Raw genomic sequence first — 57671 nt, 5'->3', positions numbered from 1 at the left:
AGACCCTCAAACCAGTACAGAAGTTCTCGAAGTGTTAAGAAAAATTAATGACAACGGAAAAACAATTATCATGGCTACTCATGATTATGCTTTATTAATGAAGTATCCTGCAAAAACCTTAAAATGTGAGGATGCCAAAATTTTTGAAGTTGTTCAGAGGACTGTTTAGCTCTATTGTTCCTTATTTTTTATAAACATGAGGGTTTTCTTTGACCCCATTTTTAAAGATTTTTCTCAACAACATTCTTAAAGCTGTATCTACTTTTAAAACAACATCAGTTAGATTTTGCTCAGGTCTTCCACGAAATGAAGTCACATGAAAGGTATCTGTGTTTTTTAAAGGATTTTTGGAGAAATAATAATTGGACACACAACACCTAAAACCATCATAAGTCACAGGAGAAACAGAATGCAAGGAGTTGTTATGTGTAGCCATCACAACTAATCTGTTGTATTTGCTATGAATTGTAATTGGTTCCTTTTTCAAACCATCAGGCCACAATTCTAAATTCCCACCATATTCAATATTCCAATCAGGTGTTATGTAATACAACAAATTCAGGACTCTCCATCTATTTCTGTCTTTGTCATGAGAATTATCCAAATGAGGATTCAAAAACTGTTTATATCCCATCATAGAAATACCTCCATTATACAAATACTCATCAGGAATAGTTTCCTCAATACCACAGATTTCTCCTATTAGTCTCACAATTTTATCTTGTTGAAAAGCATAGATAATATCCTCTAAAATGGGATCATATAAATTCATCTGAGCGGCGATATATTTATCTTCACGTAAACTTTTTTTCAAGACCATTTGTTCTGGTTTTGGGAAAACAGCATACATTTTCAACACAATATCCTCTGGCAATAATTCATCAATAAAGAAGTATCCTATTCCATTTTTAGTTTCCTCAAACTGTTTAGACAGAACCGTTTTATGTTCTTGAATTTTATCATAAATCCTTGAGGCGAGACTATTTCTATCCATAAATTCCATACTTTTGGATTTTGTTATCCAAAGCAAATATAAGATTTAATTTTTTTTGAATGCTCTCAATTCTAATACCCCGATTTAATTATCAAGTACTCCCGTTGATTTCCGAATTAAATTCGCAATGCATGTCTTTGGGAATAGAATATGAAATCTTATGCCAAGATGATTGCTCGGACCTTTTTGATGATGAAATCCATAAGGTAAACAATCTCAAAAATTGTTCAATTGAACGCAACGAGAGAAAAAAAGGTAGAACACAGAATCGTTTAATTCTAGCAAACAAGGCACGTTACAACCTATTACTTTTTTTGGATGCTGATGTTTTTCCAGAAAAACAAACATTCATCAAAGAGTATTTAAAAGAGTACCGCCCAAACATCACTTTATTTGGCGGTTATAAATACACCGAAGAGTACCTCACAGAAACTAATTTTTTCAGATACAATTATGGAAAAAAAAGAGAAGAAAAAGTAGCTTCCATCAGGAATTTAACCCCTCATAGTTACGTTTTTTCGGGAAATATGTTAATTGAAAAAAGTATTTTTTTAAGTTGTAATTTTAGCGAACAACAAAATCTATATGGTTTAGATAATTTCTTTAGTTATAACTTATACATCAAGCGATATAAAATCCAACATATTGACAATAGTATTTACCATAATGGCCTTGAAGACAATGCTATTTTCTTTACTAAATCACTTGAAAGCGTAGCTTCTAGAAAATATTTTTTAGCAGACAAAAAAGATGTTGAAAAAGTAAACTCCTTATTAAAAAATTATAATTTAATAAGAAAAAACAAACTCACAAAAATCGTATCGATACTCTTTAAGTGCTCCGAACCGCTACTTAAAGTACTCATTTTTAAGAAAAAAACCAATCTCTTCGCCTTTGATTTGTATCGATTAGGATATATTTGTAATTTAAAATAACAAAATAGCCTTCGATTAATAACAAGCTGAAAACCTATTATTTTATTTATGACTTTTTTTTCAGTAATAATAACTTTATACAATAAAGAAAACTTTATAACCAACACATTATCTAGTGTACTTAATCAAAGCTTTACAAACTTTGAAGTTATTATTATCAATGACGGCTCCACTGATTCAAGTGAAGAAAAAGTAATTGAGTTTAAGGACTCTCGAATTAGTTATTTTTACACTGAAAATAGAGGCGTTTCCCATGCCAGAAATTTGGGTATCAAAAAAGCAAAATCCAATTATATTGCTTTTATTGATGGGGATGATTACTGGTATCCTAATTTTTTGCTAGAAATGCATCGCACTATTGAATTATTCCCTGAACAAAACATTTTTTCAGCCGCTATTGAAATTGAAGTGTTTAACAAAACATTTCCAGCCAAATACTCATTAAAAAAAACTAGAGACCATGAAGTTGTTAACTACTTTAATGCTAGTCTCAACAAATCGATAATTTGGACTTCATGTGCAGTTTTTCATAAAAATGTTTTTGAAAATGTAGGTGTATTTGACCCTAATATAAAAATTTCTGAGGACACTGATTTATGGATTCGATTAGGACTTGTGTACCCCATTGTATTCAATTGGAAAATTCTTGCAAAATATATTTGTAATCCTAGTAGTACGTCCAGAAACTGGAATTATATTATGGAAGAAAGTACTTTTTGCAAATATAAAGAAGAAGAAAAAACCAATAAGCCATTAAAAAAATTTTTGGATTTAAATCGCTTTACAATGTCAATCAAATGTAAGTTAAATAGTGATTTAACAAATTACAAAGCATATTACAAGAAAATTGATTTCAAAAATTTATCTCCTAAAAGAATAATTTTACTTCATCTGCCAAAGACGATACTTAAATTATTAATTTCAATAAACAAGTATCAAGTCAAATTAGGACTTAGTAATTCTATTTTCAAATAAAAATTAAATTATTTTAATATTTCTTTCCATTTTTCAGTTATTGATTCTAAAGTCAAATGATTAACACTCAACGAAGCATTCTTTTTACATTTTTGATACAAGTCTTTATCTTCAATAAAAAGATTCATCGCTTTTGCTAATTCGTCTTCACTGTTATTCTCTACTAATAAACCGTTGATTTTATTTGAAATAATTTCTTTAGGTCCAGATTTACAATCCACCGAAATCACAGGCGTTCCAATGGCTAACGATTCTACTATTACTCTTGGAAATCCTTCATATTTACTTGTTAAGACCGTAAAAATTGCTTTTTTTACATAGGGAAACGGATTAGATAATTTATTAACAAATTTTATTCTATCGGATAGATTTAACGTTTTAACCTTTTGAATCAATTTTTCTAAATCTTTACCATCACCTAAAATTAATAAATCAATTTTATATGAAGACAATATTGATTTTGAATAAGCATCGATCAATAAAGAATAGTTTTTTACTTCATCATCAATTCTTCCATAAGCTAGAATGAAGTTCCCTTTTACTTTATATTCATTTGAATGACTTAGAATTAATTCTTTATCAAATGGATTATATATTGATCTTACATTTTGATACCCATATTTTTCAATAATAGCCTCTTTTATTTCATTTGAAACTCCAATTATACTCGGAGCTTCTCTGTATATTATTTTGGCAATAAAACTAATTTGAGGAAAATAATTACTAATATTAAAGCTACGAACAACATAAATTACCTTTTTAGGATTGTAAATGTATCTAGAAATAATAAACTCTGTAAATGATGAATTTCTTGGTCTATTATCAATTATCCAATCAAAATTATTTTCTTTTAAATAAGACCTCAATACTAGCAACCTTTGTAATCTTCCAAATAAAGTATCGTTCTTTTTTTTCAGAATTCCTAAATTCAACAACTCTCCTTTATATTCAAATTCTACTCCATCTAAAACCGTTACAATATGTACGTCAAACCCCAAATTTGAAAGTAAAACAGATAACAAGCCTCCACTCCTCTCTGCTCCACCATTTGCCAGTGACTGAAGAACAATTAGAATTTTCATTTTATTTTTTTTTATTTCAATTAGAATATAAATATATTTATCAAATATAACAATTAACCATGAGGATACTACTTTTAAGTGAATATAGTCGTTTGCATAACTCCTTGAAAGAAGGATTAGAAAAACTAGGACATTATGTTGTTATATTAGGTTTTAAAGATGGTTTCAAAGACTATTCTACTGATTATCCAATACATAGGAAATGGGACAAGGGTATCAAAAAAAAAATAAAACTAGCAATTTATAAATTGACAGGGTTTGATTTGACATCATACGCAACCTATCAACAATTTAAAAAAAACAAAAATCAATTTATAGATTTTGACGTCGTACAATTAATCAATGAAAACAGCTTTTATTGTAATTATTATTACGAAAAAAAAATATTAGATTATCTTTTTAAATATAATCAAAAAAAATTTCTACTATGCTGTGGAACCGACTATTGGACTGTAAAACATTCCTTTGAACATCCCACAATGAAATCAGTAGTTCAACCTTACCTTGAGGGCAAAATTGCTGACAAAGATTTTCTAAATGTTCTAAAATTTAGGACCACTGAATTTAAAAAACTTCATGAATTAATTTTCTTCAACTGTAATGGCGTAATCGCCTCAGATTTTGATTATCACATCCCAATGGAACACCATCCAAAATATTTGGGGTTAATTCCTAATCCAATAAACACTGACAAAATTCAAGTTATAAATCAATTTGAATTGCATCCCATTGTAATTTTTCACGGCATCAATCAAGGAAACTATTACAAAAAAGGAAATGATTATTTTGAAAAAGCATTAACGATAATCCAACAAAAATATGCTGATAAAGTAGAAATAATTACCACCAGAGACATTCCGTATAGGGAGTATATTTCAAAATATAATAAAGCCCATATTTTATTAGATCAAGTGTATGCCCACGATCAAGGGTATAATGCACTTGAAGCGATGGCCAAAGGAAAAGTCGTTTTTACAGGTGCTGAAACCGAGTTTTTATCTCATTATAACTTAAAAGAAGATGAAGTGTGTATCAATGCTATACCAGATGTAAAAGTTCTAGTTGATAAAATCTCCTTTTTAATAGAAAATCCTAATGAAATTTTTAGGATAAGTAAGAACGCTCGAAAATTCATAGAAAAAGAACACCATTACATAAAAATAGCCAAGCAATATTTATCTACCTGGAAAGCTAGCAAATAATTTTCATTCTCCTAAATTACCCAACTTTATATAGGAAAGAAAATCATCAAAATCCCTAATATAATCTTCTTCTTCGAATGTTTCTGAAGCTACAACCAAGCAAACGGAACCAGCAGAAAAGTTTTTCAATTCTCTCCATATACCTTGGTTTATTAACAACCCCACATTGGGCTTGTTTAAAGTAATCGTCTCTTCACTAGTAGCATCATTTACAATTACATCAAAACTACCACTTAATGCAATCAAAAATTCTTTTAAATTTTTATGCGCATGCCCTCCTCTTTCAGCTCCTGAAGGCACATCATATAGGTAATAAACACGTTGAATCGAGAATGGAATATTATCCTTTTCAATCACTGATAAGTTCCCTCGAGGGTCTTCAATCTTTGGAATACTAATTAGTTCTATATCCATAAACTCAAAATCAATTTTATTTTTTAAGTTTTATTTTTTTCAAAAGATGTACAAATAAAGCTTAAAATAATAATAGCTATTACAATTATACTACTAAAATTTCTTTAACACAAATCTTAACCCTTTGCAAATACTCTAAGTACCTATTAAATCCCACTATTTTTTTTCCGGTACATGACCGTACTGTTAATCTTCTGTTAAACAAAAATTAAACAACTGTTTAATTTAAACAGTTGTTTAATTTTGTTTTTTATTAAAAACGAACAGTATGCGTTTTGACACCGAATTCAACGACAAACAAATTGAAATTTTATTAGTTGCAGAATCCCTTTTTGCCGAAAATGGTTTTGAAGGCACTTCTATTCGGACTATTGCTAAGGAAGCTAAAATCAATATCGCAATGGTTTCGTACTATTTTGGTTCAAAAGAAAAACTCTTAGAAGCTTTGGTATTTTACCGAACCAAAGAATTACAATTTGAAATAGCCAACCTTTTCCTAGAGAATGTAAATCCAATTGAAAAAATTGAAAAATTAGTTGCCTTATATATCAATAAAATAAACTACAACAAAGGAATTTATCGAATTATCCATTTTGAAATTGCAAAAGAAAAGAGCAACCTCAAAATGCAGGTTCTGGATGAACTTAGAAATAAAAACTTAAAAGTACTCACGGCCATAATCAAAGAGGGACAAGAAAAAGGTGTTTTCCGTAAAGACATCATTATTCCGTTAATTTCTCCCACGATTTTAGGAACCTTTTTTCATTTTCACATGAACAAACCTTATTTCCAAAATTTATTGGATTTACCTTCTGAAGAAGCTTTTGACACTTTCATTAAAACCCAACTTACGCAACACATTCAACAAATAATAAAAGCATTACTTATCCATGAAAATTAATTCATTCACCTTATTAGGAATTATTATGATTTGGGTTTCATCACTCGAAGCTCAAACAAAAACGAGTTTAAAACTCGAAGAAGCTATTCATATTGCATGGAATAAAAGTAACGAGGCGTCACTAGCCGACACCAAAGTGACCACGAAGGCCTTGGAATTGCAATCTATGAAAAACCACGCCTATCCAGATCTAAAGGCATCAGGGCAATACCAACGACTAACGAATGCCAAAATTGATTTGAAAACTACGAACAGCACTGCATCAAACTCAGAGCCTACACCAGCAGTTAATCAATTGTTGTTAGGCCAAATTAACACTTCAATGCCTATTTTTAATGGCTTTAAGTTAAAAAATAACATTAAAGCTTCTGAACATCTTTTTAAAGCAGAACAAGCAAGTGCTTTGCAATCAAAAGAGGTAATAGCCATGAAAGTCATCACATTTTATGCTCGTTTGTACAAAGCACAAAAAACAGTGGACCTCATCACAGAAAACATTAAAAGTGCTCAACAACGCGTAGCAGACTTTATTCAACTTGAAAAAAACGGACTAATCCCTCGTAATGATTTACTTAAATCACAATTACAAGTTTCCAAACTACAATTATCACTCGATAGTGCCACTAGTGATTTAAACACCGTTAATTATGAATTAACACAATTTCTAAAATTAGACCCCCAAACCATTTTGGAGGTAAAAGAACAAGATTTTGCAAATTTTGAAATGAAAGGTATTCCCTTAGGTGATCAAATAGCCTTAAAGAACAGAAAAGATTTAGAAGCCCTACAATTAGCTGAAAAAGCTAGTTTAGACCAAATAAAAGTTGCACAAAGTAATTATTATCCTTCCTTATCCCTTGTAGGTGGTTATACTATTTTGGATTTAAAAAATGTGGTCACCGTGCAAAATGCTATGAATATAGGGGTAGGTCTTTCCTATGATTTAAGTGGTATTTTAAAAAATGGTACTGCGGTAAAACTAGCGAAAAGCAAAGCAAACGAATTAAAAGAAAATGAAAACCTCTTAACGGATTATATCAAAATCCAAGTAAAACGTGCTTCAGAAGAATATGAACTTTCTCAAAAACAAGAACACGTTTACAAAGAAGCCGTTAACCAAGCTACAGAAAATTATAGAATCATTAAAGACAAATACGATAATGGCCTAGCGGACACCAATGATTTGCTAGAAGCAGATGTCGAACAATTGGCTTCCAAAATTAACCAAGCGCTTTCTAGAGCCAATAGTATTCAAAAATACTATGCATTATTATCTGTTTCCGGGCAACTAAACCAAACTTTCAATCTTTCAAAAATATAATCAAAATGGAAAAGAAATCAACTAATAAAAAATTCACTATAATCATCGGAGCACTTGTAGTTCTAGGTATTACCTATGGTACAATTAAATACCTGCACGCTCTTTCACACGAAGAAACAGATGATGCACAAATTGAAAAAAACATGACTCCCATCATTCCTAGAGTTTCAGGCTACATTAGCAAAGTGTACATCAAGGATAATGATTTTGTGAAAAAAGGAGATACCCTATTTACCATTGACCCTAAGGAGTACCAGCTAAAAATAGAAGAGGCAATTGCTAACTTAGCCAGTGCCGAAGGAAATTTTGAAGTTTCAAAAGCAGATATAGGGAGTGTATTGGCTAGTATATCCGTTTCAGACGCTAACGTTAAATCGGCTTTTGGAAACATCCAAAATGCTAAAATAAAGTTAGGCTTAGCAACAAATGATTTTAATCGTTATAATAATTTGTACCAAAATCATTCCATTACAAAACAACAATATGAGCAAGCTTTAGCAGCAAAACAAGAAGCCGAAAACCAAGTTAGCATTTTAGAACAACAACAAAAAGCGAGTGCTTATCAAAAAACCGCTACACAAGCCAAATCTAAAGTGTCAGATAAACAAACAGATGTGGCTGCTGCCAATATCAAACGTGCTAAAGCTCAATTAGAATCGGCTCGATTGAATAAGTCTTATACTGTCATTACAGCTGCTATTGATGGGCAAGTTTCAAAAATTGATCTTCAACCCGGACAATTAGTACAACCTGGACAATCGCTCTTTTATATTATCAATAATAATGAAGCTTGGGTTATTGCAAATTTTAAAGAAACTCAATTAAACAAAATGCTTACAGGACAAAAAGTAACCCTTAAAGTGGATGCCTATCCTGATTATGATTTTAATGGAACCGTAACTTCATTTTCACCTGCTACAGGTTCTCGTTTCTCCATTTTGCCTCCGGATAATGCAACAGGTAATTTTGTAAAAACAATTCAAAGATTACCAGTAAAAATTAGTATCGACAAAAGCAATGATGCCGAAAAAGTAAAACTATTACGTCCTGGAATGAATGTAGAAGTTGACGTACATATAAAATAAAACCTTATCCTCAAAAAAATGAAACAAGGTCAAGACGATTTAGTAGAATATGGATTTAGACGAGTAATCATCACGATAACTGCCGTTCTTTGTGCCTTATTAGAAATTGTAGATACAACCATTGTAAACGTAGCACTTACCAATATGCGTGGAAGTTTAGGCGCTACATTAAACGATGTGGCTTGGGTCATTACCGCATACGCTATTGCGAATGTTATCATCATCCCGATGACCAGTTGGTTATCCCAACAATTTGGCCGTCTCAATTATTTTGCCGTCTCAATTGTAATTTTCACTATCGCCTCTTTTTTATGCGGAAATGCTACTAATATTTGGGAACTCGTTGTATTTAGATTTATCCAAGGACTTGGTGGTGGAGCACTTTTAGTTACAGCTCAAACCATTATTACCGAAAGTTATCCTGTAGCTAAAAGAGGTATGGCACAAGCAATTTATGGTATGGGCGTTATCGTAGGACCTACTTTAGGCCCTCCTTTAGGTGGTTATTTAGTAGATCATTTTTCATGGCCTTATATCTTTTATATCAATATACCATTAGGAATTATAGCGACCATATTGACCTTAAGTTTTGTTCGAAGTCCAAAATACGGTGAAAAATTAAAATCAAATCAAGTAGATTGGATTGGGATTATTCTCTTAGCATCGTTCATTGGCTCTTTACAATTTGTATTAGAACATGGACAACAAGACGATTGGTTTAATAATGGATGGATTATAACATTAAGTGTCGTCTCTGTATTTGGATTGCTATTGTTTATTTGGCGCCAATTAACCTACCCGTACCCTATTGTAAATCTTAGTGTTTTGAAAGATGGAAACTTACGCATAGGAACCATTATGTGTTTCATATTAGGTTTTGGATTGTATGGCTCTACTTTAATTATTCCTATTTACACTCAATCTGTTTTAGGGTGGACAGCGACTGAGGCTGGAATGTTACTCATACCCGGCTCTATAACTACCGCTTTTATGATGCCTATTATTGGTAAACTCATCCAAAAAGGTATCCCTCAAGGCTATATGGTAGCAGTAGGTTTTTTAATTTTCTTTTTCTTTACCTTGCTAATGTACAACAAGATGACACCTGATACTGGTGCCGAACATTTGTTTTGGCCATTGATATTAAGAGGTGTAGGCTTGGGGTTACTATTTGTTCCTATCACCACACTTTCCCTTTCTACCTTATCCGGAAAAGGAATTGGCGAAGGAGCTGCTTTTACAGGAATGATGAGACAATTAGGTGGTTCTTTTGGAATTGCCATCATTACCACTTTTATTACGCGTTTTAGCCAAGAACACCGCGTCAATTTGGTTTCACATTTAGACGGTAGTAAACTGGAAATCCAACAACGTTTACATCAATTGCAAAATGGGTTTATGGCAAAAGGATACAGTGCTAATGAAGCACTAAAAAAAGCCTATCAAGCATTAGATTTTTCCGTAATGAAACAAAGCACTGTTCTATCCTATATGGATGTATTTCTCTATCTAGGAATTTTATTTTTATGTTGTATTCCTATCATTTTATTAATAAAGCCTGGGAAAAGCAAAATCAATCCTGCGGATGCCATGCATTAAAAAAAACGGTCTAAGAGATTATTTACTACTTAGACCGTTTTTTATTTTTATCGTGTAAAAACCAACTGATTTCCCTTAGAAAGATTCCCATCAAACTGGTAGCCTTCGTAATCAAAACCTTTTAAATCTTCAATGGTTTCTGCATTCGTTTCGATAATATACCGAACCATCATTCCTCGTGCTTTTTTAGCAAAAAAACTAATCATTTTGAGCTTGCCATCTTTATAATCCTTAAACTCAGGTGTGATAACAGGCACTTTGAGTAATTTGGTATCAACAGCTGAAAAATATTCATTACTTGCTAAATTCACAAAAAGTTCTCCTTTGACGAGTTCTTTATTCAATGCTTTGGTAATAATTGGTTTCCAAAATTCATAAAGATTTTTACTTTCACCGATAGCTATCTTAGTTCCCATTTCTAAACGGTAAGCCTGAATTAAATCCAATGGTTTCAACAAACCGTACAAGCCCGATAAAATTCGCAATTTGTCTTGCAAATCATCCAATTTAGCAACTGGTATTGTATGAGCATCCAGTCCTGTATAGACATCTCCATCGAAAGTAAATACTGCTGGTCGAGCATTTTCAGGTGTAAAAGGTGTTTTCCAGTCCTGATTACGTTGCCAGTTTAAGTCGGCTAATTTTTGAGAAATACTCATCAAATCAGCTAAATCGCTTGGCTTTTTTGTTTTTAAAACTTTATGCACTTGACGAGATTCTTTTAAAAAAGAAGATTCAGAAAATGCTGTAGTGGGTAATTCTTTGTCAAAATTTAATGACTTGGCTGGAGAAATAACAATTTTCATATTTTGATTTTGTTGGTTCTAAATTATTAAAACCAAATTTTTATTATTAACTGCCCAAAAATACAAATTGATACTAAGAAAAAACGTTCCCTTGTATTGAAATCTACAATAACTTAATAAAAAATAGCAATACCATAGATTTATCTTATTTTTGAAAAAAAAAATAATCCTTTTGTATGAATAACAATGCTTTGACAGAGACTAAACCTGTTTCTATTTTTAATGCCGCAGTTATTGTAGCTGCTTTAGGCTATTTTGTTGACATTTATGATTTGCTGCTTTTTGGAATTGTACGCACAGACAGCCTTAAAGATTTAGGAATTGTAGGCGATGCCATCCGTAACCAAGGAGAGTTTCTCATTAGCATGCAAATGGCAGGAATGTTATTTGGTGGTATTTTATGGGGAATATTAGGAGATAAAAAAGGCCGAATTTCAGTCCTTTTTGGTTCGATATTAATTTATTCCGTTGCCAATATTGCTAATGGAATGGTAAATAGTGTACCCGCCTATGCTTTTTGGCGGTTAGTTGCTGGAATAGGTCTTGCGGGAGAATTGGGAGCTGGAATTACACTAGTAACCGAAAGTTTACCTAAAGAAAAAAGAGGATACGGAACCATGATTGTAGCCTCTATTGGGGTTTCAGGTGCAGTAGCTGCTTATTTAGTGTACCAAATTTTTCAAGACTGGCGTTTGTGTTATTATGCAGGGGGAATTTTAGGAATATTGCTTCTTTTTATGAGAATTAAAATCAATGAATCGGGGATTTTCAAAAAAGTTGCCGAAAGCGATGAAAAAAAAGGGGATTTTCTCTCCTTATTCTCCAATAAAAACCGTTTTTTAAAATACATTCAATGCATTCTGATAGGCATTCCCATCTGGTTTTTAGTAGGGGTTTTGATTACCTTTTCGCCTGAGTTTGCCAAAGCTCTTCACGTACAAGGTGCTGAAACCATTTCGGCAGGACAGGCCATCGCTTGGTGTTATACTGGTTTAGTTTTTGGCGATATCGGAAGTGGGATATTAAGCCAATGGTTCAAAAGCAGAAAAAAAATAACTTTCTTCTTTATTTTATTAAACCTAGCTATGGTATTCTTATACCTAAATTCCTTTGAAATATCAACGACACTTTTTTACTTTATCTGTTTGGCCATGGGTTTTTCTGTAGGGTATTGGGTGCTTTTTATTACCATCGCTGCAGAGCAATTTGGCACCAACATACGAGCGACTGTAACTACTACCGTACCTAATTTTGTTAGAGGTCTTTTGCCATTAATCATTCTAATATATACTTTTTTTAGGGATTATTTATTAGATGGAGATATTCTCTATGCAGGAATGCTAGTAGGAAGTTTGCTCTCTGGAATTGCATTGCTTGCCTTATGGAAATTAAAGGAAACTTTTCATACCGATTTGGATTTTATTGAGAAAAACAACTAAAAAACAACAACTGATTCTGCATCAAATTTTAAAATAAAACCATCATAAAACCAGAAACACCAATTTAAATTCAGAGAAAAAACGTTTTCGTTAGAAAATTTTATAGATTTCTAATCAAAACGTGTCAATAACCTTGAATTTAGTTATGGTATTAATGGCAAATTAGGTATTTTTGAAAAAATTAAAAAAAAAGATACTAACGCTATTAGAATACTTTCTAGAAATTAAACTCCTATGAGAAAAAGAATTAAAAAAATCTATCAATCAGACTTGTTTAAAGAATTTTTTGAAAATGAAAAATCGAGTGGTCTAGTTTTAATTGGCTGTACCCTAATTTCATTAATACTTGCCAATTCTTTATTTGGGGAACAATACCACCATACTTGGCTTACACCTATGGGTGGTCAAACTTTAGAATACTGGATTAATGATGGATTAATGACTATTTTCTTTTTACTCATTGGACTGGAGCTTGAAAGAGAAATTTATTTAGGTGAATTATCCAATATTAAAGATGCGCTACTGCCTATTTTTGCAGCATTAGGAGGAATGCTCGTTCCGGCAGGAATTTATTTGCTTCTCAATTCACATGACCTTACCCGCTCAGGTGCTGGTATTCCTATGGCTACGGATATTGCATTTGCCTTAGGTGTGCTTTCATTACTAGGTAACAGGGTTCCATTGTCACTCAAAGTTTTCTTGACAGCACTTGCCGTAATTGATGACTTAGGCGCTATTTTAGTGATTGCTGCTTTTTATACTAAAACCTTATATTGGACTAATTTACTTTCAGCCTTAGGGGTAATGTTGGTATTATTCATTATGAATAGAATGAAATATTACAAAATGCTTCCTTATTTAATAGGTGGAGTTATTATGTGGTACTTTATGCTAAACTCAGGTGTTCATGCTACGATAACTGGTGTTTTATTGGCTTTTGTAATTCCTTTTCAAAATGGAGAAAAAGAGTCTATTTCATACAAACTACAACATTATCTTCACAAACCTGTTGGTTTCTTTATTCTTCCTCTATTTGCTTTAGCCAACACTGCAATTGTACTGGGTTCAAATATTGGAGAAACTCTTGAACAACATTATAGTATTGGTATTGCTCTAGGTCTTGTTTTAGGAAAGCCTATTGGGATAACCCTATTTAGTTTTATAGCCGTTTCGTTTGGTCTTTGTAAACTGCCTGACGATTTGAATTGGAAAACAATCCTTTCAGTTGGTTTCTTAGGAGGAATTGGTTTTACCATGTCGATATTTATAACATTACTTGCTTTTGATGATCACGAAATCATCAATAATGCAAAATTCATCATTCTTCTTTCTTCATTAACTGCGGGTATCATTGGTTTCTTGACCCTTAAAAAAACACTAAAAAAAGGAAATCATAATGGAGAAGTTAATTAGTGATTTCCTAAGATTCATTAACCTAAATCAGGGAGAAGAAAACCGCACTAAAGTATTAGAAAACGTAAAATCTAATATTTCTTTTAGTGGTTCCAATTTATGGATTTTGGCTTGTGCAATTGTTGTAGCGTCAGTAGGTTTAAATGTCAATTCAACAGCGGTAATTATTGGAGCCATGCTTATTTCCCCATTGATGGGACCTATTGTAGGAGCTGGTTTTGGTTTAGGGATATATGATTTTAATTTATTAAAAAAATCATTAAAAAACTTATTGGTAGCAACGCTCGTAGGTTTAATTGTTTCTACTATTTATTTTTACATCAGTCCATTTAAGGACACACAACCTGAATTGCTATCTCGTACATCACCCAACATCTACGATATTATTATCGCATTTGCAGGAGGACTAGTAGGGGCAATCGCAATTACCCGTGTCGAGAAGGGCAATCCTATTCCTGGAGTAGCTATTGCAACAGCGCTGATGCCACCACTTTGTACAGCAGGCTATGGTTTAGCCGTAGGAAGTTATGTGTTCTTTTTTGGAGCCATATACCTATACACCATCAATTGTGTATTCATCTGTATAGCTACATTTTTTATTGTTAAATTTTTAAAATACCCCATTAAAAAGCAACTTACAGAGACTGATCAAACCAAAGTCAAATACATTATTACCACTTTGATAACGGTGCTTTTATTGCCAAGTATCTACTTTGCGTACCAACTTTTTGAAGAAAAAAAATACCAGCACGCTGTAGATATTTTCTTAGAAAATGAATTTTCAAGCAAAGGCATTGCTATTTTATATAAGAAGACAAAATTCAATCAAAACCCTAAAAAACTAGAATTAGGTTTTTTGACCAAAAAATTTAATGACAAAGAAATTAAAGTCTTAAATCAAAAATTAAAGTCTTACGAAATTGAAAACACCCAATTGCTTATCATGCAAGATACGACGGATTTAAAAAGTGATATCTTAAATGAAATAAAATACAACAAATCCGTTTTGAGTGAAAAAGATGTTACAATCCTAAATTTAAAAAAACAAATAGCCGACAATCGCTACAACAACAAAGCATTATTAGCTGAAATCAAAATACTATTTCCTAGCATTGACAATATCGCTATTGCCAATCATAGTTTTAATGAAGAAACAGATAGCTTAAAAGTGATTCCAGTACTCATTTACAGTAGTAAAAGCAAACTCGAAACTACGAGTGAGAAAAAACTAAAAATGTGGCTTCAAGAGCGTTTAGCAAAAAAAGAAATTCAAATTTATAGCCAAAATAACGAAGCAGTTACTAAAAAATAATTCTTCCAATCATAAAAAAATCCCCTCAAAAAACAATTGGTTGTTTTGAGGGGATTTCTTCTTCGAAAAACTATATTTTACATGGTTTGTATGCCATTGCTTTCCAAAATAGCTAAAAGATACAGACTTTCATCAACATCATAATTTTCGATACCACTTTGGTACCATTCCTGAATAATATTCAATTGATAAGGGGTATATCCCTCTGAGTCTATATTCATTCCTAACATTCCCGCTAATTGAAATTCATCCAAAACTTTTTTAGTCACAATTCGAGAAGGAATTCCGTTAGCGATTTTACCGTTCAATCTTTCATAATCAGATCTTCCAGAATTAAAACCAGAATTAAAAGCCTGACAATTTTGAACCGTAAAATTAAGTTGACAAAAAGGATTCAATCCAAGTGAATAGCCTTCCATAAAACCTTGTCTGTAAACTGGGTCGAATATATCTTCCATATCAAATGGTATTTAGTTTCTAATTAATTCTAATCAAACGTACTATTATATGTTTAACAGAAAAATTAAAATCGTTTAACGGAAAAAAAAAACTTCAATCTTCACCTTATCTGCTATTTTTATTAGTAAAAAAACAGAAAACAGCTTGATTCGAAAGTCAATTAAATATTAATTATTACTTTTATTCTATCGTTATTTTTCTGTTATTTTAAAATTATTATTGCATGAGACAACAGAATAAATACTTAAAATGACCATAAAAAGGAATTTCTTTATTTAATATTTATTTAATTTACTCCATTCTAATTTCACTGGAATATTTGATTTTTTAACAACAGTAAAATATAAAATGTATCATAATGGAATCCTATTTCAAAAAAACATTGTACGCTATTTTATTTTTACTATTTTCTTTGCAATTCAACGCACAAAATGTAAAAGTACAACCCACTTTTACCTACCTCAACTCAGCTGCAAAAACATACACCGTAGCTGACTTACCCATTATTGACCTCCCCACGGGTAGTACTATAACTTGGTACGATGCTATCACAGGTGGTACAATTGTTCCTGCAATAACACCTTTAGTTAGTGGAAAAAAATATTTTTTGGAAACTACTCCAGCAGCATCCATCGGAACGAGACTTCAAACGATTGTGTATGAAATAAATCCCACCCTAACTGCTGACAAAACATCCAATATTTGTAGTGGCGAAATAGTAACAATCACAGCCCGAGATTTCTTGTCAAACGAACAATTTTCGGAGGAAAACACTAATGGTCTTGGACTCAATTTGGTCAAAATAACACAATTTAACAATTCGACTTATTATGTTAGGCAACAAAAAATGTCTTGGGAAGATGCCAATGATCTTATCAATACCATTCCTGGTGCATCCATGTATGTTATTAATTCTGCTAACGAAGAAACCGCAGTATATGGCGCTCTAACTACTTTAGGCTTAGCTAGTGGTAGTACCGATGATGGCATAGCTTATTGGCTTGGTCTGAAACAATACGCGACCGCTGCTAATTTTAGCGACAGCGCTACTCAAGGAGGATGGTACTGGATTGACGGAACTCCTATGAGTTATACCAATTGGAGTCCCGGAGAGCCCAATGACTATCAAGATGCTCCAAGTAATATCCCACCTTATCGATTATACGATGATGGAGGTTCAAACGACGAAGACTATGCTCAATTTGATTATCAAAATCGTGGAATAAAATGGAATGACGCACCAAATGATAGCACCAATCGTAATTCATTCCCCATTTTTGAATTTACTTCTACTACAGGACTACAATGGTACCAACTCAATACAACCACGGCTAATTATGACAAACTTAATGGGGAAACAAATGACAAACTCACGGTCACCACGGTACCTGGAGTTCAAAAATACCGATTAGACATACTGCTAAATGGAGCCACTCATTCTGTATATTATGAAATTATCAAAAACGAACCTCAAGTTTACCCAATTGATACACAGCTTACCACCGCATGTTCTACTATGATTGATCCGGTCACTTTTGAAGAAAAAGCTTCATTTGATACGGCAACTTTTGAAAATACGTTATTAGGAGGACAATCAGGTGTGTTTGTTACCTATACAGATGGTAACGGAAATAGTCTCCCTAGTCCGTTACCCAATCCTTTTACAACCGCTACCCAAAACGTGACAGTGAGAGTGGCACACAATGCATCTCCTACTTGTTTTGCAACCACTACAATTCCATTTGTAGTTACTCCCAAAATTGCAATTGAAAGCATCGAAATCAATGATTTAAAACCTACAAATACGGTTATGATACAATTGCAAAATAATTTAGGACAAAATCGCTATAGCTTAAACGGAAGTAATGGCCCCTTTCAAGAATCCAACTTTTTTAATAATGTGGCTCCTGGTCGTTATGAAGTTTTTGTAAAAGACATACACAATTGTGGTTTTGACTCAAAAATTGTTTATGTCATTGGAGCTCCCCAATTTTTCACCCCAAATGGAGATGGTTATAATGATTATTGGAACATTGAAGGAATAGACAGCCGTTTTGATTCAAGCACCCGTATCCATATTTATGACCGTTATGGAAAATTTATCCAACAATTAAGCCCGTTAGATCAGGGGTGGGACGGAACATACATCAGTACTCACCTCCCCGCTTCTGATTATTGGTACACCGTAATTCTCGAAGACGGTCGGACAGCCAAAGGCCACTTTAGTCTGAAACGGTAACTTAGTTTAATTCTTTAACCGCCTAAACAAACAGTTAAACAATTAAAAAATTCAACAAACAAGCCCTTTTATTCCTCCTCTTCAAGCGTATGGGATTTTGAATAACCGCGCCATTTATCAATACAATCCTGAAAATCTTGAGGCATTTCAGTATCAAAACGCATGTATTCTCCCGTATTGGGATGAACAAATCCTAATGTTTTAGCATGAAGTGCTTGCCTTGGCAAGGCTTTAAAACAATTTTCAATAAATTGTTTGTATTTAGTAAAAGTAGTTCCTTTCAAAATCAAATGGCCCCCATAACGCTCATCATTAAATAAAGGATGTCCTATGTGTTTCATGTGTGCCCTAATTTGGTGTGTACGTCCAGTCTCTAATTGACATGAAATTAAGGTAACGTAACCAAAACGCTCCAGTACTTTGTAATGGGTTATAGCCGGTTTCCCTACTTCAGGATCATCAAAAACGGCCATTTGCATACGATCTTTTAAATGACGTGCCAAGTTTCCTTCAATAGTTCCCTTATCTTGAGCTACATTCCCCCACACCAGTGCAATATATTCTCGCTCGGTTGTTTTGGCTTCAAATTGTTTTGCCAAATGAGTCATGGCTGCTTCTGTTTTAGCAATAACCAGTAATCCAGAAGTATCTTTATCAATTCGATGAACCAATCCTGGACGTTCGCTACTGTTCATTGGCAAATTTTCAAAATGAAAAGCCAAAGCATTGACAAGGGTTCCTGTATAATTTCCGTGTCCTGGATGCACAACCAAGCCTGGCTCTTTGTTTACTAACAACAAAGCCTCATCTTCGTACACAATATTCAACGGAATTTCCTCCGGTAAAATATGGTTTTCAAATGGCGGATGAGACAACATTACTGTCACTACATCAAAAGGTTTTACCTTATAATTGGATTTGACAGGAATATCATTTACAAAAATATTTCCTTCACTCGCCGCATTTTGAATTTTATTACGAGTCGCATTGGGTATCAACCCCATTAAATATTTATCTATTCGCAACAAAGCTTGCCCTTTTGGGACTTCAAACCTGTAGTGTTCAAATAATTCTTCCTCTAAGTCGGCTGACTCTATATTATTGTTCATTTGGCATTTCATCTATTGGACTGGCAATACTGTCCGTTGGCAAACTCTCTTCATAACTCGCTTTTCCATCCCCTAAAACCAAATCAATTTTAGAACCTTTCAAGACCTTATCACCCGCATTAATATTTCTACCTTTATAACGCATTTCGAGTACCATATCCTTTCCTAAATTTGGAATATAAGTGATTGTACCTTCTTCCAATCCTAACGCTCTCAAAGTAGGCACCGCTTCTCGATAGGTTTTCTCAATCAAATCTGGAATTTTAACAGATGAAAAACCCGAAGAATTTATTTTAATATATACTTTTCTCCCTACTTTCACCTTAGCACCCGGCAAAGGATCTTGCTGTACCACGCTGTATTTAGGATAATCACTTCTATAATCCACACTGTCCAAAAGCACATACGCTAAGTCCAATTCATCTAATTTTTCCTCAACCTGCTCTTCGGTCAATTTACTCAAATCTGGTACTGTAATTTCATTGCCGTGGTCTGTAGTAAATGTTAACCAATGCATCAACAAATATCCTAAAACAACAATAAATAAAAGCGCCAATAGGGCTTGTACAAAAAATACTCGGCTAGTAAGGTATTTACGTAAACTCATAAATTAATTTTTATAATACGACAAAGATATAGCTATTTCGTTCCAAAAAAAATGATAATTTTGTTTAGCAAAAGGAGGCTTCCTTTTTTAAGGAGCTATTTCCCGCTATTCGCTCTAATCTTGTGGGGGCATAAAGCCGCCCCCACAAGGATTTCCGCTACTATCGGGGCTAGGAATTTCCGTTCCCAAACAAATCATTTTTTAAACCTGAACATCAATAGAACAATTAACAAAAGTAAAACTTCATTATATGAAAAATATTGCCATCATCATGGGCGGTTATTCTAGTGAATACAAAATTTCATTAATTAGCGGAAACGTTGTTTACCAAAACTTAGACAAAAACCTATACCATCCTTTTCGAATTCACATTTTTAAAGAAAAATGGGTATATGTAGATGAGAACGATTCTGAATTCCCGATTGACAAAAATGATTTTTCAGTAACACTTGATGGCAACAAAATCACATTTGACTGTGTATTCAATGCCATTCACGGGACACCAGGCGAAGATGGATTGATGCAAGCTTATTTTGAATTACTCAACATTCCGCAAACAGCTTGTGATTATTACCAAGCGGCCTTGACTTTTAACAAAAGAGATTTATTATCCGTTTTAAAACCCTACGGAATCAAAACGGCTATTTCCTATTATTTAAATCAAGGAGACGAAATAAAAATAGACGAAATCATTGCCAAAGTAGGTTTGCCTTGCTTTGTAAAACCAAACAAAGCGGGTTCCAGTTTCGGAATTTCAAAAGTACATACCAAAGAAGATTTGCCTACTGCTATCGAAACAGCATACAAAGAAGACAACGAAATCATTATCGAGAGTTTCCTTGATGGTACCGAAGTCTCTGTAGGGGTAATCAACTACAAAGGAAAAGTTACCGTGTTACCAATGACAGAAATCGTATCCGAAAATGATTTCTTTGACTACGAAGCCAAATATCTTGGGAAATCCCAAGAAATTACTCCTGCGAGAATTTCAGACGAATTGACCCAAAAAGTAGGAGCGATAGCCAAACGCGCCTACGAAGTATTAAAAATGAAAGGATTCTCGCGCTCTGAATTTATCATCGTAAACGACGAACCACACATGCTCGAAATGAACACCATCCCTGGAATGACTAACGAAAGTTTGCTGCCACAACAAGCCGCAGCAGCGGGTATTTCATTGCAAGATTTGTTTAGCAATGCGATTGAATTGGCTTTAAACAATAATTAAAAAACAAAACCTAATTAGTAGAAAATGCCTCAAATAGGAACCGCTATTTGAGGCATTTTTTTTTATTTCTAACACTTTATTTTCTAAATTACATTCATAAATTATACTATCATTTGAACTAATAAATTCAAACTTCTCCGAGAAAATCATTTTAATAACCGAAAAAAAACGCAAATAAAATATACCCTTCCGGGTATAATTTACTTGATATTCATTGTTTTTATACCCGATAAGGTATAATTTATAAAAAATCACTATTTTTGTACCCTAAAGGGTATAATCATGAACACATTACTTTCAGATTTCATCAAAGAAAAAAGAAAACAGCTGAACCTGACACAGCCGGAATTGGCAGAACGTGCAGGCGTTGGCCTTCGTTTCATTCGTGAATTGGAACAAGGGAAACAATCCGTTCGTTTGGATAAGGTAAATCAAGTATTAGCTTTATTTGGAAGTCAAATTGGTGTTATTAAAAAAGTTGATGAATGAGACAGGCACATGTTTTTTATAAAAGCAGTTTAGCGGGAATGATAAACGAAAATGACGACGGTTATACTTTTCAGTATGATGAAAGCTATTTGAAAAGTGAAAATTCAAAACCGATCAGTCTTACTTTGCCATTGCAAAAACAACCTTATGAAAGCAAAATACTATTTCCTTTCTTTGACGGATTAATTCCCGAAGGCTGGCTGTTAAATGTTGCCGTAAATAATTGGAAAATAAATCAGAGAGACCGGTTTGGATTGTTGTTAACGCTGTGCAAAGATTGTATCGGTTGCGTATCTGTTTTACCTAAAGAAAATTAAGGATGAAAAAGTGCTTAAATTGTTATCAGCCGCTGAATAAAGATGAAATAGATTTTCATCCGACCTGCTCTAAAAAAATGTTTGGCACAACCACCCCTCCTATCATTGATTTTGACTTAAAACAGTTAGAAGAATTAGCTAAGCAGATTATCATAAAAAGTATCGCTGTTACAGGTGTACAACCCAAATTATCATTGGATTTAGAAAAGCACAAAAACCAACTTTCAAGATTAACTATTGTAGGTCTGAATGGTGACTATATTTTAAAACCACCATCAAGAGAATATACAGAATTACCAGAAAATGAAGATGTAACCATGCACTTGGCTGAATTGGCAAAAATAAAAACTGCAAAACACACATTGATTCGATTACATTCGGGAGAGTTAGCTTACTTGACTAAACGCTTTGACAGAAAGAACGGAGAAAAGATTGCAGTAGAAGATTTTTGTCAATTAAGTAAAAATTTAACGGAGCATAAATACCGATATTCGATAGAAAAAATCGGAAAACTGGCCCATCAACACACAACAAACAAAGGTTTTGAAGCGCAACGTTTGTTTGAATTGGTTGTATTCTGTTATTTAACGGGCAATGCCGATATGCACCTGAAAAATTTTTCATTGATAGAAAATAATTTGGGTGAATACGAGTTTTCGCTTGCTTATGATTTGTTAAGCACGGCCTTAGCAATTCAAGATGACAAAGAAGAATCCGCATTAACAATCAACGGAAAAAAGAACAATTTAAAGCTAACCGACTTCAATGCATTGGCTGAATCATTAAAAATAAATGAAAAAGCACTGCAAGCAATTTACAGCAGATTTAATAACGTTTTACCTAAATGGACAACATGTATTCAGCAAAGTTTTTTATCAAAAAACACACGAGAAAACTACATCAAATTACTCCATGACCGCCATAGAAAATTGTTCCTGTAACTCGTTTTTCTGTTTCAGAAAAAGTAAAAAATTTATAAGTTTTAAACCAGTCCCCCCTTTTTGAAGAATTTTGAACATTGTTGTTTAAACCTAATAATTCCTTTCAATGTTTTATTAAGAATATTTTTTTTTAAAACTAGGGGTTACCTTTTTACCTATTTGGTATTAATAATAAAAACCTAAAATATATGAGCAAAACAACAATTACTTTAGACAAAGAGTACTTTACGATAGAAACAACGAAAGGTTTTATAAAAGATCTTGAAATAGCCTGTAAAACAATGGAAACAGATTTGTTTTTAAAACTTTTTACTAAGTATGACTTAATGGTTGAAGAATACCAAGAGGTCTTACAATTAATTATCCAAATTATGAATAGTTGGATCAAGCCTCAACAAGATACAAGTATAGTGAGAATCGAGAACTTTGATTCTAAATGTTTGTTTTGCAACATTGGGAAAAAAGTTAAAGTTTACAAATGGAACTATCGCCACTTAGGAGCTGAAAAACCTATGGACAAAGTAGTTTACCTCAAGCAAATTGCCTTCTTTTTTGAGTATAAAAACCATCAATTAGTTGAGTTTGGTGTCTGCAATGGTTATTTAGATGAAAATGATATGAATCTATTAAATGCTTAAAAAGTTATGGCTTCAGTATTATAAACGAAGCCTTAACTTTTCAACTTACACACTTTTTGGGATAGTGTCTAAACCAGCATACATGAAGTGCTTTTCAGGTTGGTAACCAGTTTCCACTTTATTCTCAGCTAAGTCAATTTTAGTTTGTTGAATTTCATCATTCAAATCCTTAATTTTTTTCTCGATAGAAGGTTTTGAAACTTCAATAGCTGTTCTTTTATCACCTTCTATTTTTTCCTTTTCTTCGTCTTTTGCAATGATTTTGTTTTGAACTTGTTGCTTTAAAAGATGCTCTTCTTTTTCATTATAAGTTTCGTCAACTAAATGTCCATCTTTAATCCATTGTAGATTAGCTTTCAAGTAAAGATGATCACCACGGTTCAATCCTGCTTTTTCAAAAGCATACTCTCTAAAGCTTCTGACCCGTTCCACTTTTTGATTGGATAAATTATCCATTTGTGCTTGAAGATTGTCATTCGCAGTTTCTACTTCTTGTTCTGATTGGTTGTTTAAAAGTTCCATCTTGTGTAAAATTTTATTTGGTTTAATTATTTATATACATAAAACAAAAAGGTAACCATCAGACTCCAAAAAGATATGCATTTACACTAAGTACCTTTTACAATCCTTATAGTAAAAAACTAAAAATCAACACCATAACATTGTTTAGGTCATAATTCAAATCTCAAATAAAAAACTTTGTACCTTAGCCCCTCAGAATCTTACTAACTCAAAACAATGAGAAAAGCCATATTTCCCGGATCCTTTGACCCCATCACTCTTGGTCACGAAGATATCATCAAAAGAGCGATTCCTCTTTTTGACGAAATAGTGATTGCCATTGGTGTCAATGCAGAAAAAAAATACATGTTCAGCCTCGAAGAAAGAAAACGCTTTATCGAAGAAACCTTCCAAAACGAACCCAAAGTAACTGTAATTACTTATGAAGGCTTGACCATTGAATTGTGTAAAAAAATCAAAGCTAATTTTATCCTAAGAGGATTGCGCAACCCCGCTGACTTCGAATTTGAGAAAGCTATTGCTCATACCAATCGCGAATTATCAAAAATAGAAACCGTCTTTTTACTAACTGCAGCCAGCACCTCCTATATCAGTTCTAGCATTGTACGTGATGTGATCAGAAATAAAGGGGAATATCAAAAATTAGTCCCAAAAGCTGTCAAAGTAACCAGCCTATAACCAAGAAAGACTTCTTAATTGCTTATTTCACTTCTATTCTTAGTACCTTAGCCTCCCTAAAAAATCATTAATGAGTATCGAAAGAGAATTATTCAAAAGAAGTGGCGGACAATGCGAACTTTGTTCCGCCACCGAAAATTTACAACCATTTGTTGTATTACCTTCTCAAAAAGGAGGCATTAACGAAAGTCTATTAGCATGCGCTACTTGTACCGACCAAATCAACAACCCAGGAAACGAAGATATGAACCACTGGCGTTGTCTTAACGATAGTATGTGGAGTGAACACGCACCAGTGCAAGTTATTGCTTGGCGAATGCTGAGTCGATTGCGCGCTGCTGGTTGGCCACAAGAATTATTGGAACAACTGTATTTGGACGAAGAAACACTAGCCTGGGCGAAGGCAACTGGCGAAGGTGAAGACGATGAAAACAAAATCATTCACCGTGATAGTAACGGGGTTGTTCTGACGCATGGTGACTCTGTAGTCCTTATCAAAGACTTAAAAGTAAAAGGCTCCAGCATGGTAGCTAAACAAGGAACCGCAGTAAGAAACATTCGCCTTGATCATGAAAATTCTGAATACATTGAAGGAAAAGTAGATGGCCAAATGATTGTCATTATCACGCAATATGTGAAGAAAATATAACTTTTTAAGTACACTGTCGGGGAATGCTTACCATCTTTGTCTAGAATTTTTTTAACTTAAATGACTATTAATTGAGCATTCCTCAATACATCGAGTGGTTAAATTTTATTTTGACAACAAATAAGACCTGTTTAAAAACACCAACTATTGATTTACATACTTTGTAAAAAACAAAACAGACCTCACCTAGAACATAACCAACTCATACACAATAACTTTTCAACACAAAAAAGGTTTTAGTTCCCTTTTTAAGACATCTTTTTTAAAGAAAAACATAAAAACAATTTAGGATAGGTAAGAAACTAACTCAAAAAAATTGTTTTGAAGTGCCTAAAATAGTATCTTTCATAACTCTTTATAGAAGAGAATTAACCTATAGCTGATTTTATGACTGTTATTATATCACTTTGTATATTATTATTAATCGCTTATCTATTTGACTTAACAGCCGGATTTACTAAAATACCTTCTGTAATTTTATTATTACTTTTAGGTTGGATTGTAAAAGAAGTCACTTTTTTCTTTGACATAAAAATTCCTAACCTCAGTTCGACCCTACCCATTTTAGGAACCATTGGTCTTATCTTAATTGTACTCGAAGGCGCTTTGGAACTTGAACTCAACCATTCCAAAAAAAACCTAATTAATAAATCGGTTTTAGGAGCTTTACTTCCTTTGTTGATTTTAGCCTTTTCATTAGCCTATGCTTTCCACTATTACACGGCTCATCCCTTTAAAGATTGTTTGGCGAACGCTATCCCATTTTGTGTCATAAGTAGTGCTATTGCAATACCTAGTGTACGAAACTTAAGTTCTAACCTCAAAGAGTTTGTAATCTACGAGAGCAGTTTGTCTGATATCTTTGGCGTAATCTTTTTTAATTTCATTGTTTTCAACACTGATTTTGGTGCAAAAACCTTTGGTTATTTTTTCCTTGAAATTTTACTCATCGTTATCATATCCTTTATCGCAACATTTTTACTTTCTTTTTTGCTCAATAAAATTGATCACCACATCAAGTTTGTTCCCATAATTCTATTAGTGATTTTAATATATGAAATTTCTAAAATTTTCCATTTACCAGCTTTGATTTTCATCTTGGTATTTGGATTGTCAATTGGGAATTTGGATGAAATTAAACACCTAAAATGGACACAGAGCTTCCGATTGGATTTGCTAAATAAAGAGGTAGCCAAATTCAAAGAACTAACTATCGAAGCTACCTTCATTATTCGGGCTTTGTTTTTTATGCTCTTTGGATTTTTAATAAAAACTTCAGAAATCATCAATCCAGATACAATAATTTGGGCAATGAGTATTGTAGGTGCTATTTACTTTTTACGCTTCTTACAATTGTATCTTTCAAAAATGCCTATTTTCCCGCTGTTGTTTGTGGCTCCAAGAGGCTTGATAACCATCTTACTTTTCTTGTCAATTGCTCCTGAGCAAGTACTGCCTTTGGTCAACAAATCCCTTATTATTCAAGTGATTTTATTGACTGCGCTAACGATGATGCTTGGTTTGATGGTATCAGCAAAACATAGGGAAATCATTATCAAAGAAAAAATTAAGGCCAAACACAGCGAACTCGATAGTAACGATACAGATACTGTAGATGAAATTGTCAATTCATAATCAACCACAAAAAACGATTCGTTCAAGTTTTTTTTGGTTATTTATAAAAAGTCGTACAATCTTAAAACGAAATGCCTTTTAATCCTTCGAGCAGTAAATCGATATCTTCTTTGGTATTGTAATGACTTAATGAAATACGCAAATTTGGTTTTTTCAAATCTTTCTCAGTTAACATTTCTGCCAAAACATGGGAGGGTTTAATGCTTCCGCTTTGACAAGCACTACCACGCGAAACCGCAATACCTTTCATATCTAAATGAAACAATAACATAGCTGTTTTATCTGTCGAAAAAGGAAATGTTGCATTCAAAATGGTCTCTATTCCGTTTTCTCCACCATTAAATGAAATTTGAGGAAAATCAGTACGTAAACTACCTATCAAATAGGATTTTAACTCTGAAATATAATTCATTTCTTCCTCCAAATTAGCATACGACAAAGCCAATGCTTTGGCCATTCCCGCTATTTGATGTACTGCTTCTGTACCGGCCCTCAATCCTTTCTCCTGTTCTCCTCCAAACAACAAGGGCTGAATGCCACTATTTTTTTTTATATAAGCAAAACCAGCACCTTTTGGGCCATGGAACTTATGAGCACTCGCTACTAAAAAATCTACCGAAACCAATTCTAAATCAATGGAGCGCTTACCGATGGACTGCACCGCATCCGAATGAAAAAGCACCTTATATTCTTTACAAAGCATACCTACTCGTTGCAAATCCAAAACTACTCCCGTTTCATTATTTACGTGCATCAAACTCACTAAAGTAGCACCTCCTTTTGAAAGAAGAGTAACTAAATGAGTCAAATCAATAGTACCATCTGGACGAACATCTACATAATCGACCGCAATACCAAATTCTTTTTCCAATTGTTGCACCACATATAATACCGCATGATGTTCCACTTTGCTAGTAATAATTCTGGTAAGGTTTAAATCTTTGACAGCTGAACGTAAAATCCAATTATTGGCCTCAGTAGCCGATGAAGTAAAAATAATTTCTTGAGCAGAAGCATTGATACACTTAGCGATTGTCTTTCTTGAAAGTTCAATAATGCTTTTACTATTGCGACCTATACTATGCGTTGAAGAGGGATTTCCATAATCCTCCATCAATACTTTGGTCATTTCTTGTACTACCTCAGGTCTAATAAAAGTAGTGGATGCGTTATCGAGATATACTTTTTTCATTGTTGCAAAGTTATGAAATATCAATTGTGATTACTTCAATATCAATTGCCATTTTTTTCGCTATTTTTGTGACAAATTTTAAACCCAATGAAAAAAATTGCAGGCTTCCTTATATTACTATTTACTTTTAATAGTTGTGATGACGGAAATTTAACTCAAGAAAATATCGATTTTGAAGCATTTACAACTCAAAGTTGTACCAATAATGATATTATTTATAAAATCAATGACAAAGAAGCTTTACTCATTGAAATTCCATCTACTAATTTTGTAAACGACCCCACCTCAGATAACTCTCCTCGAACGTTAACAATAAGTCCTACATCAAACAGGGTTGTGTACCGTTTTTACAATGGAACAATTGGAAGTGATAACATCTGCGAAACTATTCAACCTGCCACTCCTATAGTTGTGGACCAATGGTCAGCTACTTCGGGGACAATTGAAATTACTACTACCGCCATAAAATCGACTAACACTACCGACAACAGTACAAAAATTACAGGATACAATCATTTTATCAACCTGAAAGATGTAACGTTCTCCATAAAAAATGGACAACAAACTTTTAGAACACTTCCCTTTGGTGACTACACCACCACAACTACATCACTACCTTTTAATTTTGAAAAAATATTAACAAAATGCAGCAACTCCAATGTGATTTATGATTTTAAGAGTTTTGAAGCCATACTCTTAGACATTGACCCTACTCTAATTGTAAACGAAGCTACTCCTGCTAATACTCCAAGAACTGGTCTTATAGGAACCACCACAAATAAACTTACATACCGATACTTTTCAGGATTATTGAGTAGTGCTTACTTTTGTAATGCTACTACTCCTACCACACCTGCTCTAAGCGAAGAATGGAATGGTGTTGCAGGCGTAACTAATACAAGCGGAATTATAGAAGTAACCACAACTACTAACGGACCTAATTCATTCAAACACACCATTACCCTTAGAAAAGTAAGTTTAAAAAAAGGAAACAGTAGTTTTACTTTGGGAGATAATTATATTCTGGGGGAATTGTTCACCACAAATTAATTTTTTCTGATTTTGTATCAAAAACCATAAAAAAGCTCGTTTTTTTAATGAAAAAACGAGCTTTTATTTTTAGGCAAATTCATTACTTATTTTTGCTTTGACGAATGTAAACTTCCGTTGCTCCTTGACCGTATTTTTGATAATTAGCTTCTTGAAAATCAATAGCATCATAACGCCCGAGTAAAAAATCCAATTCGGCTTTCAGCACGCCTTCACCAACACCATGAATAAAAACAATCTTTGGAATTCGATTTTTAATCGCAAATTCGATGTGTCTTTTAGCAGTTTCGGATTGTAATGTCAAAATATCATAATTAGACATTCCGTGTTTATTTTTAACCAATTTTTCAATATGTAAATCAAATTCGGGAACTGGTTGTTCGTTTCTACTTTTTCTTTCTTTAACAAAATTTCGAGGCTTAGCAACTGTTTTCTCCTTTTTAACTTCACTCAAATTCACTCTTTTGACTGCCTCTTCAATACTGTTGGAATCACTTAATTTAACCAACTCATTTATAAAAAAAGTCATTACAAATCCATCTGTTGTTTCAATTTCTACCTGATTTTCTATTACTGAAAGCACAACACCATCAATTGCGTCATCAAGTACCGAAACTTTATCTCCTTTAATCAATTCCATTATTCTCTTTGTTTTTATTTTTACTTGGCGTTTTAGCACTCAGTCGCATCATTCCGTACATAAAAACAACAAATGCTCCTACCTTGACATAAATCATTTTTTCAGCACTCATTTGCCCTAATAACAATAGCAACACAGCTAAAACAAGCAATACAATCTTTAGTATTTTCATTCTTCTTTATATCTTTTTCAAAATTAATAAATAAAAAAACAACCACCCTTTCTTTCTAAAACCTTTATCATTTTTTTGTAATTTTCCTAAAAAAAAATCATTTTGGAAAACACGCTCCCTCTTCTACCCTGTCTTAGCAAAACATTTTTTCAAATAGACTGTTTAGGATGTGGTTTTCAACGTGCTTTTATACTCTTCATTCAGGGAGAATTCAATGCCGCTTTTACAATGTACCCTGCCATTTATTCCACTTGCCTGTATCTTCTCTTTATGGTTTGGTATCTGCTTTTCATGAAAGTTAAGAACCAAAATCTTATTTTTTCAGTGACAGTCGCAAATCTTATTTTTATGGTAGTGGGATATTTCTTTAAACACTATTTCTTATAAGAAATCTAAAACTTATCCCAATACTAACTCTGATTCAAAATACTTCAATATATTTGTGAAACAGAATCTATTTTATTTAAAAAATGCTACAACGTACCACTACTCATCTGTCACCATCTCATATCGAATTGATCTTGTGTTGCTGTTGTTGCTAAATCCATTTTTCAACCACTTTTCTTGATCCATTAACCTTTCAATCTAATAATCATGACAAAAAATCTGATTATCCAAAATATAGGGGCTCTCAAAAGCCACTTAAACATCAATTATAGTATTAAAACTAAAACAGAAGCTTTTACTAAACAATTGTTTTACACTTTATTTGATTCTAGTGCTGATTTGAACAGCAGTATTGATGAACTTGAAAAAATATTCAAAGAAATCTCCAAAATTGCTTGTCAAAAACCCCAAAACGTATGTGACTCGATTTGGGAAAAATTCCTTTCTAGCTTGCCATTGGTACTCGAAAAATTAAATCAGGATGCACAATTCATCCTCGAGAACGACCCTGCTTCAAACAGTATTGAAGAAGTTTACTTAGCCTATCCTGGTTTTTACGCCATCGCTATCTACCGATTGAGCCATGAATTATACAATTTAGACCTTTTGTTATTTTCCAGATTAATGAGCGAATATGCCCATCAAATCACGGGAACCGATATTCATGCAGGTGCTCAAATTGCCTCTCCATTTTTTATCGACCATGCCACAGGAATCGTTATCGGGGAGACAACTGTAATTGAAAAAAATGTCAAAATTTATCAAGGAGTTACGCTAGGCGCGCTAAGTGTTAGCAAGGACATGAAAAACGCCAAACGTCATCCTACTGTAGAAAAAAATGTGTGTATTTATGCCAATGCTACCATTTTAGGTGGGGAAACAACCATAGGCAAAGACAGTATCGTAGGAGGAAATGCATGGGTAACCAAATCCATCCCTGCTAAATCAATTGTGTTAAATACTACAACTACCGAAGTAAAAGTTAAAGAAATCAAATAATCCAGAATCATCAAAACCCGATTCTGACAACTCAAATAACAATTGCATGATGAAACCTCAAAAATTAGTTGACTTAATAGGGAACACTCCTTTGGTTGAAACAGTCAACTTGGTTCCCAATAAAAACGTAAAACTACTTTTAAAGCTTGAAGGAAATAACCCTGGGGGAAGCGTCAAAGACAGGGCTGCTTACTATATGATAAAAGGTGCCCTTGACCGTGGCGAAATCAAAAAAGGAGATAAACTTATTGAAGCCACGAGTGGAAATACTGGAATTGCTCTTGCCATGATTGCCCAATTATTAGGCATCGAAATCGAGCTAATATTACCCGAAGATTCTACAAAAGAACGTACACAAACCATGCGTGCGTATGGAGCTACTGTTATTTTAACATCTGCCAAAGAAGGCATCATAGGTTCTAGAGATTATGCAGATAAAAAAGTAGCCGAAGGGGGCTATATCATGCTAAATCAATTTGCTAATGATGACAACTGGAAAGCACATTACCATACCACAGGTCCCGAAATATGGAGAGATACCGCCGGAGAAATAACACATTTTGTGTCTGCAATGGGAACTACAGGAACTATTATGGGAACTTCTACTTTTTTGAAAGAAAAAAATTCTAATATACAAATCATTGGTGCCCAACCGAGTGAGGGTTCCCAAATTCCAGGAATTCGCAAATGGCCTCAAGAATATTTACCAAAAATATTTAACCCTTCCAAAGTCGATCAAACCATTGACGTTTCCGAAGCCGAAGCCCGCGCCATGACAAAACGCTTGGCACTGGAAGAAGGGATATTTGCAGGAATGAGTAGCGGCGGTTCCGTGGCAGTAGCTGTAAAAATTGCCAACCAACTAGAATCAGGTGTAGTGGTTGCTATAATTTGTGACCGTGGTGACCGTTATTTGTCTTCTGACCTTTTTGACTAAAAATAATTTCACAACACAAAAAAAGGCTCGTTTTTCAATAAAACGAGCCTTTTTTTTACGTTGGAACCGACTTATTTGTTCCCTTTTTCAAAATCAGCAACAAACTGTGCCAATCCAATATCTGTCAAAGGGTGTTTCAACAATCCAGCAATAGCAGACAATGGTCCTGTCATCACGTCTGCTCCAATTTTGGCACAGTTTACAATATGCATCGTGTGACGTACAGAAGCTGCTAATATTTGTGTTTCATATCCGTAGTTATCATAAATCTCTCTAATTTCTTGAATCAAATTCAATCCATCAGTTGAAACATCATCCAAACGACCAATAAAAGGAGAAACATAAGTTGCACCAGCTTTAGCCGCTAATAAAGCTTGACCTGCTGAGAAAACTAAAGTTACATTTGTTTTAATCCCTTTATCCGAAAAATACTTTGCTGCTTTTACACCTTCTTTGGTCATGGGTAATTTAACCACGATTTGCTCGTGTAAATCAGCCAATTCCTCTCCCTCTTTTACCATTCCGTCAAAGTCCAAAGCATTTACTTCAGCACTTACATCTCCTTCCACGAGATTGCAAATATCCACATAATGTTTCAAGATATTATTTTTCCCTGTGATTCCTTCTTTAGCCATCAATGATGGATTTGTCGTTACCCCGTCTAAAACGCCTAATTCTTGCGCTTCTTTAATCTGAGCTAAATTAGCCGTGTCAATAAAAAATTTCATACTTATCTATTTATATTAATTGTCTCAATATTTGGGCGTGACCCTACGTAAAAACTACGGGTCGGGCTATTCGTTACAAGTCCTCGTATTATTTCGCTATCGCTACATAATACTGTGGGCTTTCCACTACTATCCCTCACGCATTCCATCTCATAATCAAGTTTTTGTTTCCCAAAAACAACGCAAATTTACAGTTTAAAATCTAAATTTAGCACCTATAGCCAAATCAATTCGCCATAAATTTTCCTTTTCATTGTCTTCTTCAAATTTAACTTTTTGCTTACTGCCATCGGGATACGTTAGCGTAACTTTATTCAAAACTCCTCCAACAAAATTCACTTGAGGTCCCACCAAAAAATTCGGACTTATTCTAAATTGATAACCAAAACCACCAACAATTCCTAAATTACCTCCTTTTATAGTCATTCTATTTCCTGAAAAAGTAGCCAAATCTTTGTAGCCCATATATCCCAAAGCCAACTCCATTGTTCCTTCCCCTACTCGAGCACGTTGCCCTTCACTGTATAGAAAAGAAGCACCTATAAATTGAATTGCAATAGCATCAGAAACAGTCCCCGTCCATGTAGAACCATCTCCTAATTCTATCGTTTGATTTGATAAGGAACCACTCGATTTATAAGCATTATATTTTAGTCCAAATCCCGTATTTTCATCTTTCATGTAGTAACCCGACAACTCGTAACCCAAACCCGATTTCAATTTTTTAATATATGCTTTTTGTTCAGCAGAGGCATTCTCTGGTGTCTTAGCCACCCTAAAACTAGGGCCAACAGTAGCAATCACAATAAATCTTGAATCCTTATTTTTTTTAAAAATCCCACTAGATGTAGCGATTACAGCAGCTGCTTCGCCATTTTCAATACGTTTATTTTCAACATAATCGTTTGTTTCTGTTTGTATTGGACTGGTATTATTCCAATTGCTTTTTAAGCTTTTGATGTCTTCTACCAATAATAAATCCGCTTTTATCCTATGACAAGAACTTCCAAAAACACTTGGATAAATATGCTTTGTTATGCGTAAAACATTGGCACCGTTTTTCAACGCTTCATTTTTAAGCAAATCAATCATTACATTGTACCCACAATTTACCGTAAAACCACTATCTCCTGCTTGAGTTTCACCTATTTTTTTATAAGGTATGCCAAAAGGTGTATTTTCAGGAATGACAACAACTTCTTGAAAAGCCAATTGAATCCCTTGATTGTGAGTAACTTTCGTTACAATTCTAGGAGAACAAGAAATGAAAAATATTGGAATGAGAAGTAAATAGATGTTTTTCATATTAGGATTGTTGATTTACAACTTATAATGATTCATTAGCATTTTTTCATACAGTTTATCAGGTAAAATTCGCTTCAACACAATCGAAAACTTTTGCATAAAAGCCCCTACTTTATAATGTACTTTTGGTTTAGAGGTTTGGATAATTTGATAGACTGCCACAGCCATATCTAGTGGATCACTACCACTATCTACATGTTCGTCCATTGTTCTTAGCATCTGCCCATATACCTTTTCATAAGCTGAGCCTGAAAGCACAGGGGCATGATAACGACCAGAGGCAATATTAGTAGCAAAATCTCCGGGAGCCACATTGGTAATTTGAATTCCAAATAGTTTTACCTCCATCCGCAAAGCCTCTGTTATCAATTCTAAAGCTCCTTTAGAAGCCGAATAAACCGAACGATACGGCAATCCCATGTATCCTGCAATCGAAGTTATATTGATAATTAATCCCGATTTTTGAGCACGCATTTGTGGCAAGACCGCTTTCATCACTTCAATGGGACCAAAAAAATTAGTCTCAAAATTATTCTTGATTTCCTTAGTGGGAATTTCCTCCAAAGGACCTGTAATTCCAACACCTGCATTATTAATCACTACATCAATACGCCCTGAACGTGCGATAATTTCAGTTACGGCTGTCTGGATAGTACTCACTTGCGTCACATCTAAAGTGAGTAATGGAAATACAGAATTCGTAATTCGCTCTGGATTACGACTGGTACCATAAACCGTGAATCCTTTTTGATGCAAAAACTCGCCAATTGATTTCCCAATTCCCGAAGAACCTCCTGTAATCAAAACTACTTTACTCATGATGCTACCTATTATATATGGACATTACTTTTAAAACTAAGTTTTATATACTAAAATAAAATTCACCATTAAGAAGTTAAGAGTCATTAAGGCTTCATTTTTCTTAACTTCTTAATGGTTAAAATTCATATTATTTACAAAATGAAAATGCTTATAATTCTAAACATTTAATCCGTTCGAGATAAACCTTAATTTAAAAACGTCCAAAAATAAAAAAATCTTCACTAAGGAAGACTACGTTTGTGTTATTTAAAAAAAGGCAAGCGACCTACATCGCACCGCTCAACCACTTACCCTTGCTATGTTCCCATCCTGGGGGAGTCAGCAGGAGCTGGTCGTGTAGGACTTGCCGGTGCAAATATACAATCTTTTTATATTTTTGCAAGGGCTTTGCACTCTTAAAAATAACATTGTATATTGGACTAATTAATAATTCAATCATGAAAAAACATAACTTACTATATGTCATTTTATTAGGAATGACAATTACTAATTGCGGATATAAAAAAAAAGGTGAAAATTCTATCTTTAGCTTTGATTCAGCAAAATATTCAGCACAATACCAACCTCAAGACAAAATCGATTTAGGTATAGTAAATCTTAACGAAAAAGAAATTGACAGTATTGTGTACTATGTTAATGACCAAAAAGTAGGCACAACTAAAGGGAATACAAAATTACCTTTGGAATTTAAAAATCAAAAATTAGGATACCAAAACCTAAAAGCTTTGGTTTACTATGAAGGCCAAAGTGCTGAAACAACCGCAAGAGTAGAGCTTGTTTCCAATGTTACCCCAAAATTATTAAAATACAAAATCATAAACACCTACCCACACGATACCAATTCCTTTACTGAAGGTCTTGAATTTTACAAAGACACATTATACGAAAGCACGGGACTAAAAGGCAAATCCTACATCAGAAAATACGATTATAAGACAGGAAAAGTTTTCCAACAAACTGATTTAGATGCAAAATATTTTGGGGAAGGCATTACAATTTTGAATGATAAACTTTACCAATTGACTTGGCAAGAAAAAACAGGATTTATATATAATGCTAAAACCTTAAAATTAGAAAAAACCTTTGCTTACGAAAAAGATATTGAAGGCTGGGGAATGACAAATGATGGTACACATTTGTACCAAACAGACAAAACAGAAAAAATTTGGAAAATGAATCCAGCTACTCAAAAAATGATTGACTACATTAATGTTTATGCCGGAAATGCCAAAATAAAAGCCATTAATGAATTAGAATGGATTGAGGGTAAAATATACACCAATGTATGGATGAAAGACGCCATAGCCGTAGTAAACCCTACAAATGGTGCCGTTGAAGGAATCTTAGATTTATCAGGATTACGAAAATTTACAAACGCTACAATTGACGATGTTTTAAACGGAATAGCTTATAACCCTAAAACAAAAACTATTTTTGTGACTGGAAAAAATTGGGATAAGATGTTTGAAATTACCGTCTCAGAATAACCGAAATAAAAAAAGGAGCAAAATGCTCCTTTTTTTATACGCTTTATTTTTTTATCTTATTTCAAATCAAAACTAGATTTAGAAACCAAAACATCCTTGTCAAAAACATTTACATAATAAGTGCCTTTTGCAAAATCTTTGCCAGGTAAATTTTCAGAAACCTGAACTGTTTTATTTTCATATTTCACAGTAGTTGCAAAACTATATGACAATGATTTTTCACCAAAATTTTGAGTTTTCTTATCTCCCAAAACATTATTCTTACTATCAATAATTTGCACATAATACGTTTTATCCCCTGATTTTGCAATTTGATTTTCAGCAATGGTAAAGCTAATTTTAAGCATATCTGCCCTACTGGCTTTATCTGTTTCAACTTGTTTTTCTGAACTTCTAAAAAGACCTGGACTCTTCACATTATAAGCCGATGTTTTCAAATTCACTATAGATAATTTTGCTCCTTTTTCAACCGTTTTAGCCAATTCATCATTTTGAGACACTAACACCTCGTTAGTCTTTTTAGCTTCAACTAAAACCACCTGAGTACTATCACGCTGTACCGTCAACTTGGTGTTTTGTTTTTTCAAACCTTCATTTTCAGCCATTAATGCTTTCATATTATTTTGAAGAGCTTGATATTGGGATCTGAATTTTGAAACATCCCCTTTTGATTTACTCAAATCAGCCATTAAACTTACTACTTTATCTCTTTCTTTTATCAGTTCTTCAGACATGGAAGTGTTTTCAGCAATAGCAGCATCATACGTAGCTTTTAGTTCTTGTAAATCTTTCATTACTGATTCTTTTTCAGTAACTGTTGTATTTAATTCCGTTTGAACATTTTCTACATCAGATGAAACTTTAAATATATAAACTAAGCTTCCTACTAATAAAATTGCCAAAACAGCAATAACTGCTTTTAAGCTTGAATTACTTTGTTGATTTTCCATTTTTAAATTGTTTGTTTTTTATAATTTGTTTTCCAAATTTAATGAATATATATTCATGTTATAACGTTAGTTAATACAATTATAGTATTTTTGGTAAAAAAAATATTTTTTCATGGATAAGCTTTTGCCTTTTACAATAAAGGATCTTGCAAAAATTACCAACCACAGAAGTGGTGAAATAAAATTTGGAGAAAAAATGATAACCATTCCTAATGGTGAAGATCCTATTACCTTTATTAAAAATGCTGAAGCGAAATATGTTTTAATTGGCATTCCCGAGGACGTAGGAATACAAGCTAATTCAGGACGACCTGGTGCTGCATCTGCCTGGAAAACAGCTTTAAAAAGCATCGCCAACATTCAGCACAATCGTTTTTGCAAAGGAAATCAAATCATCGTTTTAGGCGAAATAGACGTTGAGGCTGAAATGATTGAAGCCAAAAACCTCGATTTTAAAATAATGGACCATCGCTTAAAACTAAGCAAACTGGTTGAAAAAATTGACAAAGAAGTTTCTCATATCATTTTTAGTATTATCAAAGCTGGCAAAACCCCTATCATTATTGGAGGCGGACAAAACAACGCCTACGGAAATATTAAAGGCGCTGCACTTGCCAAGGGTAAACCAGTAAACGCTATTAATTTTGACGCCCACTCTGATTTTAGAATTCTAGAGGGACGTCATAGCGGAAACGCTTTTTCTTATGCATACAACGAAGGTTTTTTAAAAAAGTATTTTGTTTTTGGATTACACGAAAACCATGTTTCAAAAAATGTTTTAGATTTAATCAAAAAAACAGATGAAAGAATACGATACAATACCTACGACAGTATAAAAGTACGTGGAGAAAGAAACTTTTTAGAAGAAATCATAACTGCATATGAGTTCATCAAAACAGATTCTTACGGTATCGAAGTTGACTTAGATGCACTGCCTAACATTGCCAGCAGTGCTATGACTTTGAGCGGTTTTTCTATAGAGGAATTACGCCAATTTATAGCTTATTTTGGAAAACATAAAAACGCCACTTATCTCCATATCTGTGAAGGTGCTCCCGACTTGGATGGAGAGAAGAACAACCATCTCATTGGACAATTAATAGCTTATTTAGTTACCGATTTTATCAAAGCCAATCCTTAATTGGTTTTTCTAATAAAACACCTAGAAACAGCAATCACACAAGGGTCTAAATAAATAACACTATCTTTGCGCTAGCTCACTGTACAAATTACAGTGTTTTTAATTTCAAAAATATGTTATTCGAAGATTTATCACTTTCTAAAAGTATCCAAAAAGCCGTCTATGAAGAAGGTTATACCAGTCCAACACCTATTCAAGAACAATCTATTCCACTCATTTTAGCTGGAAATGATTTAATTGGTTGCGCCCAAACTGGTACTGGTAAAACAGCCGCTTTTGCTATTCCGATTATCCATCAATTGCATCGCATTGTGGGGTCGTCCAAAAAAGCCAAACAGATACGTGCCTTAGTTGTTACCCCTACACGAGAATTAGCGGTTCAAATTGGACAAAGCTTTGACACCTATGCTAAATATACAAATCTAACACAACTAACTATATTTGGTGGGGTTTCTCAAAATCCTCAAGTTGACACTTTGAAAACGGGAGTTGACATCTTAATTGCAACTCCAGGAAGATTGCTGGATTTACACAAACAAGGTTTTATTAATCTTGACCACTTACACACCTTAGTACTTGATGAAGCAGACCAAATGCTTGATATGGGTTTTGTAAACGATGTTAAGAAAATTGTCAAACTCACACCAAAAAACCGTCAAACGCTATTGTTTTCAGCAACAATGCCAATTGCAATTCGAGAATTGGCTGAAATGTTCTTGACTAATCCAGAAACGGTAACTGTTTCTCCTGTTTCATCAACTGCTGAAAAAGTAGAACAACGAATTTATTTTGTTGAAAAAACAGAAAAACGAAACTTATTATACAATTTAATCCAAAATGAAAATTTGACGGATGTGTTGGTGTTTTCCAGAACCAAACATGGTGCGGATAATGTTGTGAAAGCCTTGCGCAAAAAAAACATTCCTGCCGAAGCCATACATGGCGACAAGTCTCAAAATGCAAGACAACGTGTACTGGATGCCTTCAAAAACAAAGAAGTGGGCGTATTAGTAGCTACTGATATTGCTGCTCGTGGTATTGATATTGACCAACTGCCTTATGTGATTAATTTTGATTTACCAAATATCCCTGAAACGTATGTACACCGAATTGGTAGAACAGGACGTGCTGGAAATGGCGGAATTGCGATCTCTTTTTGTAGTAAAGATGAACATGCGTATTGGAAAGACATTCAAAAACTTATCAAAGTTGATGTAAAGACCATTAACGACCATCCTTATCCTTGGCATTCAGGTAGCCCCGAAACAGCGTCAGGAAGCAATACGAAACCTAAAAACTCCAACCGTAGTGGAGAACGTACTAAATCCAGAAAATCAGCCAGTTCCAAACAGAATAAAAAACGTTGGTATTAGTACATTCTAATAATTTGATAAAAAAAGACCGATAATTGAACAACAATATCGGTCTTTTTTTTTTCAGGAACAGTCTTAATCTATTAAAACATCTTCTAAAACGTCTAGACTTGAAGCATTAGGCAAACTAATCTGGATTTTTTGGGCTATTGTTGGGGCTAATTGAGTAATCACTGATTTCTGAAAAGATTTTCCTTTTTTAATCTTCCAACCATAAAATAAAGCAGGGACATGAGTGTCATACGTATATATAGTACCATGTGTGGTACCTGTACCATGAGATTCAATATAGCCTGGCTTATCAACTACTACTAAATCACCATTTTGAATAGGGTCATATCCATTTTGAATATTGGCCAAATACATATCATTGCCTGAGGCAGCAAGAATTTCTTCTTCTGTATAGACTCTTTTGACATGTTCTAAATTCATTAAATAGGTTTTAAATTTATTTTTTACATCGTTTAAATCCCAGTTATTTGCTTTTATTTTTACTTTATCAAAAAAGATATTAAAATTAGAATAATTTAAAACCAAATCTGCTCCATAGGTTTGTTGCGAAAATGCTTTTAGATTTTCGCGTATCTCTTTTGGAGGCACACTTTTTACGTTATATTTATTATCCTTTAAAAAATTAACATTTTCAGCACCCGCGTGGTCTGCAGTTAAAAATAACATATAATTATCTTTCCCCACTGATTTATCTAAGAAACGCAATAAGGTAGCTAAAGTTTCATCCATACGTAAATAAGTATCTTGAAGTTCTATCGAACGAGGTCCAAAAAGATGCCCTACATAATCTGTAGAAGAAAAACTCACTGTCAAAAAATCAGTCACATCATCTTTACCTAAGTTTTCCTCTTTAATCGCTCTCATGGCAAACTCTGCCAAGAAATCATTACCAAAAGGAGTAGTTCTTATAACACTAGCATCATTTTTTTCAAACATATCCTTTAAATCGTAAGGAAACACAGGATTCTTACTATTGTATAATTTACCTTCATAAGGATTATTATCAACAAGAGACTCATTATAAACAGATAAAGGTTTTAACAAAGTCCAATCTTTATTTAAATAGGTCAAATAATGTTTCTCTTCATTAAATTGAACAACCCACTGGGGTAATTTTTCACCATAAAATGTACTCGAAATAAAATCCCCTGTTTTACTATACCAAAAGGCCCAATTAGCAAAATGTCCCCCTGGTAGGATAGCACCTCTGTCTTTCAAGCTTAAGGCAATTACTTTCCCTTCAAAATTAGTACTCATTCTTAATTCATCTGTAATTGTAGTACTTAACAAATTAACAGGAGACATTTCGCCTTCACTTTTAGTTCCATTACCTACAGTTTTTACAGATGTATCATCTGTACAGTACATAGATTTAGCAGTTTTTTTATTAAACCAGTCATTACCTACAATACCGTGATGATTGGGTGTGGTACCAGTATAAATAGAAGCATGTCCAGGTGCAGTATAAGTAGGCAAATAATTATAATGCATATTTTCAAAACTAAATCCATTATTTAGCAGCCTTTTAAAGCCATCCTCTGAAAAATCATTATAAAAACGAGATAAGTATTCTTTTTTCATCTGATCAACTACAATTCCAACTACTAATTTTGGACGTTGTTGAGCTGAAAGGTTTAAAACTGTGAGTATTATTAAAAATAAATTCTTTTTCATTATCCAATTTGTAACTTAAGTATATCCAATTATAATTTATCCTATTTTCAAAATAAAATCAAACAGTGCTACAAACAATTAACTAACAGCAATTTAAAACCAACCTAAAAATTAAAGTGATAGGTCGCAGTTTTTACTCTCATTTTTTTGTAACCGTTATCCATTATATTTGATTTCAAAGATATGGTTTTCTGGATTCCTCTAGAAAAAAACAACGAATAACTTCAATTTCTTTAATTTTTCATAACACTTCGCCAACAAATTCTAACGCCAAATCTTTTAATCCAACGCCTGCTACTTTTTTATACAAATGTTGTTTAAGCTCAAAATTCACAAGTTATATCCTTTGTATAATTTTGTCATTTCAAATACAAGTTAAATTCTTCCTTACTACTAAAATTTACTGAAAGTTTTTTTTAAACAGACAAAAGAATCTAATGGTGAAACATGACATACCTGCCTTAGATTATTCTTCCTCTTTAAAATCTGAAACTTTTGGTCTAAGAAAAAGCAGTTGAACAATTAAAGCTACTAACACGGCACCAGCCATGATCCCAAAATCACGTCCAAGATTCCCCTCATCTACCGACTTACCTAATAAATCGGTTATAAACGCACCAGCCATAATACCCGTTAAATTCATAAAACCAAAAGCAGTAGCTCGGTATTTTGGAGCGACAAACTGGCAAAGAATAGGCATATTATTCACGTCAAACATTCCAAAACCAAAACCAAAACAACAGGCGGCCACTACAATATGAGTAAATGAATGACCAAAACCTAATAATAATAAAGCGGGAATTGTCAATGCCAATCCTAAAGAGGAAGTATAAATACGCCCTCGAAGGTGTCTTCGAGCCCATCGATCAGAAATAACGCCACCAATAATTACTCCAAATAATGACGAAAATGCGGTAGTGATGGTTGAAAGTGGCCCAGCTTGTGCCATCTCTATATTGAGGGTTCCTGAAAAAAGCGTAGGCAACCAGTTTTTTGTTCCCCAGCCCGGTAAGAAAGGAACAGCAAAATAAAATAATATAATCCAATAAGAGATGTTACTAAACAAAACTCCAAACACCTTAAAGAAAGGCACTTTCTTCTCAACGATATTATTTTTTAAATTTTCAGCTTTTGAATTTTTAAATTCTTTTAAAAACAAAACTAAAACAAATGAATAAACAACCCCGATTAAGCCAAAGGTTTGAAACGTTATTTTCCAACTCCAATAATCAGCTATTGTAGCACCAAAGCCACCTAATGCTTGCCCCATAAACAAACCCGTAAGATGTATTCCTATTGCAAGTGATCTTGTTTTATTAGTATGAAAATCAGCTATTAGAGAAAGTGCTGCTGGAATATACATGGCTTCACTAACTCCCATAATGGCTCTAAGCCAATATAATTGCTGAAAAGTTTCGGCATACCCCATTGCAATAGTCACAGATGACCATACAAACAAACTAATAACAATTAGCCATTTTCTGTTCAATCTATCTGCAATTAGACCCGAAATAGGACTCATAAAGGCATAAATCCACATAAAAATAGCCATTAACCTTCCAAAGTTTTCAGCTGATTCTAATTCTTTAAAATCAACCATCATTGACGGTTTCATGGTAGCAAGCATTTGCCGATCCATGTAATTTAGTAAGGCTACAACCCAAAGCAAAGCCACGAGTACCCAAGGATAAATTTTAGAATGTTTCATATTGTATTTTTATTTTTTGGGCGGGAGTACGTTAACGTTTTTTATTATGGTTATTCATCACGAGAGGCGACTTGTTAAAAACCACTTTCTTCAGCCATTTTTACTACCCCAACAATGAGAATTAAATTAGCAAAACGGCGTTGTTCACCCGTTTGGATAATTAAAGTGGTAGCTGGCTCTTTTATTTTATCATAAAAAGCCCAGCGTTCCATCTCATCCCAAGTGACATCACCGAGTATTTTTTTATAAGCAAGATGTATATCTGCATTCGCTTCGGCAGGTTTTTCCATGACAATAGCACCTTGAAAAGGACAAATTTCCATGAGTCCTTCAAGAACTGTAACAGCGTCTAATAAACCAGGGCGAAAGTTGAGATGAACAGTTGTTGAATTAGGACCTGTCATCGCACCAACTGGCAAGTTTCCATCGGCAATAACAACTTGAGCAAAATGCCCAGACCGTGCCAATGCTTCCAATATTGTTGGGTGTATTACTGCTGTTTTTAGCATAAATATCGTTTTGATTTTTTTATTTAAGTACTAAGAAACAAAGTTTCTAAGACACTATGATATTGTTAATTACACTCAAAAAGTCATGTTAATTCATAAAACCAATGCTATATGACCTTGATTTGTAACTGTTCTTTTTTTAGAAACAACATTAACCTTTGTAGTATTTTAAAGAGGTTTAAATACAACCAAATGAATTTCAACAGATTATCATTGTTCTACATTTTTGACTGTATGATAGTTTAACTTTCGATTGACTTACATATTATAAACCCCTCCGTTAATATCTAAAGTAGCTCCCGTTATAAATCCGTCATATTCTGAAGCTAAAAACAATACGGCTCTTGCTACATCATCAGCATTGCCAGCACGTTGAATAGGAATACCTTCAATGGTTGCAGCGGCAGACTCTTTGGTTGTATGTGTATTGTGAAAAGAAGTCCCTAAGATTAGACCTGGAGCAACTGCATTTACTCGAGTTCCTTGGGGTCCTAATTCTGAAGCGAGCGCTCGAGTAAATGTCAAGATAGCTCCTTTGCTTGTTGAATATACTAAAGAACCAGGATGTCCACCTTTACGTCCGGCCAATGACGCCAAATTAACTATACTACTATTTTCATTTTTGGTCAAAAATGTAGCTGCTGCTCGAGTCACAAACATCATCGAGGTTAGATTGATATCCATTACTTTATGCCAAAATGCTGCCTCTAATTCATTCAGCATTTTTCGAGAAACAAGGGAACCAGCATTATTAATTAGAATATCTAAACCTCCAAAAACTTCAACGGTTTTCTCAACCAATGCATTAGCTTCGACTTCCTTTGTCAAATCTCCACTAATAGCAATAGCCTTTTGACCTTTACTGACAGCATAATCCTTTAATTGATTTGCTGTGTCTGCACTTGAAAAATAGTGTATCGCAACATTGGCTCCACTATCAATAAAATGCTTGGTTATTGCTTCTCCGATTCCCTGTGCTCCAGCAGTGATGAGAACATTTTTTCCTTTTAATTTTGTATTACTATTCATATTTTAAATCTGTTTCTTTTACTATTGATCTCTCTCTTATTGCTATTGACTAAGCACCTAAAAATGAAAAAAAATCCGAATTACAATTAGTCAAAAACTAATTGATATCACAATATTCATATAACAACTTGAAATGTTGCTTCATTCTTTTTTTGGCTAATTTGGGATCTTGATCTCTAATTGCTTTATAAATTTTGGTATGCTCTTTAATTCTCAATTCATCCAATTGATCGTAATCAACATGATATTTTTTAAAATCAATAATAATTTGAGGAGTTATTGCAATCATTATTTGATTCATAATGACATTCCCACTCGCCTTGGCAATTGCTAAATGAAATAATAAATCTTCTTGGACAGCATCTTCACCTGAGAGTAACTTTTTTTTATGGGCATTTAATGCCTTTTTAATATTTTCTAAATCTTCTTCGGTACGCTTTTTAGCAGCTGCCTTAACTGCTTGCAATTCCAATGAAATTCTAATCTCTACCAACGACTTAAAATCAGGTAATCCAAGATTTAAAATATCTTGAACCATTCCATTCATTGCAATTCTGCCAATATTTGGAATAACTGTCCCACTTTGCGGAATTGATTTTAATATTCCATAAGACTCTAATTTCAATATTGCAGCATGGATACTTCTTCTGCTTACGCCAAATTTTTCTGCAAGTTCACGCTCTGGCGGTAGTTTATCTCCTGGCTGTAAATGCTTTGCATTAATTAAATCATTGATTTGATTAATGATTTTATTTACTCGGCTAGTTATTTCGAGATTTTCGTTCTTTGAAAGGATATCTAAATTCATGATTGTAAACAACATTAAATTGGTGCGCCAAATTTATTGAATTTATTCCACATACAAAATAGAAAGACTCTGTAAAATGGGAGTCTAAAAAATTAACCGACCTAAATCAAAAAGGTCGGTTAACTTAAAAATAAAACTAATCGTTTATGTCCAACAATAAAAAATATCTTTCTTGGATTTGTTTCGATTTAGTTGTAACCCGCGTTTTGAGTAATCACCCCATTGGTTGCAAGTATTTCCGAGATAGGAATTGGGAACAAATGATAATTACTATTAATTGTTTGTCCCATTTCAGCATTAACAGTACCCGTTCTCACTAAATCAAACCATCTTTGCCCTTCAAAGGCCAACTCAAGTCTTCTTTCTTTCAGTATTGCTGTCCTAACAGCAGCTTGAGTTGTTGCAGTTCCACTTAAAGAAGTTAAACCTGCTCTAGTTCTAATTGGATCTAATCGAGCTAAAATACTTGAAGAATTGGTGCCATTTGCATTTGTATTTTCATTCAAAGTTTCGGCATATAATAAAATAATATCCGCCAATCTAAGTTCAATCCAGTCGTGATTAGGACCGTTTGCTTGATCGTACTTTTGAGAAATATTGTTAGTTCCAGTTTTTATGTTCACCCCTTTTCTAAGGTCTCCTGGATTGGCATCATAAGCCGCAATTAATCTTGTATCCACGGGCGATGGTGCCTTTGTATCTTGTCCTAGATACCAAGACCAAAATTCAGAAAAACCATATTCATCTACTATAGAACTTGAAATTTGGGTAGCAAAAAGAATTTCTGAATTCAAATCATTTGTACTCCCAAATACCCCAGCATAAGTAGGTCGCAAATGAAATTGTGTGGTTGATGATGAGCCCATTGCAGCAGCAGCATTAACAACTGCAGCCAACTCTGGTTCTGCAAGGGTAAAATTTCCCATTTGAACATATACCTTACCTAACAACCCTTGTGCAGCATACTTAGTTGCTCGTCCTGTACTTGATCTAGTAGCACTTAATCCATCTCTAGCAGCAATCAAGTCAGGAATGATAACATTGTTATAAACATTAATAGCTGGTTGTCTTTTTAAATTATAAGTAGGAATATCAGCTATATTAGGAGTCGTTCCTGTAAATACGACAACATCCCCAAAAACTCGTACTAGTTTAAAGTAAGACAAAGCTCTTAAAAATTTAGCTTCAGCTACATGAGTTGCATTAGAAGAATTCCCAATAACATTGTTCGCACTTAATATAGATTTGTACAAAGCCGAATAGAAAGGACGGAAAAACTGATTATCCATTGCCGCCAAATTAGGTCCGTAAATATCAAATTCCGTATAGGGCGACTCAAACATTTTTGCGTTGTCTGCCCTAAAGTCTCCCATTACAGCCATTGGTGTAACCGAACCAATTTGATAATAATAAGCAGCATTTAAAACTCCCTGAAAATCTTTTAATGAATCAGAACTCGCAATATTTGGTGGCACTTGATCAAGACTACTTTCACATGCTGTTGTCCACAACATTAATCCAAATAATATTATATATACTTTTTTCATCTTTTCTTTTTTTAAAAATTAACATTTAAACCTAGCGTAAAACTTCTAACTATTGGACTTGCTCCTACTTGTACACCATAAGTTGTAGGGCCTGCATAACCAGTATTTGTAGTATCCACACCTTCTGGATTAAAAGAGGTATAATCTTTACCCATTAAATACAATAGATTAGTAGCAGCAGCATAAACCCTTGCTGAACTTATACCAATTTTAGAAGTTAATTCTGTTTTAAAAGAATATCCTATCGTAAGATTTCTCAAGGCCACAAAAGAAGCATCTTGCACCTGTGCGTCTAATTGATTATTTGAATCTAAATAAAACTCCCCATTGTGATCTGCTTTACCATTTTTATCCGCATCAAAACTTGTTCTCAATCTATTACCAAATTCAGAATTCCAATAAATTGGGTCAACATTCCAAACATCTCCCCCTTGCGAACCTTGCAACTGAAATGAAAAGTCAAAATCTTTATATTTCATGGAACTGTTCAATCCCCAATAAAAATCAGGTGCATTTTGACCAATTTTAACCAAATCTCCACCTTCATCAACAGTTTTTGTCTTATCAATTACCCCATAGCCAGGCTCTCCAGGCGATTGTTGATCTTTTACGTAAAATGCAGAACTATTTAAACCAATCACTATAGTAGGATCTTTTATGTATTTATCTTCAACTTGCCCTAGAGTTTGTACACCCCACATTTCACCAATTCCTCCTCCAACATAATTTCTAAAAACAGGACCTCTACCACTCTGACCATAAATTTGTCGAGGTAATTCATCCAAACCACCTAAATCTGTAATTTTAGTATTAACTGTTGATAAATTAGCCGATACATCCCAAGTGAAATCTTTGCTATTCAAAACACCCGCAGAAAATTCAAACTCTAATCCAGAACTCCTTACGTCACCTGAATTAAGACGTATTGAAGGTGTACCAAGTACTTCTGACACACTTTGATTAATCAAGATATCCTTAATATCCGAAGTATAGTAATCTACACTCAATCTAAAACGGTTATTATTTAATCCTAAGTCAACACCAAAGTTAGTTTCGGTATTGGTTTGCCAAGTTAAATCGGCATTTGCAACGTCGCTAGGAATTAAAAATCCTGTTCCAAACACAGTTGCTTGAGGACGTAGAAGACTTAATGAATTATAAGCACCTAAATCCGAAGTAGTTCCTAAAGAACCTCTACTAAATCTTAGTTTTACTAAACTCAATAATTCTGATTTGTAAAATGACTCCTTATGCACATTCCACCCTAAGGAAACAGCTGGAAAGGTTTGGTATTTTTTATTAGCCCCAAAACGAGAATCGCCGTCTCTTCTTAATGATACCGAAGCTAAATAACGATCATCGTAAGCATAATTAACCCTTCCAAAGACACTTTTCCTTACTATAGTTTCGTCTCGTTCTCTTACTGTTATATCCGACGGATTAAACAGACTGTAATCAATAATGTCGCTAAATGGAACATTAGTTCCCATTAAAGCAAGTCCTTTGTAATAAATACTTTGAAATTCGACCCCAGCTACAGCAGAAATCTCATGTTTTCCAATTTCTTTGGCATAACTCAGAGTAGTTTCACTCAATACTGAAGATTGTTTTAATTCTGTTTGATCCAAATTAGTTTGATTAGTACGTGCCTGAGAATCTGACTCCAAACCTCTCCAATAATAATCTTGAACATCATTCAAATCAGCTCCTAGAACCGTTTTTAAATTCAGACCTTCTAAAAGACTATATTGCAAATAAGTATTAATGTTAGCAAAATAGGTTTTTTGATAACGATCAGTGTTATCTAATTTTGTAGCAGGACCTGCATCACCTGTACCTCCAATTCCATTCCCAACTCTACCATAGTGCCAGTCTTGAGCTGTCATTCCTGGCTGTAAGGTATTAATGCTTTTATTGAATGGAGAATTCGCCCCAGCTCTATATCCTGAGTCAAAAGTATTACTTAAACCAGGTACACCTGCAAGTGCTAAAGCAGCTCTTTGTGCATCCAATTGTTTCACGAAAGCAATAGAAGCCGCCGTATGGTAAATTGGTGATATGTTGTAAGCTCTAATAAGATCCCTCATATCCCATCCTACAATATCTCTCTTGGATGTAAACCCATTAAAACTTAACCCCGTTTTGAATTTATCACCTAATTTGGCATCAACATTCATACGTGCATTAATTTTTTCAAAACCTTGAGTGATTACAATACCATCTGTTTTTTGATAACCTAATGATGAAAAATATTTTACATCCTCAGTTCCTCCACTAATACTGAAATCGTGATTAACACTACTTCCGTTTCTGAAAAGCCAATCCTCAACCGCAACAACATCAGGTGCATTTTTAAAAGCATTAATCCTAAAATTCACAAGACGAGAATCTACTTCCGAAACATCATAAGTACTGTTAGCAATATTTGTTTCTAATTTATTAGCCCATTCTCCTGCTGTCATTTGTACATTATCCTTAACATATCTACTCGATGTACTAATATAAGTATTATAACTAAAACTAGGTTTTCCAGCTTTTCCTTTTTTGGTGGTTACCAAAATTACCCCATTGGCTCCCCTAGAACCATATATAGCAGCAGAGGCAGCATCTTTAAGAACCTCCATACTTTCAATATCGTTCGGATTGATTGTGGCAATGCTTCCTGAAATTGGATAACCATCCACAACAACTAATGGGTTTGAACTACCATTAACAGAGGATGCTGCTCTAATTTGAATTTTTGGGTCAGAACCTGGTGCCCCATCTTGATTTTGAATTCTTACCCCAGATAATTTACCTGCCAAAGCTTCATCAACACGGGTTGCTTGAACTGCTGCAACATCATCACCTCCTATTTTAGCAATAGCTCCAGTAAGATGTGATTTTTTTCTTGTTCCATACCCTACAACTACTACTTCATCAAGTGTCTTAGCATCTTCTTTTAAAATTACATTAAGCGTTTTTTGATTTGATATTGTAATAGATTGTTTAACATACCCTATATAAGATACAATTAGCACATCACCTTTTTTGGCACTCAATTGAAATTTCCCATCAAAGTCAGTGGAAGCTCCTTTTGCCGTTTTTTCTATAACAACATTAGCACCTGGAATTGGCATATTTGCTTCATCCATTACTGTTCCAGATATTATATACCCTTCTTGTGCAAATATTGATATATTGAATATCAATACTAGCATTAAAATTAGTTTCGTTTTAAAATTCATTTGTTAATTGGTTTAGTTAATTGAAAATTTAATCAATGTGTTAGTTTACATTGTTTTAGAGATGAAAACATCTCGTTCATTACCAACCGGAATCACTATTACTTTAAATTAAATAACACTAGATTATTTTAAAAAAAGCTTGTTGATTAGTTAGTATAAGAGGTCAAATTTTCACTTCAAAAAAGAAGAAGAAGTTTTTTAGATAGACAAATATCTATCGTTTTTTAAATTGGTTTAATTTTCATAAATGATTTAGTTTAATTAAGTTAGGTTAGTTATTTTGTAAAAACACAAATTGGTGCGCCAATTCATATTTTCCAAATTTATGTTAAAAAAATGTTATAAAAAAACTTTTTAAGGATTTAATTGTGTTATAAAAAAAATCAGTTTGCTTTTATTTTAAAAAAAATATATATTCTTACAAAAAATGTTATCTGAAAACTTTTAAAACAAAAAATTAATTAAATTATTGAAAATCAGACATTATAAAATGAAAATTCTAGCAATATGATTAAAAGAAGCTTTTAACGTTTTTAATTATTAGGCAATGTATTTATGCAATTTTGGTAATTAAGAGTCCATAAACAACAGTTAATTTTTAATTTCATTTTGTTAAGAATATTTTTATTTTATTTTTAGAAAATTTTAACATATATGATTGCTTCAATTCACTTTTACATCAAACTGAATTTAATTTTTTCAAAATAAATTATTCATCTAATATCCCTAAGTCTAATGAATCAGTACCTTTTCCTTTTAGTGGTGAATTTTTTAATAACTTAAATGAAGTTCCATCAAATTCTGGATTAAATGTCCAAAGATTTTGAACATTGTATTTTTCATCACCCGTTACACTGAGTTCATCCGATTGATAAAAATTATTATTTAAAATATTGACTATTGGCTCCCCCACAACTAAGTGCATTTTTAAACCTTTAGTTTTATTAAAAATATTATTCTGAACACCAATTACTTGAACACCATATAGTGAGATTGCAGCTTCATATTTATTCTTACTACCTAAACCTACATTATCAAAAACATTGTGATCCATTTCTAAAAAAGGCCCAAATGTACTTTCGTCTTTTCCTCCTCTGTAAAGTCTTAATGCGGTTCCTTGAACGTCTTTAAAACTATTGTTTTTCATTATAAAATATTCCACATTGTAAGCTCCAATATCATCTGTCTCAGTATCCAAAGCTGCGATATGACCTGTAATGTTTTTGAATCTTGAATTTTGAACACTAATGGTATCAGCAAATGTCCCTTTTGCAACTCTTAATACATCAAAAGAATGGTTTACAACAAAGTTTTCGAAATCACAATTATCAATAAACAATTTATAGTTTTCTGTCATTGATTTATTACTGGTACTGATTACGGAATTCCCCGCATAATCAGGTGAACTCGCTCCGTCGAATTTAATATTCTCTAAAGACAACATACCTCCATTTTGTATTTCAAAGGCCATCATGCGCTCAAACAAAACAGTAGCTTTATCTTTTCCAGATGTTTTAAATGTAAGTGGATGTTTCACATTTACCACTTTTGTTAATAAATAGGTTTCTCCAGAGGTTAACTCTATAACATCTCCTGGTTTTGAGTTTTCGGCAGTATCAAACAGTGTGTTGATTCCTGGTTTTGCTTTTAATAAATTACCTGAATTTAAAACTACATCTTTGTCTTTTTTGGAGTACCATGCTACTCCTGTATTTTCTTTAGTAGCAATATTTGGACTAATTGAAATCTCAAACTTTATTTTATCCGATTTAGGAATTAAAAATCCTTGTTTGTTTTTTACTAATTCGATAGCAGCATTTTTAAATCCGTTTTTAAACTCCGTTGTTAAGTTTTGCCCTAAAATATTGTTTTTAAAAGTCACTCCACTAATATCATCATAAACCGTAAAAAGATTTTTTTTACTATCATGATAAAAAATATTCCCTGAAATTTCTGAATTTCGAGGCGCTTGACTTCTCTCAGCATCATTACCGGCACACAATTGAATATGGTCACAGTTGATAAAGACATTGTTATTTACTTTAGAATCTGTAACTGGAACATAACGATTTGGTGGCGAATTTGGCACTCCATTCATCATTACAAAAGCACCTCTAAAACGATACCCCGTTAAACCTATATGATAATTATTAATTACGGTTTGTTTCTCATTGATGACACGAACTCCTCCTGTACTCGGTTTTCCGTTACCTATAAACACATTTCCATCTACCAAGGTTTCATTACCATGACGCATCGTTAATGTTCCTGTGCACTCAAAAAAGGTATTATACTTAAACGTATTTTGACAAGATTTGTTCGAAATAATTTCATGTTCTCCATTACATCTGTCAAAATAATTGGACTCTACTAAGGTATTAGAATTCTCGGATGCATTGTGGCTTGTACCAATTCTTAAGGTTTCTCCTCCATTATTACCATAGGTAGGACGAGGTCCAAAATAATTATGATCAATTTTATGATTGTTTGCAATGCTTTCAGGCGTATCTAATCCAACAATCATCGTAACGCCTAAATTCTTTTTCCCTACAATATGGTTGTGATCTACTCGATTATTTTTTCCATAAATGGTAACCCAATAATCTTGAAATTGGCGTTCTGGATTATTATAATTATCAATCACACATTGGGTCAATCGGCAATTATTAGCTAATTCTTTTTCATTTTTTCTAAAAGAAATAACAGCATTGGTTGGCGTATATCCGTTAATAAAAACCAATCCTTCTACAATTAAATATTCTCCTGCTATTTGAAGATTTGACGCTCCTTCTAAAGTTACTTTTCCTTTTTCTTGAACAGTGAGCGTAATTGGTTTTTCTTTAGTTCCACGTCCTTCAAAAACCAACTCAACGTCTTTCCAAACACCATTGGCTAAGACAATTGTAGTACCTGGTTTCGCTTTGGATACTGCATTATTAAATTCTGAAATATTTCTTACCAAGTTATTCGCATGTGCAATTCCACTTACACAAGATAATGTCATTACTAGAATTAGTAAAGCACTTGATATACGGTTAAATAATTTATTCATAATTATGGTTTTTTTGGTTTTCTAGGTAGTTTGACAACAACAAATAGTTTCCTCGATACAAATATTTAGTATTATAAGAAGTTTTCTGCTTGGAGACCGACAACTAAAAATATATAACTAAAAGGTTAAGATTCCAATAAATACTAATGACAATACAAACACATTAAATACGTGTAACATGTTTTGCATCTCAATAAGTTTTGCACCAAATATGGGTATAAGTAAAGCAACTAAATTGGCCATAAATCTGGCTACGCTAAACTGTCGCGAACTAGTATCTAAAGTTCCCGATTGAAAAAAGGAATTGTCCTTCAAAGATTTTGATTCCGACATAAATTCATGGTTTGGTTAGTTTTTTGGTAGTTATGTAGTCAATCAATGTTGCCAGTTGGTATGATGAAATTTGCCAGAAGCATCATCGTTTCGTTGATAGGTATGTGCTCCAAAATAATCGCGTTGTGCTTGTATAATATTTGCCGATGAATTTGCTGTAGTATAGCTATTAAAAAAATGAACGGCATCACTTAAACACGGAACTGCTAACTCACTCAAAACGCATTGTGCTACTACTTTATTAATTGAAGGTTTTAACAACTTAAGTTGATTAATAATGGTTTGGTGTTTTAAAATATTATCATCTTTTTTCAAAACATCAATTAATTCAGCCATAAAATCCGATTTAATAATACATCCATTCGTCCAAATTCGAGCTAATTCACTTAGATTCAAATTCCACCCATAAGCCTTTCCTGCTTCAGAAATCAATTTCAAACCTTGAAAATGATTTATTATTCTAGCAAACTGATAGGCATCTAAAACAGCTTCCACATCTAAATTTATAACAGACGGTTGTATATCATAATTTTCGCTAGCCAAAAGTCTTTCCTCTTTATAAAAAGATGTATATCGTGCAAATAATGCAGATGCAATTAGTGTACTTGGGGCTCCCAATTCAGCTGTGGCAATAGTCGTCCAATTTCCAGTTCCTTTGTTACCTGCTTTATCAACAATCTTATTTACTAACCAATCATCACCCTCTTTTTTTCTCAGAATATCAACCGTAATTCCTAATAAATAACTATCTGCCTTTGATTTCCATGATTCTAAAATAGTAGCAATTTTATCTGGGTTGTTACCCGCGAGTTTTAGAATACTATAAACTTCAGCCAATAATTGCATCTCAACATACTCAATACCATTATGAACCATTTTTACAAAATGACCGCTACCTTCTTCTCCTATATAAGTACAGCATGGTAAATTCTTAGCGTCTTTGGCGGCAATACTTTCTAAATAAGGTTTTACTAAATTATAAATTTCTTTATTCCCACCTGGCATAATAGAAGGTCCTTTGAGAGCCCCCTCTTCTCCACCTGACACACCTACTCCAATAAAATGGATGTTCTTTGCTTTGAGATAATCGTAACGTTCTTTTGTTTTTAAATAATTTGAATTACCACCATCAATCAAAATATCTCCCTCGGTCAAATGAGGAATTAAATCTTCTATAACACTATCCGTAATCTTACCTGCATTTACCATAAGCATAATTCTCCTTGGAGTTTGTAGTGAATTAACAAATGCTTTTATGTCTGAAAATGGTTGTGCAGTTTCAAGTTCTTTATGATTATTTTTAAAATTGACAGCAACATCTTCCTCAATTCCTTTTACTTCTCGATTAAATAAAGAAATAGCAAACCCTTTTTGAGCCAAGTTTCTACTTAAACTCTTCCCCATAACTCCTAATCCAAATAATCCAAATTCTGATTTCATTTCTATAGTCTCTACTATCTTATTTACAATTTCCTCTGGTTGCATACTAATATTTACCTCTAAAGCATGTTCAGGAATCTCTAAAGCATCAAACTGAGATTGTAATAAATCTGCAGGCATAAAGTGATTTTCTCTTCTGTTTATTCGCTCTATAATTTGATTAAAACTTCCTGAAAGATGAACCCATTTTACTTGATTTTTGATTTCTGTACTTAATAAATCTCTGTACTTTTTTTTTAATGCCGAACAAGCTATAACGCAACTATTTTTGGGTAATTGCTGTTTAGCCAATTCATTAAGTGTAACCAACCATTCATGGCGATCTTCATCATTAAGTGGCTTACCACTACTCATTTTATCTATATTGGACTGCGGATGAAAATCATCACCATCAAAAAATGGAATTTTTAATCGTTGTGATAATAATTGCCCAATAGAGCTCTTTCCACAACCTGAAACTCCCATTATAAAGATTACATTATTCATATTTATGAAATATTAAAAAACTTTACTCACTGCTATAGTAAACCAACAGAATTTAATCAATATTTTGGTATAGTACCCAGCCCTACACTTGCTTCTCTAAACCATACTTCTGTATAGCATCCATTCGCATATTGTTTCGCAATATCACCACCATAAGTTTCTGACCCTGTATTCCAAACTATATTTTCTTCTGGAGACTTTCCATTCGTTTGATTATAAGCACCTTGTTTGAAATACTGTAATTCACCAGCATAAGCGTTTTCACGTTCGATACCGTCACGACCTATTGGAGCGTACAATGTCAATATTTGTTGCGGTATATTAGAACGAGATGAAAAATCAGATTTTAATAAATTTTTTGTAAATTTCACAGTTTTATGACCTTTGCTTGTAAAAGTGAGATACATAATTCCTTTATAAACATTTATTTCATAACTGAATTCCTCTCCTAGTTCAATTCCTTCTTTAGGTTCTTCAGGAAATACTGTTGTACTTGGCCCCACGACTGACATGTCATTACCCCAAACAGCCGTGGAATAATCCCATCTTTTGGAATTATCACCCTCCGTATTTATTTCATAGTTCCAAAAAACAGAACCTTTTTTGTGCCCAGGAAATTTTTTATAAAAAATTTTTAAAGGTTCATTTTCATGCCCTTCATCACTGTGAATTTGCCCTACTACTACTGAGTAGGAAGCAGCAACTCTTGCATCGCCAGAAGTCGAAACATGCATTACTTTTAATGTACCAGTTAATTTACCTCCCGTTTCAGGTACCCAATGCTTCAATTGTCCTAATTCTGTTCTTGTATTATGAGAAGTCCTTGAAGTAATCCCTGAATTAGGCGTTTTATAGACTACCCAATTCGTTTTACTATCCTTTGATACATAAAAAAAATCATTTTTTTCAAAATTGACTACTTCATTTGTTTTTGTTCCATCTCCTAAAAGAATACTCCATTCATTCATAAACGGAATAACATCACTGGGATAGCGTACACTTTTTACGCTTTCATCAGTAGTTTTTTTAACTACATGGAAACAGCTTTGTAATACTAGTGCTGAACAAATCAATAGCAACGGATATATTGATACTTTAAAAAATTTAGTAAACATTTTATTTATATTTTCATTTATATTATTTAAAATCGCAAAGACCGCCCGTAAGCGAATCACCACCACATCGAAAATAAATCCAAACAAAATTTGAATTAAAAAATCAACGTAAATAAATATAATTTTGGTGTACCAAATTGGCGTACCAAATATAAGTATTTTTTATTACTATAAAAATTTATTGGTATTATAATATCTAAATGCAAAAAAATAATTTGAAAAAATTGAAATTCTAATTAAAAAGTATTATCACGATGAGCTACGCAAACGTATAAAAATGTTGCTATGCAGAAATTAGCACATTGGTATAGAAAAATAGAAGAATCGGGGTTTGAAAACTTCAACATTGTCCTCAATACAATAAAGATTAATTACCAATCAATACTAAACTACTTTGATAATAGAAGTACAAATGCTTCAGCGGAGTCTTTCAATGCAAAAATTAAAGCTTTTAGAGCGCAATTTAGGGATCAAGTTCAAAAGTTGGGGATTAGGCAAAAAGATTGGATAATCTAAACAGGAAAAAATCAATTTTTCTAACACCTCTAAATTGCGCTCT

At 33.3% G+C, this 57671-nt stretch carries 53 protein-coding genes, 1 other RNA gene and 1 pseudogene (1 of these 55 running past the window's edge); 28 read left to right on the top strand and 27 right to left on the bottom strand.

Annotated elements, in window-relative coordinates; all coding sequences use genetic code 11:
* A protein-coding gene (locus tag K5R64_RS16590) for a cell division ATP-binding protein FtsE (RefSeq protein ID WP_220765027.1) crosses the window boundary here: on the top strand, positions 1 to 169 show its end. Its footprint begins 515 nt before the window's first position; only the last 169 of its 684 coding nucleotides appear in the window; its start codon lies off the left edge, out of view; its stop codon occupies positions 167 to 169.
* Positions 170 to 181: 12 nt separating this feature from the next.
* On the opposite strand, the gene K5R64_RS16585 is transcribed toward K5R64_RS16590, so the two are convergent.
* The gene (locus K5R64_RS16585) at positions 182 to 1003 is read right to left on the bottom strand and encodes a 2OG-Fe(II) oxygenase (protein WP_255580410.1); all 822 of its coding nucleotides are present in this window, start codon (positions 1001 to 1003) and stop codon (positions 182 to 184) included.
* Between the two features lie 50 nt (positions 1004 to 1053).
* Here K5R64_RS16585 and K5R64_RS16580 point away from each other — a divergent pair, with 50 nt between their 5' ends.
* Both K5R64_RS16580 and K5R64_RS16575 read left to right on the top strand, forming a co-directional pair.
* Positions 1054 to 1929, top strand: a complete 876-nt coding sequence (locus tag K5R64_RS16580) for a glycosyltransferase (RefSeq protein ID WP_220765026.1) — start codon at positions 1054 to 1056, stop codon at positions 1927 to 1929.
* Between the two features lie 48 nt (positions 1930 to 1977).
* Complete coding sequence (locus K5R64_RS16575) at positions 1978 to 2904, top strand: glycosyltransferase family A protein (protein WP_220765024.1); 927 nt, start codon at positions 1978 to 1980, stop codon at positions 2902 to 2904.
* Positions 2905 to 2912: 8 nt separating this feature from the next.
* Here K5R64_RS16575 and K5R64_RS16570 read toward each other — a convergent pair whose 3' ends face one another.
* Positions 2913 to 3986: a glycosyltransferase gene (locus tag K5R64_RS16570; RefSeq protein ID WP_220765023.1), complete on the bottom strand. Its 1074-nt coding sequence runs from the start codon at positions 3984 to 3986 to the stop codon at positions 2913 to 2915.
* A gap of 59 nt (positions 3987 to 4045) precedes the next feature.
* Between K5R64_RS16570 and K5R64_RS16565 the strand changes: the two genes are divergently transcribed.
* On the top strand, positions 4046 to 5188 hold the full coding sequence (locus tag K5R64_RS16565; protein WP_220765022.1) for a glycosyltransferase: 1143 nt from the start codon (positions 4046 to 4048) through the stop codon (positions 5186 to 5188).
* 3 nt (positions 5189 to 5191) lie between these two features.
* Here K5R64_RS16565 and K5R64_RS16560 read toward each other — a convergent pair whose 3' ends face one another.
* Complete coding sequence (locus K5R64_RS16560) at positions 5192 to 5602, bottom strand: FdtA/QdtA family cupin domain-containing protein (RefSeq protein ID WP_220765021.1); 411 nt, start codon at positions 5600 to 5602, stop codon at positions 5192 to 5194.
* Between the two features lie 268 nt (positions 5603 to 5870).
* Here K5R64_RS16560 and K5R64_RS16555 point away from each other — a divergent pair, with 268 nt between their 5' ends.
* The 4 genes from K5R64_RS16555 to K5R64_RS16540 are packed head-to-tail and all read left to right on the top strand — an operon-like array spanning position 5871 to position 10508.
* Positions 5871 to 6503 carry a TetR/AcrR family transcriptional regulator gene (locus K5R64_RS16555; protein ID WP_220765020.1) on the top strand — a complete coding sequence of 211 codons (633 nt, stop codon included), beginning with the start codon at positions 5871 to 5873 and terminating at the stop codon, positions 6501 to 6503.
* Positions 6493 to 7824 carry a TolC family protein gene (locus K5R64_RS16550; RefSeq protein WP_220765019.1) on the top strand — a complete coding sequence of 444 codons (1332 nt, stop codon included), beginning with the start codon at positions 6493 to 6495 and terminating at the stop codon, positions 7822 to 7824. The genes K5R64_RS16555 and K5R64_RS16550 overlap by 11 nt, the downstream gene beginning before the upstream one ends.
* A 5-nt stretch (positions 7825 to 7829) precedes the next feature.
* On the top strand, positions 7830 to 8909 hold the full coding sequence (locus K5R64_RS16545; protein WP_220765018.1) for an HlyD family secretion protein: 1080 nt from the start codon (positions 7830 to 7832) through the stop codon (positions 8907 to 8909).
* Between the two features lie 18 nt (positions 8910 to 8927).
* Positions 8928 to 10508 carry an MDR family MFS transporter gene (locus K5R64_RS16540; RefSeq protein ID WP_220765017.1) on the top strand — a complete coding sequence of 527 codons (1581 nt, stop codon included), beginning with the start codon at positions 8928 to 8930 and terminating at the stop codon, positions 10506 to 10508.
* A 47-nt stretch (positions 10509 to 10555) separates the two neighbouring features.
* Here K5R64_RS16540 and yaaA read toward each other — a convergent pair whose 3' ends face one another.
* On the bottom strand, positions 10556 to 11314 hold the full coding sequence (gene yaaA / locus K5R64_RS16535; RefSeq protein ID WP_220765015.1) for a peroxide stress protein YaaA: 759 nt from the start codon (positions 11312 to 11314) through the stop codon (positions 10556 to 10558).
* A 176-nt stretch (positions 11315 to 11490) separates the two neighbouring features.
* On the opposite strand from yaaA, the gene K5R64_RS16530 reads away from it, so the two are divergent.
* From K5R64_RS16530 to K5R64_RS16520, 3 genes are all read left to right on the top strand, one after another.
* A complete protein-coding gene (locus K5R64_RS16530) occupies positions 11491 to 12753 on the top strand; it encodes an MFS transporter (protein WP_220765013.1) in 1263 nt (420 codons plus the stop codon).
* 234 nt (positions 12754 to 12987) lie between these two features.
* Positions 12988 to 14166: a Na+/H+ antiporter NhaA gene (nhaA, locus tag K5R64_RS16525; protein ID WP_255580409.1), complete on the top strand. Its 1179-nt coding sequence runs from the start codon at positions 12988 to 12990 to the stop codon at positions 14164 to 14166.
* Positions 14150 to 15478, top strand: coding sequence for a TIGR00341 family protein (locus K5R64_RS16520; RefSeq protein WP_220765012.1), 1329 nt, complete (start codon positions 14150 to 14152; stop codon positions 15476 to 15478). Before nhaA ends, K5R64_RS16520 begins: the two co-directional genes overlap by 17 nt.
* A 77-nt stretch (positions 15479 to 15555) precedes the next feature.
* Here K5R64_RS16520 and K5R64_RS16515 read toward each other — a convergent pair whose 3' ends face one another.
* Positions 15556 to 15936 (bottom strand): hypothetical protein, encoded by a 381-nt coding sequence (locus K5R64_RS16515; RefSeq protein WP_220765011.1) that lies wholly within the window; start codon positions 15934 to 15936, stop codon positions 15556 to 15558.
* Positions 15937 to 16295: 359 nt separating this feature from the next.
* Between K5R64_RS16515 and K5R64_RS16510 the strand changes: the two genes are divergently transcribed.
* On the top strand, positions 16296 to 18176 hold the full coding sequence (locus K5R64_RS16510; RefSeq protein WP_220765010.1) for a T9SS type B sorting domain-containing protein: 1881 nt from the start codon (positions 16296 to 16298) through the stop codon (positions 18174 to 18176).
* Positions 18177 to 18244: 68 nt separating this feature from the next.
* Here K5R64_RS16510 and K5R64_RS16505 read toward each other — a convergent pair whose 3' ends face one another.
* Positions 18245 to 19285, bottom strand: coding sequence for an RluA family pseudouridine synthase (locus K5R64_RS16505; RefSeq protein WP_220765009.1), 1041 nt, complete (start codon positions 19283 to 19285; stop codon positions 18245 to 18247).
* On the bottom strand, positions 19275 to 19892 hold the full coding sequence (locus K5R64_RS16500) for a PASTA domain-containing protein (RefSeq protein ID WP_220765008.1): 618 nt from the start codon (positions 19890 to 19892) through the stop codon (positions 19275 to 19277). The genes K5R64_RS16505 and K5R64_RS16500 overlap by 11 nt, the downstream gene beginning before the upstream one ends.
* Before the next feature lie 250 nt (positions 19893 to 20142).
* On the opposite strand from K5R64_RS16500, the gene K5R64_RS16495 reads away from it, so the two are divergent.
* From K5R64_RS16495 to K5R64_RS16475, 5 genes are all read left to right on the top strand, one after another.
* Positions 20143 to 21120, top strand: coding sequence for a D-alanine--D-alanine ligase (locus tag K5R64_RS16495; protein ID WP_220765007.1), 978 nt, complete (start codon positions 20143 to 20145; stop codon positions 21118 to 21120).
* Between the two features lie 282 nt (positions 21121 to 21402).
* Positions 21403 to 21609, top strand: coding sequence for a helix-turn-helix transcriptional regulator (locus K5R64_RS16490; protein WP_220765005.1), 207 nt, complete (start codon positions 21403 to 21405; stop codon positions 21607 to 21609).
* Positions 21606 to 21926, top strand: coding sequence for a HipA N-terminal domain-containing protein (locus K5R64_RS16485; RefSeq protein WP_220765003.1), 321 nt, complete (start codon positions 21606 to 21608; stop codon positions 21924 to 21926). The genes K5R64_RS16490 and K5R64_RS16485 overlap by 4 nt, the downstream gene beginning before the upstream one ends.
* Positions 21927 to 21928: 2 nt before the next feature.
* Positions 21929 to 22867, top strand: a complete 939-nt coding sequence (locus K5R64_RS16480; RefSeq protein WP_220765001.1) for a HipA domain-containing protein — start codon at positions 21929 to 21931, stop codon at positions 22865 to 22867.
* 188 nt (positions 22868 to 23055) lie between these two features.
* Complete coding sequence (locus K5R64_RS16475) at positions 23056 to 23505, top strand: hypothetical protein (RefSeq protein ID WP_220764999.1); 450 nt, start codon at positions 23056 to 23058, stop codon at positions 23503 to 23505.
* A 45-nt stretch (positions 23506 to 23550) separates the two neighbouring features.
* On the opposite strand, the gene K5R64_RS16470 is transcribed toward K5R64_RS16475, so the two are convergent.
* The gene (locus K5R64_RS16470) at positions 23551 to 24027 is read right to left on the bottom strand and encodes a hypothetical protein (RefSeq protein WP_220764997.1); all 477 of its coding nucleotides are present in this window, start codon (positions 24025 to 24027) and stop codon (positions 23551 to 23553) included.
* 216 nt (positions 24028 to 24243) lie between these two features.
* On the opposite strand from K5R64_RS16470, the gene coaD reads away from it, so the two are divergent.
* The 3 genes from coaD (at position 24244) to K5R64_RS16455 (ending at position 26989) form a co-directional block, all read left to right on the top strand.
* The gene (gene coaD / locus K5R64_RS16465; RefSeq protein ID WP_220764995.1) at positions 24244 to 24705 is read left to right on the top strand and encodes a pantetheine-phosphate adenylyltransferase; all 462 of its coding nucleotides are present in this window, start codon (positions 24244 to 24246) and stop codon (positions 24703 to 24705) included.
* Positions 24706 to 24775: 70 nt separating this feature from the next.
* Positions 24776 to 25354 carry an alkylphosphonate utilization protein gene (locus K5R64_RS16460; RefSeq protein ID WP_220764993.1) on the top strand — a complete coding sequence of 193 codons (579 nt, stop codon included), beginning with the start codon at positions 24776 to 24778 and terminating at the stop codon, positions 25352 to 25354.
* A 387-nt stretch (positions 25355 to 25741) separates the two neighbouring features.
* On the top strand, positions 25742 to 26989 hold the full coding sequence (locus K5R64_RS16455) for a cation:proton antiporter (RefSeq protein ID WP_220764991.1): 1248 nt from the start codon (positions 25742 to 25744) through the stop codon (positions 26987 to 26989).
* 61 nt (positions 26990 to 27050) lie between these two features.
* Here K5R64_RS16455 and K5R64_RS16450 read toward each other — a convergent pair whose 3' ends face one another.
* Positions 27051 to 28181 carry a cysteine desulfurase family protein gene (locus K5R64_RS16450; RefSeq protein WP_220764989.1) on the bottom strand — a complete coding sequence of 377 codons (1131 nt, stop codon included), beginning with the start codon at positions 28179 to 28181 and terminating at the stop codon, positions 27051 to 27053.
* A gap of 87 nt (positions 28182 to 28268) precedes the next feature.
* Between K5R64_RS16450 and K5R64_RS16445 the strand changes: the two genes are divergently transcribed.
* A complete protein-coding gene (locus tag K5R64_RS16445; protein ID WP_220764987.1) occupies positions 28269 to 29231 on the top strand; it encodes a hypothetical protein in 963 nt (320 codons plus the stop codon).
* Between the two features lie 82 nt (positions 29232 to 29313).
* Here the strand turns inward: K5R64_RS16445 and K5R64_RS16440 are convergent, their stop codons facing one another.
* On the bottom strand, positions 29314 to 29871 hold the full coding sequence (locus tag K5R64_RS16440; RefSeq protein WP_220764985.1) for a Smr/MutS family protein: 558 nt from the start codon (positions 29869 to 29871) through the stop codon (positions 29314 to 29316).
* The gene (locus K5R64_RS16435; RefSeq protein WP_220764983.1) at positions 29858 to 30043 is read right to left on the bottom strand and encodes a hypothetical protein; all 186 of its coding nucleotides are present in this window, start codon (positions 30041 to 30043) and stop codon (positions 29858 to 29860) included. Before K5R64_RS16435 ends, K5R64_RS16440 begins: the two co-directional genes overlap by 14 nt.
* Before the next feature lie 102 nt (positions 30044 to 30145).
* Between K5R64_RS16435 and K5R64_RS16430 the strand changes: the two genes are divergently transcribed.
* From K5R64_RS16430 to cysM, 3 genes are all read left to right on the top strand, one after another.
* Entirely contained in the window at positions 30146 to 30430 is a 285-nt protein-coding gene (locus K5R64_RS16430; RefSeq protein ID WP_220764981.1) for a DUF2752 domain-containing protein, read from the top strand.
* A gap of 207 nt (positions 30431 to 30637) precedes the next feature.
* The gene (gene epsC / locus K5R64_RS16425; protein ID WP_220764980.1) at positions 30638 to 31429 is read left to right on the top strand and encodes a serine O-acetyltransferase EpsC; all 792 of its coding nucleotides are present in this window, start codon (positions 30638 to 30640) and stop codon (positions 31427 to 31429) included.
* Between the two features lie 49 nt (positions 31430 to 31478).
* Positions 31479 to 32366 (top strand): cysteine synthase CysM, encoded by an 888-nt coding sequence (cysM, locus tag K5R64_RS16420; protein WP_220765161.1) that lies wholly within the window; start codon positions 31479 to 31481, stop codon positions 32364 to 32366.
* Positions 32367 to 32437: 71 nt separating this feature from the next.
* Here the strand turns inward: cysM and fsa are convergent, their stop codons facing one another.
* The 4 genes from fsa to ffs form a co-directional block, all read right to left on the bottom strand.
* Positions 32438 to 33094 carry a fructose-6-phosphate aldolase gene (gene fsa / locus K5R64_RS16415; RefSeq protein WP_220764979.1) on the bottom strand — a complete coding sequence of 219 codons (657 nt, stop codon included), beginning with the start codon at positions 33092 to 33094 and terminating at the stop codon, positions 32438 to 32440.
* A 195-nt stretch (positions 33095 to 33289) separates the two neighbouring features.
* The gene (locus K5R64_RS16410; protein ID WP_220764978.1) at positions 33290 to 34399 is read right to left on the bottom strand and encodes a hypothetical protein; all 1110 of its coding nucleotides are present in this window, start codon (positions 34397 to 34399) and stop codon (positions 33290 to 33292) included.
* 15 nt (positions 34400 to 34414) lie between these two features.
* A complete protein-coding gene (locus K5R64_RS16405) occupies positions 34415 to 35218 on the bottom strand; it encodes an SDR family oxidoreductase (RefSeq protein WP_220764977.1) in 804 nt (267 codons plus the stop codon).
* A gap of 254 nt (positions 35219 to 35472) precedes the next feature.
* Positions 35473 to 35570: signal recognition particle sRNA small type (ffs, locus tag K5R64_RS16400), an RNA gene on the bottom strand.
* A gap of 88 nt (positions 35571 to 35658) precedes the next feature.
* On the opposite strand from ffs, the gene K5R64_RS16395 reads away from it, so the two are divergent.
* On the top strand, positions 35659 to 36708 hold the full coding sequence (locus tag K5R64_RS16395; protein ID WP_220764976.1) for a glutaminyl-peptide cyclotransferase: 1050 nt from the start codon (positions 35659 to 35661) through the stop codon (positions 36706 to 36708).
* Between the two features lie 56 nt (positions 36709 to 36764).
* Here K5R64_RS16395 and K5R64_RS16390 read toward each other — a convergent pair whose 3' ends face one another.
* A complete protein-coding gene (locus tag K5R64_RS16390; protein WP_220764975.1) occupies positions 36765 to 37658 on the bottom strand; it encodes a hypothetical protein in 894 nt (297 codons plus the stop codon).
* Between the two features lie 112 nt (positions 37659 to 37770).
* Here K5R64_RS16390 and K5R64_RS16385 point away from each other — a divergent pair, with 112 nt between their 5' ends.
* The gene (locus K5R64_RS16385) at positions 37771 to 38799 is read left to right on the top strand and encodes a formimidoylglutamase (RefSeq protein ID WP_220764974.1); all 1029 of its coding nucleotides are present in this window, start codon (positions 37771 to 37773) and stop codon (positions 38797 to 38799) included.
* Between the two features lie 113 nt (positions 38800 to 38912).
* Entirely contained in the window at positions 38913 to 40172 is a 1260-nt protein-coding gene (locus K5R64_RS16380) for a DEAD/DEAH box helicase (RefSeq protein ID WP_220764973.1), read from the top strand.
* A gap of 75 nt (positions 40173 to 40247) precedes the next feature.
* Here the strand turns inward: K5R64_RS16380 and pafA are convergent, their stop codons facing one another.
* The 11 genes from pafA to K5R64_RS16325 all read right to left on the bottom strand — a co-directional run bounded on the left by pafA (position 40248) and on the right by K5R64_RS16325 (position 57112).
* On the bottom strand, positions 40248 to 41858 hold the full coding sequence (gene pafA, locus K5R64_RS16375) for an alkaline phosphatase PafA (RefSeq protein WP_220764972.1): 1611 nt from the start codon (positions 41856 to 41858) through the stop codon (positions 40248 to 40250).
* A 466-nt stretch (positions 41859 to 42324) separates the two neighbouring features.
* Entirely contained in the window at positions 42325 to 43566 is a 1242-nt protein-coding gene (locus tag K5R64_RS16370) for an MFS transporter (protein WP_220764971.1), read from the bottom strand.
* Between the two features lie 74 nt (positions 43567 to 43640).
* Positions 43641 to 44075 (bottom strand): RbsD/FucU family protein, encoded by a 435-nt coding sequence (locus tag K5R64_RS16365; protein ID WP_220764970.1) that lies wholly within the window; start codon positions 44073 to 44075, stop codon positions 43641 to 43643.
* 258 nt (positions 44076 to 44333) lie between these two features.
* The gene (locus tag K5R64_RS16360; RefSeq protein WP_220764969.1) at positions 44334 to 45104 is read right to left on the bottom strand and encodes an SDR family NAD(P)-dependent oxidoreductase; all 771 of its coding nucleotides are present in this window, start codon (positions 45102 to 45104) and stop codon (positions 44334 to 44336) included.
* Positions 45105 to 45201: 97 nt separating this feature from the next.
* Complete coding sequence (locus K5R64_RS16355) at positions 45202 to 45912, bottom strand: FadR/GntR family transcriptional regulator (RefSeq protein WP_220764968.1); 711 nt, start codon at positions 45910 to 45912, stop codon at positions 45202 to 45204.
* Between the two features lie 188 nt (positions 45913 to 46100).
* Positions 46101 to 47459, bottom strand: a complete 1359-nt coding sequence (locus tag K5R64_RS16350) for a RagB/SusD family nutrient uptake outer membrane protein (RefSeq protein ID WP_220764966.1) — start codon at positions 47457 to 47459, stop codon at positions 46101 to 46103.
* Positions 47460 to 47470: 11 nt separating this feature from the next.
* Entirely contained in the window at positions 47471 to 50686 is a 3216-nt protein-coding gene (locus tag K5R64_RS16345; protein WP_220764964.1) for a TonB-dependent receptor, read from the bottom strand.
* Positions 50687 to 51395: 709 nt separating this feature from the next.
* Positions 51396 to 53738 (bottom strand): polysaccharide lyase 6 family protein, encoded by a 2343-nt coding sequence (locus K5R64_RS16340; RefSeq protein ID WP_220764961.1) that lies wholly within the window; start codon positions 53736 to 53738, stop codon positions 51396 to 51398.
* 117 nt (positions 53739 to 53855) lie between these two features.
* Positions 53856 to 54071 (bottom strand): hypothetical protein, encoded by a 216-nt coding sequence (locus K5R64_RS16335; protein WP_220764959.1) that lies wholly within the window; start codon positions 54069 to 54071, stop codon positions 53856 to 53858.
* Positions 54072 to 54113: 42 nt separating this feature from the next.
* Entirely contained in the window at positions 54114 to 55997 is a 1884-nt protein-coding gene (gene gnd / locus K5R64_RS16330) for a decarboxylating NADP(+)-dependent phosphogluconate dehydrogenase (RefSeq protein WP_220764957.1), read from the bottom strand.
* A gap of 56 nt (positions 55998 to 56053) precedes the next feature.
* Positions 56054 to 57112, bottom strand: coding sequence for a polysaccharide lyase family 7 protein (locus K5R64_RS16325; protein ID WP_220764955.1), 1059 nt, complete (start codon positions 57110 to 57112; stop codon positions 56054 to 56056).
* Between the two features lie 282 nt (positions 57113 to 57394).
* Here K5R64_RS16325 and K5R64_RS16320 point away from each other — a divergent pair.
* Positions 57395 to 57628: pseudogene (locus K5R64_RS16320) on the top strand (transposase); the annotation flags it as partial.
* Between the last annotated feature and the right edge of the window lie 43 nt (positions 57629 to 57671).

Origin of the sequence: Flavobacterium sp. UMI-01 (assembly GCF_019656315.1) — a bacterium.
GTDB lineage: Bacteria > Bacteroidota > Bacteroidia > Flavobacteriales > Flavobacteriaceae > Flavobacterium.
This window is presented reverse-complemented; position numbering and strand designations above follow the sequence as displayed.

Coding starts and splice junctions, on each gene's coding strand:
- K5R64_RS16585 (WP_255580410.1), bottom strand. CDS start 1,003: ATGGAATTTATGGATAGAAATAGTCTCGCCTCAAGGATTTATGATAAA.
- K5R64_RS16580 (WP_220765026.1), top strand. CDS start 1,054: ATGCTCTCAATTCTAATACCCCGATTTAATTATCAAGTACTCCCGTTG.
- K5R64_RS16575 (WP_220765024.1), top strand. CDS start 1,978: ATGACTTTTTTTTCAGTAATAATAACTTTATACAATAAAGAAAACTTT.
- K5R64_RS16570 (WP_220765023.1), bottom strand. CDS start 3,986: ATGAAAATTCTAATTGTTCTTCAGTCACTGGCAAATGGTGGAGCAGAG.
- K5R64_RS16565 (WP_220765022.1), top strand. CDS start 4,046: ATGAGGATACTACTTTTAAGTGAATATAGTCGTTTGCATAACTCCTTG.
- K5R64_RS16560 (WP_220765021.1), bottom strand. CDS start 5,602: ATGGATATAGAACTAATTAGTATTCCAAAGATTGAAGACCCTCGAGGG.
- K5R64_RS16555 (WP_220765020.1), top strand. CDS start 5,871: ATGCGTTTTGACACCGAATTCAACGACAAACAAATTGAAATTTTATTA.
- K5R64_RS16550 (WP_220765019.1), top strand. CDS start 6,493: ATGAAAATTAATTCATTCACCTTATTAGGAATTATTATGATTTGGGTT.
- K5R64_RS16545 (WP_220765018.1), top strand. CDS start 7,830: ATGGAAAAGAAATCAACTAATAAAAAATTCACTATAATCATCGGAGCA.
- K5R64_RS16540 (WP_220765017.1), top strand. CDS start 8,928: ATGAAACAAGGTCAAGACGATTTAGTAGAATATGGATTTAGACGAGTA.
- yaaA (WP_220765015.1), bottom strand. CDS start 11,314: ATGAAAATTGTTATTTCTCCAGCCAAGTCATTAAATTTTGACAAAGAA.
- K5R64_RS16530 (WP_220765013.1), top strand. CDS start 11,491: ATGAATAACAATGCTTTGACAGAGACTAAACCTGTTTCTATTTTTAAT.
- nhaA (WP_255580409.1), top strand. CDS start 12,988: ATGAGAAAAAGAATTAAAAAAATCTATCAATCAGACTTGTTTAAAGAA.
- K5R64_RS16520 (WP_220765012.1), top strand. CDS start 14,150: ATGGAGAAGTTAATTAGTGATTTCCTAAGATTCATTAACCTAAATCAG.
- K5R64_RS16515 (WP_220765011.1), bottom strand. CDS start 15,936: ATGGAAGATATATTCGACCCAGTTTACAGACAAGGTTTTATGGAAGGC.
- K5R64_RS16510 (WP_220765010.1), top strand. CDS start 16,296: ATGGAATCCTATTTCAAAAAAACATTGTACGCTATTTTATTTTTACTA.
- K5R64_RS16505 (WP_220765009.1), bottom strand. CDS start 19,285: ATGAACAATAATATAGAGTCAGCCGACTTAGAGGAAGAATTATTTGAA.
- K5R64_RS16500 (WP_220765008.1), bottom strand. CDS start 19,892: ATGAGTTTACGTAAATACCTTACTAGCCGAGTATTTTTTGTACAAGCC.
- K5R64_RS16495 (WP_220765007.1), top strand. CDS start 20,143: ATGAAAAATATTGCCATCATCATGGGCGGTTATTCTAGTGAATACAAA.
- K5R64_RS16490 (WP_220765005.1), top strand. CDS start 21,403: ATGAACACATTACTTTCAGATTTCATCAAAGAAAAAAGAAAACAGCTG.
- K5R64_RS16485 (WP_220765003.1), top strand. CDS start 21,606: ATGAGACAGGCACATGTTTTTTATAAAAGCAGTTTAGCGGGAATGATA.
- K5R64_RS16480 (WP_220765001.1), top strand. CDS start 21,929: ATGAAAAAGTGCTTAAATTGTTATCAGCCGCTGAATAAAGATGAAATA.
- K5R64_RS16475 (WP_220764999.1), top strand. CDS start 23,056: ATGAGCAAAACAACAATTACTTTAGACAAAGAGTACTTTACGATAGAA.
- K5R64_RS16470 (WP_220764997.1), bottom strand. CDS start 24,027: ATGGAACTTTTAAACAACCAATCAGAACAAGAAGTAGAAACTGCGAAT.
- coaD (WP_220764995.1), top strand. CDS start 24,244: ATGAGAAAAGCCATATTTCCCGGATCCTTTGACCCCATCACTCTTGGT.
- K5R64_RS16460 (WP_220764993.1), top strand. CDS start 24,776: ATGAGTATCGAAAGAGAATTATTCAAAAGAAGTGGCGGACAATGCGAA.
- K5R64_RS16455 (WP_220764991.1), top strand. CDS start 25,742: ATGACTGTTATTATATCACTTTGTATATTATTATTAATCGCTTATCTA.
- K5R64_RS16450 (WP_220764989.1), bottom strand. CDS start 28,181: ATGAAAAAAGTATATCTCGATAACGCATCCACTACTTTTATTAGACCT.
- K5R64_RS16445 (WP_220764987.1), top strand. CDS start 28,269: ATGAAAAAAATTGCAGGCTTCCTTATATTACTATTTACTTTTAATAGT.
- K5R64_RS16440 (WP_220764985.1), bottom strand. CDS start 29,871: ATGGAATTGATTAAAGGAGATAAAGTTTCGGTACTTGATGACGCAATT.
- K5R64_RS16435 (WP_220764983.1), bottom strand. CDS start 30,043: ATGAAAATACTAAAGATTGTATTGCTTGTTTTAGCTGTGTTGCTATTG.
- epsC (WP_220764980.1), top strand. CDS start 30,638: ATGACAAAAAATCTGATTATCCAAAATATAGGGGCTCTCAAAAGCCAC.
- cysM (WP_220765161.1), top strand. CDS start 31,479: ATGAAACCTCAAAAATTAGTTGACTTAATAGGGAACACTCCTTTGGTT.
- fsa (WP_220764979.1), bottom strand. CDS start 33,094: ATGAAATTTTTTATTGACACGGCTAATTTAGCTCAGATTAAAGAAGCG.
- K5R64_RS16410 (WP_220764978.1), bottom strand. CDS start 34,399: ATGAAAAACATCTATTTACTTCTCATTCCAATATTTTTCATTTCTTGT.
- K5R64_RS16405 (WP_220764977.1), bottom strand. CDS start 35,218: ATGAGTAAAGTAGTTTTGATTACAGGAGGTTCTTCGGGAATTGGGAAA.
- K5R64_RS16395 (WP_220764976.1), top strand. CDS start 35,659: ATGAAAAAACATAACTTACTATATGTCATTTTATTAGGAATGACAATT.
- K5R64_RS16390 (WP_220764975.1), bottom strand. CDS start 37,658: ATGGAAAATCAACAAAGTAATTCAAGCTTAAAAGCAGTTATTGCTGTT.
- K5R64_RS16385 (WP_220764974.1), top strand. CDS start 37,771: ATGGATAAGCTTTTGCCTTTTACAATAAAGGATCTTGCAAAAATTACC.
- K5R64_RS16380 (WP_220764973.1), top strand. CDS start 38,913: ATGTTATTCGAAGATTTATCACTTTCTAAAAGTATCCAAAAAGCCGTC.
- pafA (WP_220764972.1), bottom strand. CDS start 41,858: ATGAAAAAGAATTTATTTTTAATAATACTCACAGTTTTAAACCTTTCA.
- K5R64_RS16370 (WP_220764971.1), bottom strand. CDS start 43,566: ATGAAACATTCTAAAATTTATCCTTGGGTACTCGTGGCTTTGCTTTGG.
- K5R64_RS16365 (WP_220764970.1), bottom strand. CDS start 44,075: ATGCTAAAAACAGCAGTAATACACCCAACAATATTGGAAGCATTGGCA.
- K5R64_RS16360 (WP_220764969.1), bottom strand. CDS start 45,104: ATGAATAGTAATACAAAATTAAAAGGAAAAAATGTTCTCATCACTGCT.
- K5R64_RS16355 (WP_220764968.1), bottom strand. CDS start 45,912: ATGAATTTAGATATCCTTTCAAAGAACGAAAATCTCGAAATAACTAGC.
- K5R64_RS16350 (WP_220764966.1), bottom strand. CDS start 47,459: ATGAAAAAAGTATATATAATATTATTTGGATTAATGTTGTGGACAACA.
- K5R64_RS16345 (WP_220764964.1), bottom strand. CDS start 50,686: ATGAATTTTAAAACGAAACTAATTTTAATGCTAGTATTGATATTCAAT.
- K5R64_RS16340 (WP_220764961.1), bottom strand. CDS start 53,738: ATGAATAAATTATTTAACCGTATATCAAGTGCTTTACTAATTCTAGTA.
- K5R64_RS16335 (WP_220764959.1), bottom strand. CDS start 54,071: ATGTCGGAATCAAAATCTTTGAAGGACAATTCCTTTTTTCAATCGGGA.
- gnd (WP_220764957.1), bottom strand. CDS start 55,997: ATGAATAATGTAATCTTTATAATGGGAGTTTCAGGTTGTGGAAAGAGC.
- K5R64_RS16325 (WP_220764955.1), bottom strand. CDS start 57,112: ATGTTTACTAAATTTTTTAAAGTATCAATATATCCGTTGCTATTGATT.